This window comes from Streptomyces sp. NPDC007095, from assembly GCF_040634475.1.
In the GTDB taxonomy this organism is placed as follows: Bacteria; Actinomycetota; Actinomycetes; order Streptomycetales; family Streptomycetaceae; genus Streptomyces.
Genome location: NZ_JBEYFS010000083.1, coordinates 1 through 44,588, shown reverse-complemented (window position 1 = coordinate 44,588; position 44,588 = coordinate 1). Strand labels below are relative to the sequence as shown.

The following is a 44,588-nucleotide window of genomic DNA, read 5'->3' as shown; positions in this document are numbered from 1 at the left end:
CGCGGGGAGCACCGGCGCCGCGTGTCCGTCCCCGCGCCTCAGCGGTTCCGGCCGCCGAGCGCGGTGTCGTCCACGGCCAGGCTCTCGCTGCTGAGCGTGTGGTCGAGGCTGCTGAGCGTGTCCTTGACGGGCAGGTCACCCGGGGACTCGCCGTCGACGGCGTGGGACGGGGTGATCGCCGCGACGACGAACCCGGTGGCGAGGGAGGCGATGGCCAGCATGCTGCGCTTCTTCATGCCCGGTTCAACTCCGAACACGACGAGGAGTCACGGGTGGGTCACACAACTCCCGCTCCTCCCCTTCCGGCACATCATCGGCACTACCGTCATCCCACTCGAAACACCCCAGGGGGGACGACATGACCAACCCTTACACGGCACCACCCACCGGATCGGCCCGCACCGCCCCGGGCTGGGCCCGCAAGCGCTACGTACTGCCCGCGCTGGCCGTGGCCCTCTTCATCGGCGTCGGCATCGGCAACAGCGGCGGGGACACCACCGAGTCCGCCGCGGCGAAGCCTGGTCCGACCACCACCGTCACCGCCACGGCGACCGCGACCGCGACGCGGACGGCCACGGAGACGGTCACGGCGACGCCCGCCGCGACCGTGACCGTGCGGAGCACGACGACCGTGCGCGCGACGGTCACCGCGCAGCCCGCCGTCGCGGGCGGTGGCGGCAGCGACGACAGCGGCGGGGGCTCCGTGTACTACGAGAACTGCGCCGCGGCCCGAGCGGCGGGCGCCGCGCCCGTCCACGTCGGAGACCCCGGCTACGGCCGCCACCTCGACCGCGACGGGGACGGCGTCGGCTGCGAGTGACGCGCGGATGAGCCCTTGGTGGAGCCCCGTGTCATCGATCGGGCCCCTTCCTCGCGTCTCATGTCCTCTATGGCGACGACGCGGTCGCCGCGGCGCTGCCTGCGGCAGACCTGCCTGACCGGCCGGGAAGGCTTCTGACAGCAGCGAGCCCCGCACCGGGCGCTGTTCCGGGCGGGGCATCAGCAACAACCCGACTGGATCGTTGGGATGTTGACGACCATGCTACGGGCGGCCACTGACAGCGCGGGCTGGCTACGCCGCCGAGCCACCAGCCACGGACGATCCACTCGGCCCGGCCACTCCGTCGCTCGTCCCGCGATGCCACGGCAGCGATGCAGACGAAAGCGGTCAGGACGGGCCTGACAGACACCACAGCCTCAGGGACTCGGACCCGACCCGGTGCCCCGCTTTGACGGGGTACCCGCACCCGCGGCTCCCTGAGCAGTCATGGTGTGCGGGTCTGGGTGGTGGGCCGTGGTTCCCTCCGGCCCGATGCTCTCGTCCGACATGAACACGACCAGTTCAACGGCCTTCGCCGTCGCCAGTGGCATCAGCCGCAGCTCCTCGTCGAGCACCGGGATCAGATCACGGTGCCCTTGGTCAGTTCGTAGCCCTTCCCGATCTCTCCCTGGGTGACTTCGCGCTCCTCGATCTCGCAGACTTCCGGACGCGGATGCGGGCCATGTCGTCGAGGTGGGCCTGGTGGAAGTGGACCGAGTGGTCCGCGGTGGTGCTCACCACGTGAATCGGCACCGTGACCAGGCCGAACGACACGGCACCTGACCAGACGGTTCGGGGCATGACGACCTGCGCGACGTGCCCCGAGAAGGTCAGCCTACGAGCGCCCACGCCGTCCGGCACGCGTGGCGCGAGGCGCTCTGAGCCCGCGGTCCGGATGCGCATCCGGGCCAGCCGGGTGAGCCTGAAACCATGTCCGGAGAGCTGCACGTGATTGTGTACCCACCATCCCCGACCGACGGCAGCCGACAGGTGCGCGTCAACGGAGAGCTGCTCACCGCACACTCACTGCGCGACCTGGCCGCCTTCCTCCGCTACGCCGGGCTGGAAGGGATCGACGAGGTTGATGTAGCCAACTCAAGGGTGATCGAGTGGCACGGCGGCGGGCCTGAAGCATGGTCGCCACCGACATGACGCGCGTGACGCGGCGAACACCGTCGACCCTCACCCGGCTGCCCGGAAAGGCCGTACCGGTGACCGCGGGCCGTGGAAGAGTCTGCCGTCATGACCGCAGTCCAGTTCTCCTTCGCCGCAGCCCCGGACGGATGGCGGGTGGCGATCAAGTGCCCCGACGACAAGACGATCATGGTCATGCCGATCGTGGGCTGGGCGACCCCGGCCGACGGCATGCGGCGGACTGAGCACAACCTGGCCGTCGAGCCCGTCATCCTCTTCGACAACGTCGACGAGCCGATCATCACAACCCTCGCCGACACCCTCCACGACTGGACCGAGGGCGAAACGCTGCACCAGATCATCGCCCCCGGCTTCGAAGTCCGCGAAGTCCCCGACGGGTGGTCAGTGCAGGAGTACGGCGACTGACCCCACGCACAACGCACGGGCGCCCGCCTCAACGGGGGCGAGCCGGACGCAAGGCCAGCGTGGCACGGGGTGAGTCAGGAGCTGGGCCGGTACCGGTCGGCGATTCCGCCGACCGGCTCTCCACGGCGTCGGCGTGGGAGGCGTTGCGCCCACCCACGTTGCGGCGATCCGCGTCGCTGCCGTGGCCGTACCGGGGCGAGCCGTACCGTTCCTCAGCGCCCAGCAAGTACCACGAGCCCATCGGCACCTGAGGAGACCCGCGGATGACGCAACGCCAGGCACTTGAGCAGTCCATCCGGTCTCTGGGCGGCGCGTGGGACACCTGGAGGGCGGTCACCGCGCTTCGGGATGCCGGGTACGGGTCGGGCGAGCGCAGGCAGCAGGAAAAGCGAGCCCGGCAGGTTCTGCGGGACATTGCCGAAACGGGTCTCATCGTCAAGGCCGACCCTGGCAGTGCGACGTATCGCGTCGTCGAGCGGTAGCCGCTCACGCATGCAGTACCCCGTCCTCGATGAGAGCGGGGCGCAGGCATGTTCGGGGCCGTGCGGCGCCACGGGCTTCAACTCCCGCTACGCTCCCGCCGCACGAGTACCCCTTGGGGCGACATCGCCACCTTCTCTACAGCCGCCCTGAGCGCGGTCGCGACGGCCGGCGCGTGGCTGGCCGCACCGTCGGCGAGGACCCGCGGACACTGTCGCGCGCATCGAACAGGACCGGTGGCACGCCGACCTGCTCCCCCCAGTTCCAGATCACCATCGAGCGCGCGGAGGGCGACCGGGCCGCGCTCAGCGTGCGCCTCGTCGGCCCCCTGCCGCTGTGTCATCTGGACGAGATCCGCCTGAAGGTCGGCCCCAGCGACGACATGTCCCGCACCGTCACCCTCGCCGGCGGACCATCCCAGGAGCAGGTCGACGCGCAAGTGGGGGCATTTGCGGCCGACTTCGGCGGCCCACAGTTCGCGTCCGCTTGCGCCGCAGGTGGGCCAGATGTGGTCACCGAGGGAGGGGTGGTCGTGCGCGGCGGCGGCCCACTCCGTCCATCGGGGCGGGCCTTGCACATGCCGTCACGGCGTCCCGCGCCTCAGTCGAGGTCGGCCGCTGCCGCCTTGTACTCGCCGGCCTGCTTCGGCGTCAGGTAGTGCGACACCCGCACCAGCGTCGTGCCCTGTACGTAGTCGTACTCCGAGAGCGCCGGCATCGCCTTGGTGACCGCCTGGATGTACTCGGCGCGGGCTTTGGCGTCCGAGGGGCTGGCGAAGGACTCGATGGCGCCGCCGCGGTCGACGTCTCCCTGGTCGGTGCCGCTGACGTCGTCGGGGGAGATCCGGCTGTCGGAGAAGGTGACCTTCGACGTGTACTGACTGGGGCGGCCGAGCAGGTGGTTGGGGTCGTTCTCGGCGGTGACGGTGCCGCTGAGCTTCGCCGAGCTGACGGTGGCGGAGATCTTGTCGAACGCGGTGCCGGCGGTCAGCGGCTTGCTCGCGGTGTCCTGCTTCGTGGTGGAGCTGTGCTTCGCGGCGGCCGGGCTCGCGGGCGTTCCGCTGCTGTCCGCCTTGGTGTTGCTGCAGGCCGCGAGGGTGGCGATGAGGAGGGCGGCGGCCGTGATGGTGACGGTTTGCTTCATCGCGCGATCATGGCGCCCGTGTGTATCTTTTGGAACTTCTGTGTCCGAGTTGTGATGAGGCATCCAAGGCGCTGTCCTGACGTTTGTGAGTGGCCCAGGCGGCGCAACCCGGACTGGGAGTGAACTGTTGCGGTCTTGTTGTCGGAGGGCGGCTGCTTGTCGTCGCCGGTGAGGTCGCTCCTGAGCGTCATGGCGGCGATTGCGAGCGCGAGCACCGCAACGACGTGTCCCCCGAAGGCGATTCAGCCGGCGTTGCCGGCCCGCTTCGATGCCGTCCGGGGTTACCTCTCGAACATCTTCGAGTACGCCAGCGAGGACGAGAACATCACCAGGAATCCCTGCAGAGCGACGCCCGTCGGCGCGCCGAAGCCGTCCGAGAAGCCGGATTCTCCGGTCGCGTCAACGGGGCGTCAGTGACTGCCTGACGCCCCGTAAATCCGCAGGTCAGGGCCTAACCCTTGGTGGACCCCAGTGTCAGGCCCGCGACGAAGTGCCGTTGCAGGAGCAGGAAGACCAGGATCGTGGGGAGGGCGACGAGGACGGAGCCCGCGGCCAGCAGGTTGTAGTCGGTGAAGAACTGGCCGCGCAGGTTGTTGAGGGATGACGTGATCGGGAGCTTGTCGGGGTTGGAGATGAAGATCAGGGCCCAGAGGAAGTCGTTGTAGACCCAGGTGAACTCGAGGGTGCCGAGGGCCGCGAGGGCGGGGCGGCACAGCGGGAGGGTGATGCGCCAGAACTGGGTCCACACACCCGCGCCGTCGACGATGGCGGCCTCGAGGATCTCCTGCGGCAGCGTCCTCATGAAATTGGCCAGCACGAAGACACAGAAGCCCATCTGGAAGCCGATGTTGACGATGATGACGGCCCAGTAGGAGTCGTACATCGTCAGCGAGTCGGACATCCACCACGGCAGCGGGATCTTGTTGAACAGGACGTACAGCGGGGTGACGATGACCTGCTGGGGCAGCAGGTTGCCCGCGGTGAAGAACATCAGCAGAACGAGGCCCCCGCGCAGCTTCAGCCGGGACACGGCGAAGGCGACGAACGAGGCGAGGAAGAGGGTCACCAGGACGGCGGGCACGGCGATGAGCAGGGTGTTGGTGAAGTACTTGCCCATGCCGGATTCGCTGTAGGCGCGACGGTAGTACTCGAAGGACAGGTGCTTCGGGAAGGAGAAGTAGCCGTTCTGCGCCGTCTCCTCGTAGGGCCGCAGCGAGGCGTAGACGGCGAGCAGGAGCGGCGCGAGGAAGGCGAGCGAGACGCCCATCAGGAAGATGTGGACGCCGAAGCGGCCGGGGCGCGGCCTCCGGCGGGGAGCGGGCGTCGGCTCCGGCGCGGGTGCCGGGCGCACGGGGGCGCCGGTGCGGATGTCGGCGGTCATCGTTCGCGCGCACCTCGCAGCTCTTGGACCAGGAACGTCACGATGAACCCCAGGGAGACGGTGAGCAGGACGACCGCGATGGCGGAGCCGAATCCGATGCGGCTGGCTTCCCCGATGATGTTGTCGGTGATCAGGACGGAGAGCAGTTCCAGGCCGTTGCGGCCCTTGTTGACCGCGTAGACGATGTCGAACGCGCGCAGCGCCTCGATGACGGTGATGACACCGACGATCACGTTGACCGGGCGCAGCGTCGGGAAGACGACGCGGAAGAAGGTCTGGCGGGCGTTCGCGCCGTCGATCGCGGCGGCTTCCTTCAGCTGCGGGTCGACGGACTTGAGTCCGGCGAGGTAGAGGATCATGACGTAACCCGTGTGCCGCCAGCTCGCCGCGATCATCATCATCCAGATGTTGAGGTGCGCGTCACCGAGCCAGTCGATCGGGTTCTCGTGGTTGTTGAGGATCGTGTTGACCACGCCCTGGTCGGTGCCGAGGATCAGCTGCGCGATGAAGCCGACGATGGCGAGCGAGAGCACGACCGGCAGGTAGATGACGGACTGGTAGAAGCGGCTGAAGCGCACTCCGCGGTCGATGAGCACCGCGAGGAACAGTCCGAACGGGGTGGCGATCAGGCCGAGGAAGAGCAGCCACAGGACGTTGTGCCGGACGGCGGGCCAGAACGCCGGGTAGTTCTCGAACACGTTCTTGTAGTTGTCGCCGCCCACCCAGTGGATGTCGCCGACGCCGTCCCAGGAGGTGAAGGAGAGCCCGATGGACGCGAGGGTCGGGCCCCAGACGATGACGATGTCGAGCAGGACGGGTATGCCGAGGAGCACGCCGAGGACGACGGCGTCGCGGCGGGAGAACCGCCGCAGCCTCCGTCGTCCGGCGCGCCGTGGGATGTTGAGCGCCACGGAACGTCTTCCCCCAGTGATCAGCCGACGGGCGACGAGAAGATGGTCTTCTTCTGTCGTTCGATGCTGTTGCAGAGACCGTCGACGTCCTTCGGGTTGCCGATGAAGTCCTGGATCGCCTTGATCATCACGGTCGAGGCGAAGTCCGGACGGGTGTCGCGGTCCATGAACTGCGAGATCTGCTTGGCGCCCGAGACGAGCTGGGCCGACTTCTTCTGCAGGGCGCTGTACTTGGTGGTGTCCGCGCCGTCGTTGACGGCCACGTTGTTGGGGTCGAGAGCGAGGTAGGTGTTCTCGGCGGTGGGAGTGCCTAGCCATTTCAGAAGGGCTTTGGCGCCGTCGAGGTTCTTCGACTTCTTGGCGACCAGGAAGCCGTCGATGGGTGCTTCCACGGCGTCCTGCGCGTACTGCGGGTCGATCTCGGGGAAGGCGAAGAAGTCGATGTCGTCGCGTTCGTTCTCGGGGAACTGGGTGCCCGGGTGCGGCATTCCGAAGACCGCCATCCCCGTCTTGCGCTGCTGCAGGCTCTGCCCGGCCTCCTCCCAGGTCCGGCCGAGGGCGCCCTTCTGGTAGTAGGGCATGACCTCGCGCCAGGTGTCGAAGACGTTCTTCACCTTGGCGTCGGTCCATGCCTCCGTGCCGGCCATCAGGGACTTGTGGAAGTCGTATCCGTTCAGGCGCATGTTGATGTAGTCGAAAGTGCCCATCGCGGGCCAGCCGTCCTTGTCGCAGAAGGCGACGGGCGTCCCGTCCTTCGACATCTGCTTGGCCAGGGCGATGAAGTCGTCCCAGGTCTTGGGCTGTTGGTAGCCCTTGGACTGGAAGAGGCTCTTGCGGTGGAAAACGGCCCACGGATAGTAGTAGTAGGGCACGAAGTACTGCTTGCCGGAGTGCGTGGACTGCTCCTTCAGGGCGTCGGAGAAGCCGGTGAAGCCGCTCCACACGTCGCTGATCTCGTGCAGGAGCCCCTTCTCCGCGAAGTACTGCATGCGATACCCCGCGAACCACATGAAGACGTCGTCGGGCGTGCCCTGGAGATAGCGGTTGATGTTCTCCTGGAAGTCGTTGTGGTCCTTGGTGTTGACCTTGACCTTCTTGCCGGACTTCTTCTCGTACGCCGAGAAGGCCGCCGCGTACGCCTTCTTGGGGACCGGGTCCGAGGCGTTGGAACCCACGGTGACTTCGTTCTTGTTTCCGCCGGGCCCGTTGCCGCAGGCGGACAGCAGGGCGGGGAGCGTGAGCGTGCCGGCCCCGACGGCCGCACCACGCAAGAGATTTCGCCGGGACATCCGATGACCTGACGTGCCTTCGGGCACGACGATCCCCTTCAACGATGACTGTGCCATGTCCCCCTCCTCGGGGTGCCACCCAACACAACCGAACGCGAGGCTTGGATCTCACTCCCATGTCGGAGACTCGTCAAGGGTTCCGGCGAGATATCGAACAACCGTTACCACTTCTCTTCCAACAGAGTTGGACAGGTCCTACCGTAAGCGCGCACCCTTGTCGCGGACATGCAGTCATCCTATCTTTCGCGAGTTCGGAGGAACGTAACGATGCGTCACCTTCCCACCCGCACAACCCGCCGAAGAGTGGTCGGAGCACTCGCGACGGCCCTGTTGTGTACGACCGGTCTGACCGCCCCGGAGGCCCTGGCCGCCCCCGCCCCCACCGAAGCCCCAGCGTCCCCCGCCCTGGCGGACGGCCTCGCGCTCACCCCTCCGATGGGTTTCAACAACTGGAACTCCACGCACTGCCGGGCCGAGTTCAACGAGAGCATGGTCAAGGGGATCGCGGACCTCTTCGTGGAGAAGGGGCTCAAAGACGCCGGGTACCAGTACGTCAATCTGGACGACTGCTGGGCCCTGCCGTCCCGGGACGCCGACGGCAAGCTGGTGCCCGACCCCGTGCGCTTCCCGAACGGGATCAAAGCGGTCGCCGACTATGTGCACGCCAAGGGGCTCAAGCTCGGCATCTACACCAGCGCGGGCACGAAGACGTGCGACAGCGTCGGGTTCCCGGGCGCCCTCGGCCACGAGTACAGCGACGCCCAGCAGTTCGCGGACTGGGGCGTCGACTACCTCAAGTACGACAACTGCAACAACCAGGGCGTGGACGCCAAGCTGCGCTACACGACCATGCGGGACGCGCTGAAGGCGACGGGGCGGCCCATCGTCTACAGCCTCTGCGAATGGGGCCAGAACAAGCCCTGGGAGTGGGCCTCGGACGTCGGACATCTGTGGCGAACGACCGGTGACATCAACGACAGCTGGGGCTCGATGCTGTCGATCCTCAAGCAGAACCTGCCCCTCGCCCCGCACGCGGGTCCCGGTCACTGGAACGACCCGGACATGCTGGAGGTCGGCAACGGCGGCATGACCGACACCGAGTACCGCTCGCACTTCTCGATGTGGTCGGTCATGGCGGCTCCGCTGCTCATCGGCTCGGATCTGCGCAAGGCGTCGCCCGCCACCTTCGACATCCTCGACAACAAGGAAGTCATCGCGGTCGACCAGGACCCACTGGGCAACCAGGGCACCGTGCTCTCCTCCGAGGGCGGACGCTGGGTCGTCACCAAGGCAATGAAGGACGGCAGCCGGACGGTGGCACTGTTCAACGAGACCGGCAGCGCCCAGCACATCGCCACGACCGCGGCCGCCGTAGGGCTGCCGGCCGCCCACGGCTACACCCTGCGCGACCTGTGGCAGCACCGGAGCTACAACACCGCCGGCGTCATCTCCGCGACCGTCCCCGCGCACGGCACGGTCCTCGTCCGCGTCTCGGCCGACCGCCACTGGGACGAAAACCCGCCCGCCGTCGAACTCGGCCTGGACGGCAGCCCGTTGGTAGAGGCGGGCAATCCGGTCGCCCTGACGTCGGCGGTGACCGACCTCGGCCGTACGCCCGCGCGGCGCGTCTCGGTGGCGCTGAGCGGCCCGACGGGCTGGAAGGTCGCGGCTGCCTCACCGACCACGGCGGGCACGGTACGCACGGGACACTCCCTGCGTACGAAGTGGCGGGTCACCGCGCCCGAGGGCACGGCCACGGGATCGTACGACCTGACGCTCAAGGCCACGTACCGCTCACCGACCGGCATACGCGCCGAGAGGGTGCTCCCGCTCACGGTGTCGATCGTCGTCGCTCCCCCTTCGGGCGTCTCCTATCTCGGCGACCTGCCGTGGCTGTCGACGGCCAATGGATTCGGCCCTGTTGAGCGCAACACCAGCAACGGGGAGAGCGCCGCGGGCGACGGTCATCCGATCACTCTCGGCGGAGTCGTATACGCCAAGGGACTCGGTGCGCACGCCCCGAGCGCCATCGAGTACTACACCGGCAAGCGGTGCCGGACCGTCACCGCGGATGTCGGCGTCGACGACGAGAAGGGCGCCAAGGGCACCGTCGCGTTCGAGATCTGGGCGGATGGCACGAAGGTTGCCTCGACCGGGGTCCTCACCAACGCCATGCCGGCCCAGCCGGTCTCGGCCGACGTGACCGGCGCCCAGGTGGTTCGCCTCGTCGTCACCGACGGCGGCGACGGCGTCGACTCGGACCACGCGGACTGGGCGGATGCCCGACTGACCTGCTGATCCGTGCGCCGGGCCGGGGGCCTGCGCCGGCTCGGCAGCGGGCGACGACCCGGCCGATCACCCCCTTCTCGGTCGTCGGCCCGACCAGGGCCGGGCCGACCGCGCCCGGGGGACCGGCCCCAGGCAAGCTTCCCGCAGGGGGTGTCGGTCCCGGACCGCGGGCCCGGTCAACCGGCTTGATCCGCGACCGCGCTCCCGCTCACCCCCGGCGGGCCGCCCCAGGCCCCGACGGGTACCAGCCGCGGGCCGGGGCGGCGCTCAGCCCGCGACCCGCTCCGCGGTCGTGCTCGGCTGCCTGCTGAGCGCGGCCGCCGCCGCGCCGACGAGACCGGCGTCCGTGCCCATCAGCGCGGGCGCCACGGTCAGCCGCTGTACGAAGGACAGGGTGGCGTAGTCGGCCAGCGCCTTGCGGAGCGGCTCGAAGAGCACGTCCCCGGCCTTGCCCACTCCCCCGCCGATGACGGCGATGTCGATCTCGACGAGGGTCGCGGTCGCCGCGATGCCCGCCGCCAGCGCCTTCGCCGCGCGTTCGAACGAGGCCACCGCCACCGGGTCGCCCTCGCGCGCGGCGGCGGCCACCGCGGCGGCCGAGGTGTCACCGTCGGGCCCCGGCCGCCAGCCGCCCTCCAGCGCCCGCCGTGCGATGTTCGGACCGCTCGCGATGCGCTCCACGCAGCCGCGCGAACCGCACGGGCAGGGGTCACCGTCGAGGTCCACGCTGATGTGCCCGATGTGGCCCGCGTTGCCCGTGGGACCGGGGTGGAGCTGACCGTTCAGGACCAGCCCACCGCCGACACCCGTCGAGACCACCATGCACAGGGCGTTGTCATGGCCGCGCGCCGCACCCTGCCAGTGCTCGGCGGCCGTGATGGCCACCCCGTCGCCGATCAGCTCGACCGGCAGGCCCCCGGTCGCCGCACGGACCCGCTCGACGAGCGGGTAGTCGCGCCAGCCCGCCACGTTCACCGGACTCACCGTGCCCGCGGAGGCGTCCACCGGCCCCGCGCTGCCGATGCCGACGGTCCCCGTCCGGCTCCACAGCGGTGACCCGGTCAGCTCGCCGAGCACCTCCTCGACGGCCCCCATCACGGTGTCGCCGTCCTCCTGCGCGGGCGTCGCGCGCTGCGCGCGCAGAAGAATGCTGCCGCGGCCGTCCACCAGCGCTCCGGCGATCTTGGTGCCGCCGATGTCGAGCGCGGCCACGAGGTCGGTGTGCATCAGTGTCAGTTCTCCCGGTGAACCTGGTGAAAGGGGCAGACCGGTCTCGCGATGGAGGGCGCAGGCCGGAGAATGCGGTGGACAGTGTCTCCCGCATCTGACAACGTTGTCCAGGCTCTATGCTCGACGCCACATCCTCATACAACCCCATGGACCGACGCACCCCCGTGGACAACAGGACCCGTGGCCGACAGGGACCGCCGCGTGGACGACGGGAACCATGGACGACAGGACAGGACAGCTCATCGTGGCAGAGACCGCCCGCCGATCCGAGAACCGCTACGGCAACCGTCCGACCATGAAGGACGTGGCGGCACGAGCCGGGGTGGGCCTCAAGACGGTCTCGCGGGTCGTCAACGGTGAGCCCGGAGTCACTCCGGACACCGAGCGCCGCGTCCAGGAGGCCATCGACGCGCTCGGCTTCCGCCGCAACGACAGCGCCCGGGTGCTGCGCAAGGGCCGCACCGCGAGCATCGGCCTCGTCCTGGAGGACCTCGCCGACCCGTTCTACGGCCCCCTCAGCCGCGCGGTCGAGGAGGTGGCCCGCGCCCACGGCGCGCTGCTCATCAACGGCTCCAGCGCCGAGGACCCGGACCGCGAACAGGAGCTGGTTCTCGCCCTGTGCGCGCGCCGGGTGGACGGGCTGGTGATCATCCCGGCCGGTGACGACCACCGCTATCTGGAGCCCGAGATCAAGGCGGGCGTCGCCACGGTGTTCGTGGACCGCCCGGCGGGACAGATCGACGCCGACGTGGTGCTGTCCGACAGCTTCGGCGGGGCCCGTGACGGCGTCGCCCACCTGATCGCCCACGGCCACCGCCGGATCGGTTTCATCGGCGACATGCCGCGTATCCACACCGCCGCCGAACGGCTGCGCGGCTACCGGGCGGCCATGGAAGATGCGGGCATACCCGTCGAGGACGACTGGATGTCCCTGGGCGTCACCGACCCGCAGCGGGTTCGGAAGGCGGCCGAGGACATGTTGTCCGGCCCCTCCCCCGTCACCGCGGTCTTCGCCGGCAACAACCGCGTCACCGTCACGGTCGTCCGTGTCATCGCCGAGCGCGGCCGTCCGGTCGCCCTCGTCGGCTTCGACGACATCGAGCTCGCCGACCTTCTCGAACCCGGCGTCACCGTCGTCGCCCAGGACGCCGCCGCCCTCGGCCGCACCGCCGCCGAGCGCCTCTTCCGCCAGCTGGACGGCACTCTCATCACCCCGGAACGCATCGAACTCCCGACCCGTCTGATCACCCGCGGCTCGGGCGAACTGCCGCCCGTGGACTGAGCCGTGGCCGAGCCGGACCCGTGCACCCTCGAAGCGCTCGGCCTCGCCGAGGCGCCCCGCGAGCACCCGCTGAGCTACCCGGGCGCCCGGCCCGAGGAGTCCGTACTCCTCGACGGGGACCGGCTGTTGCCGCTCACGCGCAGGGTGTACGAGGACCGCGTCCCGGTCCTCGCGGTCGGCTCCAACGCCTGCCCTGCCCAACTCCGGCACAAGATGGCGCGGTCCGGGGTGTCGGGCACGATCCCGATGGTGAAGACGCGGGTCTGCGGCCTCGGGGTCGGCGTCTCGGCCCATGTGAGTCCGATGGGGTACGTGTCCGCGTCGCCGTTCCACGCGCCGGGCGCCGTCGGTGAGTTGTTCCTCACGTGGCTGGACGCGGCGCAGCTCGCGGTGGTGGACGCGAGTGAGGGCGTTCCGGTGGCCGAGGGGGCGTACGACCGGGCGTCGCTGTCCGCCTCCGACGTACGGATCGAGCTGGACTCCGGTGAACTCCTGCCGGGCGCCTACGTGTACGTCAACCGCCGCGGAGTGCTCCACAACGGCTCCGGAGCACCTCGCCCGCACCCCGGCGAGCGCCCGCTGCTCGCCTCGCTGCTCGCCGGGTCGGCGCGGCTGCGGGAGCTTTTCGGGCAGACGCCGGAGGAGTTCTGCGCCCGGGCGCGCGGGGACGCCGCGCTCTGCGCACGGGGAACCGAGCTGTTGGCCGCGGAGGGGCTCACCATGGCTTCGGGGCTCGAGAGACACGCGTAGACGGTCCGTCGTCACAGTGCGGGCCCTGTGTGTGGCTGGTCGCGCCCAAGCGGCGGAGCCGCACAGTGTCACAGCCCCGCGACCCTGAAGGCAGGGGGTCTCACTTCCCCGAGATGGTCAGATCGCCTCGCCTCGGCAGGGCAAAACCCTCCAGGTCGGCCCTCGTCAGACCCGTCACCCTCGCCACCTCCGCGATGTCCAGGGCACCGCAGTCCAGGCCGCGCAGGAGGTAGCCGCTGAGGGCCTTGGCGGTGGCGGGCTCGTCCATGACGTCGCCGTCGGTGTGGCTGGCGTAGCGGGCGAGGCGGGCGGCGGCCTGTTCGAAGCCCTCGCGGTAGAAGGCGAAGACGGCGGCGTAGCGGGTCGAGATGTGGCCGGGGTGCATGTCCCAGCCCTGGTAGTAGGCGCGGGCCAGGGCGCGGCGGGTGAGGCCGTAGTGGAGGCGCCAGGCGTCGTGGACCTTCTCGGTGGGGCCGATCGGCAGGACGTTGGTGGAGCCGTCCGAGACGCGTACGCCGGTGCCCGCGGCCGCGACCTGCATGATCGCCTTGGCATGGTCGGCGGCCGGGTGGTCGCTGGCCTGGTAGGCGGCGCTGACGCCGAGGCAGGCGCTGTAGTCGAAGGTGCCGTAGTGCAGTCCGGTGGCGCGGCCCTCGGCGGCCTGGATCATCCGGGCGACGGTCGCGGTGCCGTCGGTCGCGAGGATGGACTGGCTGGTCTCGATCTGGATCTCGAAGCCGATGCGGCCGGGCTCCAGACCGCGCGCCTTCTCGAACTCCTCCAGGAGCCGGACCATCGCGGTGACCTGCTCGGCGTACGTCACCTTGGGCAGCGTCAGCACGAGGCCCGCGGGCAGGCCTCCCGACTCCATCAGGCCCGTCAGGAAGATGTCGAGCGTGCGGATGCCCCGGTCTCGTACCGGCGCCTCCATGGACTTCATGCGGATGCCCATGTACGGGGCGGCCGTGCCGTTCTCGTACGCCTCGGCGATCAGGCGGGCCGCGCGGGCCGCCGCCTCGTCCTCCTCGGCGTCCGGGCGCGGGCCGTAGCCGTCCTCGAAGTCGACCCGCAGGTCCTCGACGGGCTCGCGCTCCAGCTTGGCGCGTACGCGGTCGTACACGGGTTGGGCGAGGTCGTCGGTGAGACCGAGGACGGCGGCGAAGGACGCGGCGTCGGGGGCGTGCTCGTCGAGGGCGGCGAGGGCCCGGTCGCCCCAGGAGCGGATGGTGTCGGCGGCGAACACGTCGCCGGGGACGTACACGGTGTGGACGGGCTGCCGGGTGCCGGGGTCTCCGGGGTAACGCCGCGCCAGTTCGGCGTCGACCGGGGCGAGGGAGGCGCTGATCTCCTCGCTGACGGCTCCCGCGAGGCTCGTCGCCACGTTCTCCTGCTGGCCCTGACCCATCCCACACCCTCCAGTTTTCCGCTCCACGGAATCAATAATCCGTAGAGCGAAGTTATCCATGGTGTTTACCGATGGTCAACACCTGTCCACGGCATGGTCCGTCATGTGCACTCCTGCCCCACGCCTTCTTTCGCGTCGCGGGACACACCCCTCATGCTGGCCCCGAGGGGAGGGGATCACACATGTCGAACACCCGCAGAGTGACGCGACGCATGGGTCTGCGGACGGTGGTGGCCGCCGCGGTCGCCGCACCCCTGCTCACCACGGCGTCCGCCTCCGCCAGCCGGCGTGGCGGCCACCGTCTGGAGATCATGACGTTCAACCTGCGCTTCGCGAGCACCGCCGAGCCCGACAGCTGGGCCGCGCGCCGCCCTGTGATGCGCGCGCTGTTGCGCCGGGAGTCGCCCCACGTCATCGGCACCCAGGAGGGCATCTACCAGCAACTGCGTGACATCGATTCCGACCTCGGACCGCACTACGACTGGATCGGCACGGGCCGCAAGGGCGGCAGCCATGACGAGGCGGTGGCGATCTTCTTCGACACCCGACGGCTGGCCCCGGTCGAGCACGACAGCTTCTGGCTCTCCGACACCCCCGAGCTGATCGGCTCGAACACCTGGGGCGCCGCCTTCCCGCGCATCGTCACCTGGGTCCGCTTCCGCGACCTGCGGGACGCACGGGAGTTCTATGTGCTCAACACCCATCTGGACCACGCGAGCCAGTACGCACGCATGCGTGCCGCGAGTCTGATGTCCGAACGCATCGCCCGCTTCGACCGCGCTCTGCCGCTCGTCGTGACCGGCGACTTCAATGCCGTCGCCCACCAGAACCCGGTGTACGAAGCGATGCTGGGCACCGGGCTCGTCGACACCTGGGACGCGGCGGCCGAGCGCGGCACGCTCTACGGGACCTTCCACGGCTACCAGCCGTTGACGCCGGACGGCGACCGTATCGACTGGATCCTGGTCGGCCCCGGGGTGACCGTGCACCGGGCGGCCGTCAACACCTTCGCGGTGGACGGTCAGTTCCCCAGTGACCATCTGCCCGTGCAGACCTGGCTGAGCCTGGCATGAGCGAGGCCCCCGTGACCGCTCGCGCGGTCACGGGGGCCTCGTACAGCCGGAGCCGGACTCGATCAGCCCTTGCGGGTCTTGATCTCCTCGGTGAGCTGCGGGACGACCTCGAAGAGGTCGCCGACCACGCCGTAGTCGACCAGGTCGAAGATCGGGGCCTCGGCGTCCTTGTTGATCGCCACGATCGTCTTCGACGTCTGCATACCGGCGCGGTGCTGGATCGCGCCGGAGATGCCGGAGGCGATGTACAGCTGCGGCGAGACGGACTTACCGGTCTGGCCGACCTGATTGGTGTGCGGGTACCAGCCGGCGTCCACCGCGGCACGCGAGGCACCCACGGCCGCGCCGAGGGAGTCGGCGAGCGCCTCGATGATCGGGAAGTTCTCGGCGCCGTTGACGCCACGGCCGCCGGAGACCACGATCGCGGCCTCGGTCAGCTCGGGGCGGCCGGTCGACTCGCGCGGGGTACGCGCGGTGACCTTGGTGCCGGTGGCCTTCTCGGAGAAGGAGACCGCGAGGGCCTCGACGGCGCCCGCGGCCGGGGCGGCCTCCACGGCGGCCGAGTTCGGCTTGACCGTGATGACCGGGGTGCCCTTGGCGACACGGGACTTGGTGGTGAAGGAGGCGGCGAACGCGGACTGCGTGGCCACCGGGCCCTCGTCACCGGCCTCCAGGTCGGTCGCGTCGGTGATGATGCCGGAGCCGATGCGGACCGCGAGGCGGGCCGCGATCTCCTTGCCCTCGGCGGAGGACGGCACGAGCACGGCGGCCGGGGAGACGGCCTCGTACGCGGCCTGGAGCGCGTCCACCTTCGGGACGACCAGGTAGTCGGCGTACTCGGCGGCGTCGTGCGTGAGGACCTTGACCGCGCCGTGCTCGGCGAGCGCGGGGGCGGTGGCCTCGGCGCCGGAGCCGAGGGCGACGGCGACGGGCTCGCCGATGCGGCGGGCCAGCGTCAGCAGCTCCAGGGTGGGCTTGCGGACGGCGCCGTCCACGTGGTCGACGTAGACGAGAACTTCAGCCATGGGACTTCTTCTCTCCTGCTTACGAAAGTTGAGGGGCGGTCAGCGAGTGGAGGTTCAGCGAGCCTCGAACGGGCCTTAGATGAACTTCTGGCCCGCGAGGAACTCGGCGAGCTGCTTGCCGCCCTCGCCCTCGTCCTTGACGATCGTGCCGGCCGTGCGCGCCGGGCGCTCGGTCGCGGAGTCGACCTTGGTCCAGGCACCCTCGAGACCGACCTCGTCCGCCTCGATCTCCAGGTCCTCCAGGTCCCAGGACTCCACCGGCTTCTTCTTGGCGGCCATGATGCCCTTGAAGGAGGGGTAGCGCGCCTCACCCGACTGGTCGGTCACCGACACGACCGCCGGGAGGGAGGCCTCCAGCTGCTCGGAGGCGCTGTCACCGTCACGGCGGCCCTTGACGACGCCGTCCTCGACGGAGACCTCGGAGAGCAACGTGACCTGCGGTACGCCCAGGCGCTCGGCCAGCAGGGCGGGGACGATACCGGCGGTGCCGTCGGTCGAGGCCATGCCGGAGATGACCAGGTCGTAGCCGGCCTTCTCGATCGCCTTGGCGAGCACCAGCGACGTACCGATCGCGTCGGTGCCGTGCAGGTCGTCGTCCTCGACGTGGATGGCCTTGTCCGCGCCCATGGAAAGCGCCTTGCGCAGCGCGTCCTTGGCGTCCTCGGGGCCGACGGTCAGCACGGTGATCTCGGCGTCGTCCGCTTCGTCGGCGATCTGCAGCGCCTGCTCCACCGCGTATTCGTCGAGCTCCGAGAGCAGACCGTCCACGTCGTCACGGTCCACGGTCAGGTCATCGGCGAAGTGCCGGTCGCCAGTGGCGTCGGGCACGTACTTCACAGTGACAACGATCCTCAAGCTCACGCCGGCTCTCCTACTGCATCGTCATTTCTGGGCTGCCTTCTTTCAGGCAGCATAGGCGCCTGAAGCGGCCGATCCCGGTCGGGGCGGCCCGCGCTCCGAACGAAATATTACTCGTCAGTACACCCAGTTCCTGCCCACTAAGCAAGCGCTTTGAAGTGTGACCTTGGCAACGCTGCGTAACCGACGAGTAGGACTCACCGGTAGGACCGGCGAGTAGCTTCAGTCGCGCAGGCCGTTGAAGCGTCCCTGGTGGTACAGCAGCGGGCGGCCCGCGCCCGACGGATCACCGAGGACGACCTCGGCCAGCACGATGCGATGATCCCCGGCCGGCACCCGCGTCACGACCCGGCAGACGAGCCAGGCCAGTACGCCGTCGAGGACGGGAACACCTTCCGGGCCCTTGCGCCAACGGGTGGGCGCGCCGAAGCGGTCGGCGCCGCTGCGGGCGAAGGTGGCGGCGAGTTCCTGCTGGTGCTCGCCGAGTATGTGGATGCCGACATGGTCGGACTCGGAGATCGCGGGCCAGCTGGAGGCGCCGACCCCGATGCCGAAGGAGACGATCGGGGGCTCGGCGGAGACCGAGCTGAGCGAGGTGGCGGTGAAGCCCACGGGGCCCGAGCCGCCCTGCGCCGTGATCACGGCGACACCGGCCGCGTGCTGCCGGAAGACGGAGCGCAGGAGGTCGGGTGAGGCGGGTTGCGCATCGGGAGAGGCGAGCCGAAAAGTGTCCAGGTCGGGCGTGGCCGTCATGGAGTCGTCCTTCTGCGAGTGGTGACGAGCAGGTCCGTAGGTGCTCAACAGACCGGACAGCGCGCACTCGCGGTGCGGGCCAGGTCCACGTGGACACGCTCGAAGAGAAGGAGTTCCGGGGGCATACGGTCAGGTTGACGATAGGTGGTGCGTGCAGTCAAGTACGTCCGGCCATCTGCGAGATGCCTCACCATGATCGCCACGGGTCAGACGGCCTCTCCCAGCGCCGCGATCACATCCGCCTTGCGCGGCTGTCCGGTCGCGCGCCGCACGATCCGTCCGTCGGCGTCGAGGACGAGCACGGTGGGGGTCTTGAGGATCTCGAGTGCGCGGACGAGTTCGAGGCGGTCCTCGGCGTCGATCTCCACGTGGTGCACACCCGGGACCATTCCGGCCACCTCGGTGAGCACCCGCCGGGTGGCCCGGCAGGGAGCGCAGAAAGCGCTGGAGAACTGGACGAGCGTGGCCCGTTCACCGAGCTCCTCCCCCAACTCCGCCGCGCCGAGCCGCTTTCCGCCGTCACGCCCGCGCACTCTCACCCTCCCGTTCCGCCGCCGTTGCAGCACTCCGAACGCACTCGCCGCCGCGAGCACCACCACGCACACCACAAGTCCGGTCATCTCCAGCACAAGCATTCACGAGACCGCAAAGATTCCCGGGTCCATGAACCGCCCTTCATACGGAATGCTTGATTCATGGACATTGACGCAAGAGGGCCGCGGTTCGGTGCGGCCGTGACGACCGTCGTACTGGCGGCCGTTCTGACCACCGGCAGCACCTGGCTGCTGGCCTGGCAGGTACTGGCGTTCGCACTGGGCGCCTCGGGCGGCGTGGCGCGCTCTCCTTACGGCTGGCTGTTCCGGAAGGTCGTACGCCCCCGCCTCGGGCCGCCGGCACAGTTCGAGTCGCCTCAGCCGCCGCAGTTCGCGCAGGCCGTCGGGCTCGTGTTCGCCGTGGTCGGGCTGATCGGTTTCACGGCGGGGCCCGACTGGCTGGGGTTCGCCGCGACCGGCTGCGCGCTGGCGGCCGCGTTCCTCAACGCGGCGTTCGGGTACTGCCTGGGCTGCGAGATGTACCTGCTCGTACGTCGGGTGACGGTACGCGCCCGGTGACGGTGAGTTAGAAGGCCGAGGTCGTTCAGGGGACAAGTGACGAGGATCTCGCCGCATCGCGGCACCAGGACTGGCCACTCGTCCGTTCTTCGGGCACGATCTGCGCAATGCCGTAAACCTACGGCTGCGTAACTTTCCCGCCGGGAGACCCCTTCCCGAGCAGAGAGAAAGGGTCCACCCCGTCCATGGCAGAGCTTGTCTACCGTCCTGTCGTCGGTCTCGCCCAAGTGTTGTTCAAGGCCTGGGACCTCAAGATCGACTGCAAGGGATCGGAGAACATTCCGCGCTCGGGCGGCGCCGTGCTGGTCAGTAACCACATCAGTTATCTGGACTTCATCTTCGACGGTCTGGCCACCCTGCCGCAGAAGCGCCTGGTGCGTTTCATGGCGAAGGAGTCGGTCTTCCGGCACAAGATCTCCGGTCCGCTGATGCGGGGCATGAAGCACATCCCGGTGGACCGCAAGCAGGGCGAGACGGCGTATCAGCACGCGCTGGATTCACTGCGGTCCGGCGAGATCGTCGGCGTCTTTCCCGAAGCGACCATCTCCCAGTCCTTCACCCTGAAGAGCTTCAAGTCGGGTGCCGCGCGCATGGCCCAGGAGGCCGGCGTGCCGCTGATCCCGATGGCCCTGTGGGGCACCCAGCGGCTGTGGACCAAGGGCCACCCGCGCAACTTCAAGCGCAGCCACACCCCGATCACCATCCGGGTCGGCGAACCGGTGGAGGCGCCGCAGGACCAGTACGCGGGCGCCATCACCCGGCGGCTGCGCGAGCGCGTCCAGGAGCTCCTGGAGGCCGCGCAGCGTGCCTATCCGGTCCGCCCCAAGGGCCCGGACGACACCTGGTGGATGCCCGCACACCTCGGCGGCACGGCGCCGACCCCCGAAGAGGTCAAGGCGGCCGAGGCCCGCTGAATCGTCACGCCGGGGCGTGGACGGTGCTCCACCCCCCGGGGCCGAACGTCTCCAGGAGTTCGGCGAGTTCGGCCCCGTCGCACTGCACCGCCCCGCCCCGCCCGCGTCCGGGTGATGGGCGGCCGGTCTCAGAGTGCGCTGGGGAGCGTCTTCCAGAGGTACGGCCGGTCGGGGGCGGCCTTGAGGGCGCTCAGCACGACCGGGTGAGGTTCGGCGTACAGGACCGGATAGTCCAACTCATCGAATTCGGGATCGGGCGTGAAGGCCAGTCGCTCGCCGTCCAGGGAGAACTGGGCGTCCACGCCCGGCTTGTTGCCGCGGGGGTCCTGCCGGTGCCAGGCGCCGTTGAACCGTACGGCGACGAGACCGTGCACCTCGTCGAACTTCTGGTAGCAGAACGCCGTCGGGATGTCCTCGGCCCGCAACAGCGCGGCCAGGGCGTGGGCCTTGGCGTAGCAGATGCCGGTGCGCCGCTCCAGCACGTCGGAGGCACGCCAGGTGACCCGAAGATCGCCGGAGTCCTGCGAGTGCGGGATGGTGTCGCGCACGAATTCGAAAGCCGCCCGCGCATAGGCATACGAGTCGAGGACCCCCTCGGCCAGCCGCGCGGCCGTCTCCCGTACGAACGGATGGTGATGGTCGATGACCTCGTCGGCGGCCAAGTAGGCAGACAGGTCGGCAGTGTCCTGGATCAGCTCCATGCCCGGAGAGCATAGGAATGCGGCCACCCGAGAGTCAATGACTTTTCAGGTGACCGCATATCTATGCAGACACTGGCGCTCGGGTCACGAGTGAGCCATCTCCTCCTTGAGTGCCGCCACGAACCCGTCGACGTCGTCCTCGGTCGTGTCGAAGGAGCACATCCAGCGGACGTCGCCCGCCGCCTCGTCCCAGAAGTAGAAGCGGTAGTGCTTCTGGAGCCGCTCGCTCACGTCGTGCGGGAGACGCGCGAAGACGGCGTTGGCCTGGACCGGGTGGAGGATCTCCACGCCGTGCACCGCGCGCACGCCCTCGGCCAGCCGCTGGGCCATCTGGTTGGAATGGCGGGCGTTGCGCAGCCACAGGTCCTTGGCGAGCAGCGCCTCCAACTGCACGGAGACGAATCGCATCTTGGAGGCGAGCTGCATGGACAGCTTGCGCAGGTGCTTCATGTGACTGACCGCGTCCTGATTGAGGACGACGACAGCCTCGCCGTACAGCGCGCCGTTCTTCGTCCCGCCGAGACTCAGGAGGTCGACGCCGACCGCGTTGGTGAACGTGCGCATGGGCACGTCCAGGGAGGCGGCCGCGTTGGCTATCCGGGACCCGTCCAGGTGCACCTTCATGCCGTGCGCGTGGGCGTGGTCGCAGATCGCGCGGATCTCGTCGGGCGTGTAGAGGGTGCCCAGTTCGGTGCTCTGGGTGATCGAGACGACCTGCGGCATCGCGCGGTGCTCGTCGTCCCAGCCGTAGGCCTGACGGTCGATCAGCTCGGGGGTGAGCTTGCCGTCGGGCGTGGGCACGGTGAGCAGCTTGAGGCCGCCCATGCGCTCGGGGGCGCCGCCCTCGTCGACGTTGATGTGCGCGCTCTCCGCGCAGATCACCGCGCCCCAGCGGTCGGTGACCGCCTGGAGCGCGACCACGTTCGCGCCGGTCCCGTTGAAGACCGGGAAGGCCTCGGCGGTGGCGCCGAAGTGGCTGCGGATGATCTGCTGGAGGTTCGCCGTGTAGTCGTCCTCGCCGTACGCGACCTGGTGCCCGCCGTTGGCCAGGGCCACGGCGGCGAGCACCTCGGGGTGGGCCCCCGCGTAGTTGTCGCTGGCGAAGCCGCGGACGGACGGGTCGTGGTGACGCCGGGCGTCGGTCTTCGCAGGGTTCACGGCTTCTCGGTCAGCCACAGACGGTTTCCGTTCACTTCACCGGCGGGCTGCGACCAGACGCCGGCGATGGCCTCGGCCAGATCCTCGACGTCCGTGAAGCCCGCGAACTTCGCGTTCGGGCGCTCGGCGCGCATCGCGTCGTGCACCAGTGCCTTGACCACCAGGATGGCAGCCGCGGAAGTCGGCCCCTGCTCGCCCCCGGCCTTGCGGAAGTAGTCCGCCATGGCCAGCGTCCACGCCTCCGCGGCGGCCTTGGCGGCGGCGTATGCGGCGTTGCCCGCGGTGGGCTTGCTCGCGCCCGCGGCGCTGATCAGGAGGTAGCGGCCACGGTCGCTGCGCTGCAACGCCTCGTGGAACGCGAGGGAGGTGTTCTGCACCGTGCGGATGAGCAGCAGCTCCAGGAAGTCCCAGTCGTCGAGGCTCGTCCTGGTGAAGGTCTCGCTGCCCCGCCAGCCGCCGACCAGGTGGACCAGGCCGTCGACGTGGCCGAAGTCCTTCTCGACGCGGATGGCCCAGTCACGGGTCGACTGGAGGTCGAGCAGGTCGACCGTGTCGCCGATGACGGTGGCACCGCCGTGCCCGTAGCGGGCCGCGTCCACGGCCTCCGCGAGCCGCTCGGGATCGTTGTCCGATCCGATGACGGTCGCGCCCGCGTCGGCGAGCCGGGCCAGCGTCGCGCGCCCGGCGGGTCCACCCGCTCCGGCGACCGCGATCACCGCGCCGCTGAGAGGTCCGTTGCCGTTTCCGTGTGACATCGCCTTCGCCTCCTGAACATCCCCGGTACGAGCGCTCACGCGGCGGCCCGCTGGGCGCTCGTCGCGGTGATGCCCTTGGTGGAGGCGATCACGTTCTTCAGTTTCTTGGAGAGCGCCTCATAGAACATGCTCAGCGGAAACTCGTCCGGAAGCACGTCGTCGACGAGCTTACGGGGCGGCTGGGTCAGATCGAGGGCGTCCGGGCCCTTGGCCCAGCGGGAGCCGGGGTGCGGGGCGAGATAGGTGGACACGAGCTCGTACGCCTTGAACCAGTGGACGAGCTTGGGGCGGTCGATGCCGGCCCGGTAGAGGTCCTCGATCACGGCGCACAGCTGGTTGGTGATCTGCGGGGCGCGCTGCCAGTCGATGTGCAGCTTGTTGTCGGTCCAGCGGACGACGTCGTGCTGGTGCAGGTAGGCGAAGAGGAGCTGGCCACCGAGACCGTCGTAGTTGCGGACACGGTCGCCGGTGACGGGGAAGCGGAACATCCGGTCGAAGAGCACCGCGTACTGCACGTCACGACCGTGCTGGTGGCCCTCGGCCTCCAGCTTCACGGCCTCCTTGAACGCGGTGAGGTCGCAGCGCAGCTCCTCGAGGCCGTACATCCAGAACGGCTGGCGCTGCTTGATCATGAACGGGTCGAACGGCAGGTCGCCGTGGCTGTGGGTGCGGTCGTGGACCATGTCCCACAGCACGAAGGCCTGCTCGCAGCGCTCCTGGTCGTGGACCATCGCGGCGATGTCCTCGGGCAGCTGAAGGCCCAGGACGTCCACGGCGGCGTCGGTGACGGCGCGGAAGCGGGCGGCCTCGCGGTCGCAGAAGATGCCGCCCCAGGAGAATCGTTCCGGCGCCTCGCGCACGGCGATCGTCTCCGGGAAGAGGACGGCCGAGTTGGTGTCGTAGCCCGCCGTGAAGTCCTCGAAGGTGATGCCGCAGAACAGCGGGTTGTCGTAGCGGGTGCGCTCCAGCTCGGCCAGCCAGTCCGGCCAGACCATGCGCAGCACGACCGCCTCGAAGTTGCGGTCCGGGTTGCCGTTCTGCGTGTACATCGGGAAGACGACCAGGTGCTGGAGGCCGTTCTCGCGGTGCGCGGCGGGCTGGAAGGCCAGCAGCGAGTCCAGGAAGTCGGGCACCTGGAAGCCACCGTCGGACCAGCGGCGCAGGTCCTTCACGAGTGCCTCGTGGTACTCGGCGTCATGCGGGAGCAGCGGGGCGAGCTGCTCGATGGCGTCTACGGCACGGCGTACGGCCAGATCGGCATCGGCCGTGTCCGGGGCACCCTCGGCCTCGAAGTCGATCGACCCGTCCTTGGACTGCCAGGGCCGGATCTCCTCCACGGCATCCTTGAGCACGGGCCAAGCCGGGTGCTCCACCACCCTGCCCACGGGAGGAACCCGCTCCTCCACACCCACTGGCACAAGAATTTCCGTCATCTCTCACCCTCCACGGGAGAACCTCGCGTATGCACACCGTATGTATATGAGGTTCCTTCCCGCAAGGGGAGACTCGATAGATTATCCTGCACCACCCCAACTTCACCGCTCTTTTTCCTGCCGAATGCCGTGGAGGCGACTACTTCCGCTAAGCGGCGCCGGACACACGGGCATCCGCGGGAAGCGCAGGGAAGTGGCAGGAGCAACGACCCCGGGGCGCTCGGGGTCAACCGCCAGAGGACTCGCCCACGCGCGGGTGGCGCGCCCCGGCGGCAACGGCCCGCTCTCCCCTTGCGGCAGACACGCCCTGCCTGGCGTACGAGCGGGTACATCGCGCGGCGGGACGATTAGGCTGCGGCCTTGCGCGTGGGTGCCGCCGAGACCACGCGCGAGCCGAGCCGCCGTCGACGGAAGCGAGTCGAATCTTGAACTTCCTCACCATCGGTCATCGCGGAGTGATGGGTGTAGAACCCGAGAACACCCTCCGTTCCTTCATCGCCGCCCAGCACGCGGGCCTCGACCTGATCGAACTCGATCTGCATCTGAGCAAGGACGGCGCGCTGGTCGTCATGCACGACGCGGACGTGGACCGTACGACCGACGGTTCGGGGCCGATCGCCGAGATGACCCTCGCCGAGCTGCGCGCCCTGGACGCCGGGCACGGTGAGCGCGTGCCCGTCTTCGAAGAGGTCCTGGACGCTGTCAGGGCCCCGCTGCAGGCCGAGATCAAGGACACGGCGGCGGCACGGGCGCTCGCCGAGGTGATGCACCGGCGCGATCTGGTGGGGCGGGTCGAGGTGTCGTCGTTCCACGACGAGGCGATCGCCGAGATCACCCGGCTCGTGCCGGGCGTCCGCACTGCGCTCGTCGCGAGCCGCTACGGCGTCGATGTCGTGGACCGCGCTGTGGAGGCCGGCGCCGCCACCGTCTGCCTCAACATCCGCCGGCTGACCCTGGAGGTCGTCGAGCACGCCCGCAAGGCCGATCTGCGGATCATCGGCTGGGTGGTGAACACCCAGGACCACCTGCGGCTGGTGCGCGCGCTGGAGCTGGACGGCGCGACCACCGACTACCCCCAGATCAAACGCACCGGCCGCTTCACGGCCTGAGGATCACTCCGCCGGCTGCGCCAGGGGCTTGACCAGCAGCTCGAACTGCAGGTCGTCGCGCTGCGGAATGCCGAAGCGCTCGTCGCCGTACGGGAAGGGGGTCATCCTTCCCGTACGGCGGTAGCCGCGCCGCTCGTACCAGGCGATGAGGTCCTCGCGTACGGAGATCACGGTCATGTGCATCTCCGCGACGCCCCAGGTCTCGTGGGCGTGCCGCTCCGCCTCGGCGATGATCACCTTGCCCAGGCCGCCGCCCTGGAGTGCGGGACTGACCGCGAACATGCCGAAGTAGGCGTGGTCTCCACGGTGTTCGAGCTGACAGCAGGCGACGACCGCGCCGTCCCGCTCCACGGTCAGGAGGCGGCTGTCCGGCGACTTGATGACGGCGAGCACGCCCTCGGGGTCGGTCCGCTGCCCTTCGAGGATGTCCGCCTCCGTGGTCCAACCGGTCCGGCTGGAGTCACCGCGGTAGGCCGACTCGATCAGCACGACGAGGGCGTCCACATCGGCGTCGGTGGCATCGCGGAAGGTCAGTCCGGTGGCGGCGGCGGTGTCCATGGAACGGTTCTCCGAAATCTCTGGCGCGGCTCGGGCACCGCTGAGCGTAACGCCCCCGTTGTCGGCGCCCTAGGCTCCGGGGCATGGTGCATGTACTGAGCAGTCGGATCCTTCTGCGGCCCACCGACCCGGAGCGCTCCCGCGCCTTCTACGGCGAGCGGCTGGGCCTCGCCGTCCACCGGGAGTTCGGGACGGGCCCCGAGCGCGGCACGGTCTACTTCCTCGGCGGCGGCTTCCTGGAGGTCTCGGGCCGCTCCGAGACCCTTGCCTCGCCCGCGCTCAGGCTGTGGCTCCAGGTGGCCGACGCCGATGCGGCGTACGAGGAGCTCTCGGCGGCCGGGGTCGACATCCTGCGCCCGCCGGTGAAGGAACCGTGGGGGCTGATCGAGATGTGGATCGCGGATCCGGACGGTGTCGAGATCGTGCTCGTGGAGATCCCGGCGGATCATCCGCTGCGCTATCGCCCCGGAATCTGAGCGCACGACGCCCTACGCCGGATGGCCACGGCCCGGGCACGGGCATAGCGTGCTGGAGGGGCCTTCTGGCGGAAGGGCGGAGGAACCTCATGAAGCTCGACAAGCCGGTGACCGGCGGTCCGTGCTGGACCGAGCTCGGGACCAGTGATCTGGAGGCGGCCAAGCGCTTCTACGCCGATCTGTTCGGCTGGCGTCCGGAGACCGACCCGCGCCAGGAGGCGGGCGGCTACACGGTCGCACACCTCGGCGACGCGCCGGTCGCGGCGCTCTCCCCGCTGTACCAGGAGTCGCAGCCCGTCGCCTGGAACGTGTCGTTCGCGGTGGCCGACGCCGACACCGCCGTGGACGCGGTGCAGGCCGCGGGCGGCACGGTCGTCCTCGGCCCGATGGACGTGTTCGACGTCGGGCGTTTCGCGGTGGCGTTCGACCCGACCGGCGCGGCCTTCCAGCTGTGGCAGGCACGGGCCTTCCCGGGCGCGGGGCTGTTCAACGCGCCGGGCGCGCTCGGCTGGGTGGAGCTGCTGACGCGCGCCCCGGACCGGGCCGTCGAGTTCTACACCACTGTGTTCGGCTGGACCGTGAGCGCCTCCGAGCACTACACGCAGTGGGGCATCGACGGAGCCGACTTCGGCGGCATGGTGGCGATGGACGACAACTTCCCGCACGCGCTGCCGCCGCACTGGCTGCCGTACTTCGCGGTCGAGGACGTGGACGCCACCGCGAACGCCGCCGTCGGGGCGGGCGGCAGCATTCTCATGGAGCCCACGTCCGTGCCGGAGGGGCCCCGGATCGCCGTCCTGCGGGACCCGCAGGGGGCGTTCTTCGGGGTTCATGTGGCGGGCGAGGAGGGCTAGGGCCTGTCCGGACGCTCGGCCGGAACTCATGCCAGGGGAGTCACCGCCACCTGGTCGATGACCGGCGCGTACGCGGAGCGCTGTCGGTGGGCGTTGGTGGTGTCGCCGTCGAAGTCCGGCCGTTCGTCGGCGGTGAAGGTGAGGGTGTTGGCGCCCGTGTTCAGGGTGACGGGGACGGTGAGGTCCCAGAAGTTGTTGAAGTGGAAGGTGGTGGGGAAGAGGATCCGGTGCGCCGGCGCCCCGTTCACGGACAGCTCCGCGTGGCGGCAGACCGGGTCGGGGTTGTAATGCGTGGCCGGGGGCTGCTCGCCGTTGGAGTAGCGGACGGTCACGGCATGACGTCCGGTGCGTGTCGCCGTGACCTTCAGGGTGAGGGCGTTGTCCGGCCCCCGGCCGATTCCCTCGACCGCCTTCCCGCCGGTGGCGAAGGTGTGGGCACCCGTCACCGTGGCCTCGCCCGTCACCGTGCCCTCCTCGGCGGGGTACACGGTAGTCCTGAGGCGTCCGGTTCCCGGTCCCACGCACAGCCGGTCGAGGACGAGGTGCCGCGAAGTGCCGGTCACCGTCAGCTTGTTGATGCCACCGGCCAGGAACAGCGGGATCCCGTCCCGGTCGAGACCCCCCACCTCCACCCCGTTGACCGTCAACAGCCCTTCTCCCGAATCGAGTTGATCAAACGTCACCAGTGCCTCGCCGTCAGCGGCCGCGTGTACCCAGAACGTGGCGGTGCCTCCGCGCGGCAGCAGCACGGCACCCGGCCCGCAGGCGCCGCGGTGCTCGTACGTCACGCGGGCACCGGCGCCGAGGCCCGCGTACGCGGCCTCGTACAGCGCGGGCGCCCTCACGTGCGCGTCCCGCAGGACGAGGTCGATCCGGTCGATGATCGCGTCGCCCTTGGTGGCGCCGAGGTCGGGGTCCCGCGCGGACAGGGTGAGCGTGTGCGCTCCCGCTGTCAGCTCCACCCGGGTGTCGGTGTGCCCCCAGACGACCGGCTTGTAGCCGAGGGGGAGGCGCAGCTCCTGGGGAGCCGAGCCGTCGACACGCAGGAAGACGTTGGTGGGGCCCTGCTCCTGCACGAGTTCGTGGAGGTTGTGGGAGTTGGCGAAGACGCTCAGGTCGTACGTCCCGTCCTGTGGGACCTCGACGGAGAAGGCGACGACGAGGTCGGAGCCGGTGCGTAGTCCGCCGACATGGTAGGTGCCCGAGGTGGCGAACCTGTCGACGTCGCAGGGGGATCCCTCGGGCCCGTTCCTCGAGTGACCCTCGCCCGTGCAGGTCGCGTTCTGCGCGTGGTACGACCGGCGCCAGCCGATCGAGGGCGGTGCGAGGACCCCGTCGCCGCCGGGCGAGAGGATGACCTCGTAGGCGGACATCGCGTCGAGGCCGGCGAGGGGAAGGACCACCCTGCCTTCGCCGACCGGCAGTTCGAGGTCCTTGATGCGCAACGGCTGTGCCGAGGCGCCGACCTGGCCGGTCCACGGGATCTCGTGGAGCCTGGCGTGGACCGTGCCGCCGAAGATCTCGGCGGAGACGTTCTCGAAGACGAGATCCGCGGTGCCGCCGCTGCCGCCGAACAGGGCGCGGGCCTGGCGCTTGTCGCGGTCGAGCGTGGCGACACCCTGGAGGGTGTACTGGACGTTGGGGTGCGGCGCCCGCACCTGGACGGTGCGGCCGGTCATCCGGCCGTAGGTGTGGAACAGCCACCACTGGCCGTTGCCCTTGTTCGCCTCGACCGCCGAGTCGTTGAGGTTGCCGTCGATGTTCCAGTACGCCATGTCGGCGTCGATCTTCGACTCCTCGATGGCGGAGATCCACTGGATCATCTGCCCGGGCACGGACAGGTGGTAGTTGTGCGCGTACTCGTTGATGTTGACGGGGAGGGGCCCGATCCCCAAGTCACGTTCCATGTCACGGTACTTGGCGACGTTCGTACGGATCGCGGCGGGCGTCGACAGCTCGTGCCAGGTCACCACGTCCGGGAGGACGTCATGGGCCTTGGCGAACTCCAGGAAGCCCCGCACCTCCTCGTACAGGACGCAGGTGTTGGGGCCCGCGATGCGCGCGTGCGGGTCGAGGCGCTTGATGAGGCGGTGGAGGTCCTTCCAGGCGGCGAAGTAGTGCCGCGGGTCGGTGTGCCAGGAGGTCTTGTCGTAGCTCCACTCCCCCGTGCCGAACATGTTGCCTTCGGGTTCGTTGAACGGTACGTAGACGATGCGGGACTTACGGGCACCCGTCGTCAGGACCTGCCTGACCTGCTTCTCCACCCTGGCCCGGTAGTCGGCGAGGCGTTCCTCGCCGGTGGCGCCGGGCCACTGGTAGGGGAAACCGCGGTAGATGTCGGTCATGTAGAGGTAGACGTCCCTGCCGCCGCAGTCCACGAAGGAGGGCAGGATTTCGAGGGCGTCTGCGCCGGGGTGCTGGAGGCCGTCCTGGGCCTTGGTCGACACCGTGCGGACGTACATGCCCTCGACCACGTTGCGGCTGGGCACTCCGTCGCCGTACAGGCCGTAGAGCGTGCCGCTCGCCCCGCCGTGGAAGGCTCCGGTGTCGGTGCCGAGGTCGATGGTGAGCGTCTCGGTGTCTGCTGCCACTGCGCCTCCGCGGTCACGCTGCTTGTTCGACATCCCGTACGTCAGCCGGAACTCCGAACCGGGCGAGCCTGAACGTAGGAGCGCCGCGCGGCTCGTGTCAACGGCGAGTGACCACGAAGCATGTGGACCCCGGCCCGGCTCAGACCCGTGGCACCCCGAGACGGCCTTCGAGCTGACCGAGCAACTCACCTAGGAGGCCCGCGAGTTCGCGTTGGCGGGCGAGGTCGATCCCGGACAGGGCCGTCGTCTCGTAGGCGAGCTGCTGGGGCAGGATGCCGTCGACGAGGTCGCGCCCCGCGTCGGTGAGCCGCACGTGCGCGACCCGGCGGTCACGGGTGTCACCGCGGCGCTCGACCAGGCCGCGCTCGGTCAGTTGCTTCAGGCGTTTGGTGACGGCGGCACCGGAGGAGAACGTCTCGCGGGCGATCTCACTGGGGGTCAGTTCATGACCGGTGCGGCGCAGGGTCCCGAGGACGTCGAACTCCGGACGGGTGAGCCCGGCCCGGCGCAACGGGGCGTCCTCGGCCTGCTGGAGCAGCGCGGCCGAGCGGTTGATCCGGCCGATGATCTCCATCGGCCCGGTGTCGATCCCGGGATGCACGGCCTGCCACTGCCGCACCACGGCGGCCATGGTGTCGACCGGGGGCGGGGTGCCGGGGGGTGTGGTGGCGGGGGTACCTGAGGGGGCCTGGGGACCTGAGGCGACTGGGCTGCCCGAGTGGGCCGGGGTACCCGCGTCGGCCGTTTCCCCGGCCCCGTTGTCCGTCGACGCCACTCCGCCGAGCGGAGCACTCGCCGAGAGCACCCGTCCGGTCGAGCCGCCTGACGGTTCGCTCCCACCGGCGCGCGCATCCGCCGACGCCGGCCGCCGGGCCGCCGGAGCGTCCGCACCACCGACCACGGCACCCACCGAACCCGACCGCCCAGCCGGAGGCTCGCTCATCCGACTCGGCTGCCTCTGTGCCGCCGCGTGCCGAGGTGTCGCCGGGGTCGGAGTGCCGCTCCGGCCGAGTGCCGCGTCCGTCGCGCGCCCATCCGCTGCCGTCATGCCTGTGCGCCCTCCAAGGAGTGCAGTCCCTGCCGTCGTACCGTCGCCGCGAGCGTACGGTGTCCGGACTGCTCGGCCCGCATCACCCGCTCCTCCGGCAATGCGCGTTGCCACCATTCGCCGGCGGCGGCGTCGGCGGTGGCGCGCAGCTCGACGACGGCGCCGGACAGCGCGCGGCGGGCGGACTCCAGGGCGCCGGGTTCGGCACGCTCCGCGTCGAGCAGGCCCGCGGCGCGTTCGCGGGCCCGCTCGACGGCGTCGAGGGCGTCCTCGATACGGCCGCCGGCCCGCCGGTTGGTGACCGCGACCGCCGCGGCGAAGCCGACCAGCGCACCCACCAGGGTGTCCGCGACCCGGTCGGTCATCAGCTCACCGGGCTGCTGGACGCGGGCGAACTCGGTGATGAGCAGCGCCATGGGGGTCACGCAGATGCTGCCGAGCCAGTAGTTGCGGCCGATCAGGGCCTCGGCGCCGAAGTTGAGGGCGAGGCACAGCAGGACGAGGGCCGCCTGGCTGAGATGGGCCAGCGGGGCGAGTACCGCGAAGAAGAGGACGCCGATCAGGTTGCCGACGACGCGCTGCACTCCCCGGCTCCAGGTCAGGGTGACGTTGGCCTGGTAGAGCGAGGCGGCGGTGACCAGCGCCCAGTAGGGGCGGCCGACGCCGAGGGCGAGCGAGGCGTATCCGGCGAGGGCACAGCCGAGCGCGGTGCGCAGGGCGATCGGGGCGAGTGGGCCCAGGCGACGGAACAAGGGGTTCGGGGGGACGGCGAGTTCGACTTCCACGCCCAGGAGTTCTTCGGCGGCTTCCCCGAGGTCGTCCGGACGAGGTGCGGGCCCGGCGCCCCGTACCTCGCGCGCCCACGCCCGCAGCCGCTCGGGCTCCGTGTCGGCGGGCGCGGCGATCGCCACCTCGGCGCGCACGACGAGCCGTTCCAGGGCACGCCGGGGCGCGCTGCGGGCGCCGGTGGAGAGCAGCGACTGCCAGGCCCCGTGCACGGCGGCGGCCGCGGCGGCGCGGGCCCGGGCGGCCCCGTCACCGGCGCCCGCCGTCTCGGCGTAGGTGGCCGCGGCGTTCAGCGCGTGCGCGGTCGCGCGGCGCTCGGGCCCGTGCGGGCGGACGAGCCCGGGTGCCATGCCGACGATCCACGCCCAGGCGCCCGCTGCGGCGCCCAGCGCGAGATGGCCGGGAACCTGGCCGAGCGTCTGCGGCACGAACAGGGACGCGGAACTGATGAAGGCGAGGACCACGTGACCGGGCGGCCCGATGCGCGTGGCGTCGCACAGCGCCTTCTGCACGGCGGCCAGCAGCGCGCCGACGGTGACCAGCACGACGGCGTTCGTCGTGAGCGAGGCCGCGGTCAGCGCGACGGCGAGGCCGCCGAGCATGCCGAGGACGACCCAGGCGAGCGCGCGGGCGCGGGCGGCGTAGGGACGGTTGTGGGCGTAGAGCGCGCAGAGCGACCCGGCCATGGTGTACATCGCCAGGTCCAGCCGGCCGAGCGCGAGAAGCGTCAGATTCGGCGGGGCGACCGAGGCGACCACGCTCAGCGCGGGCTTGAACCAGATGTCGGCGGGGCGGCCGAGCCGCAGCACACCGGCCAGCGGGAGACGACGTCCATGAGAGCGGTGACGTCCATGCGGACGTCGGCGTACACGGGGGATCTGGGGGGTCGCACTGCTCATGCCTTTAAGATTAGCAGGTGTTTTACTCGTGAAGTATATTCGCCCACCCACGCCCACCCGCTCCCGCACGCTCCCACCTGCGACGCACCCCCGCACGCTCCCCCGTGTACACCTGTGCGCTCGCTTGCGCACCGATCGGCCCGGGCATGCCCTGACCGACTGTCCGACATCAACGACTGTCCGACTCCGTAGAGCGGGGAGGTACGCGGTGCACGGACCGGCGTCACCCGGCTGGCTGCTCGTAGCGCTGTGCGCGGCGAGCGGGGCCTACTGTCTGTTGCGGATGCGCAGCGCCGTCGAGGAGCAGCGCCGCACCGCGGGCGCCGAGGCGCTCATGGGATTCGGCATGGCCGCGATGGCCCTGCCCGCGGCGGCGGCCACTCCGCCGCGCTGGACCTGGTTCGCCTACGCCGCGGTGTTCGGTGCCGCCGCCCTGCGCGCCCTGTGGTCGGTCCGCAGCAGCCCGCACCATCTGCACCATCTGGTCGGGGCCTGCGCCATGGTCTACATGGCCGCCGCGATGGCCGCCTCCCCAGGGCACCACGAGCACGGCGGCGGTTCAGGGATCCCTCTGGTCACGGGGGCGCTCCTGGTCTACTTCGTCGGGTACGTGCTGCGCTCCGGGGCCCGGCTGCTGCCGGTCGCGGCGGTGGCCGGCGACTCGGGGACGCTCGGCGGCGCCCCCCGGGCCCTCGGCTGGGGAGACCGCCCCGAGCTGTCACAGGCGTGCCGTCTGTCCATGGGGATCGCAATGCTGGCCATGCTGGTCACGCTCTGAGAACCGCTCCGGCCCCGGCCATGTGAAACCGTGGCGTACGTCACTTTGTCGTCGCGGGCCGTATCCCCCGGCGACGCTCCGCTCATAGGCTTCACCCCATGATGGTCCCCGCGGCACTGTTGCTGCTCGGCGCCCTGGCCGCCGTGGTCGCTCCACGACTGCTCGCCCGGGCGGACTGGCCGGACCATGAACCCGTGGTCGCCCTGTGGGCGTGGCAGTGCGTGGTGGCGGCCGTTCTGCTGTGCTGCGTCCTGTCGATGACGCTCAGCGCGGCCGCCGCGTGGGTGGCGGTGCGCGGCCATGTCTTCGCCCCCGCTCCGCACTCCGTCGTGGACGCCTACGCGTTGGGCAAGGGGAGCCCCTGGGCCGCGACGACCGCCGTGGCGCTCGCGTGCGGCGGTGCCTGGACCGCGGCGATGCTGGTCCGCGAGGTGCTGCGGACCCGGGCCAACCGTCGCCAGAGCCGTGACGAACTCCTTCTGCGCGCACCGCTGTTGCCCGGAGAGGAGCCGGGCAGCGACCGGCTGGTGGTACTGGAGGGCGAGCGTCCGGACGCCTGGTGGCTGCCCGGGGCCGCTCCCCAACTGGTCGTCACCACAGCCGCGTTGCGCCGTCTCAAAGGGCGTCAGCTGGATGCCGTGCTCGCCCATGAGCAGGGACACGCGCGGGCCCGGCACGACTGGCTGCTGCACTGTTCGGCCGCGCTCGCCGTCGGCTTTCCGCAGGTGCCCGTGTTCGCCGCGTTCCGCCACGAGATGCACCGCCTGGTCGAACTCGCCGCCGACGACATGGCCTCCCGCCGCTTCGGCCGCCTCACGATCGCCCTCGCGCTGGTGGAACTGAACGAGGACCGGGGCGTGTTCGGCCCCTGTCCGACTCCGCAGGCCCACGTCCCGCAACGGGTGCACCGCCTGCTCACTCCCCCGGACCGGCTGACGCCGTCGCGGCGGCTGCGACTGACGGCGGCGGCCACGCTGGTGCCGGTGATCCCCCTGCTGGTGGCGTTCGTACCGGGCCTGCGGGCGCTCGGCTAGCCGCAACAGCGGCGGTTCGGCGATACGGGGTTGGCTTCCGGCCCCGTACGTCGGCGAGGATCACCGTATGCGCTCCCCGCCCCTCGACTCACGGCTCCGCACCCCCACCCCACGGACCGCGGTACTCGCCGCGGCGGTGCTCGCCGTTCCGTCCGTGCTGCTCCTCCTGCTGGTCGCGTTCTCCTGGCGGCCGCTGCTGGCCCTCGACGGCGACATCGCGCGCACCACGCACCGCTGGGCGGTCGACGAACCCGGCGTCACCCATGTGTTCCGCGTTCTGACGGACTGGGTGTGGGACCCGTGGACGATGCGCGCCCTGGGTGCGCTGGTCGTGGTCCGGCTGGTGTGGCGGCGCTCGACGTGGTGGCCGGCACTGTGTGTGGCAGCCGCCTGTGTACTGGGCACGGCGGTGCAGCAGTCGCTGAAGGCAGCGGTCGGCCGGGCGCGCCCCGTCTGGCCCGACCCCGTGGACTCCGCGCACTACGCGGCCTTCCCCTCGGGCCACGCCATGACCGCGACGGTGGTGTGCGGGCTGCTGCTGTGGCTGCTCCAGCTGTACGGCGCCGGGCGCGCGCTGCGGCGCACGGCACTGGCACTGGCCGTGATCTCCGTCGTGGGCGTCGGGCTGACCCGAGTCTGGCTGGGCGTCCACTGGGCCTCGGACGTCCTGGGCGGCTGGCTGCTCGGCGCGCTGGTGGTCGCCCTGGCGGTGGTGGCCCATGAGCGCCGGTTCGGCACGGTGCGCGGTTGACCGGCACGGAGCATGGTCGACCGGCACGGAACGTGGCCGACCGGCACGGAACGTGGCCGACCGGCACGGAGCATGGTCGACCGGCACGGAGCATGGCCGACCGGCACGGAGCATGGCCGACCGGCACGGAACGTGGCCGACCGGCACGGAACGTGGCCGACCGGCACGGAACGTGGTTGACCGGCACGGAACGCGCCCAGAAGGATGCCCCTCATGACGATCAAAGGCGTGCTCTTCGACTTCTCCGGAACTCTGTTCCGTGCCGAACCGACCGAGTCCTGGCTGCGCGCGGTACTCAGGGACGCCGGTCTCACCCTGCCGGAGCGGGAGTTGGCCGAGGCGGCGGACGCCCTGGAGGCGGTGGGCGCACTGCCCGGCGGTGGCGTCGCGCCCCGGCTGCCGGAGGGCTCGCAGGACTTGTGGCGCAGGCGGGACGAGAGCGCCGAGCGGCACCGGGCCATGTACACGGCGATCTCCCGCCAGGTGCGGCTGCCCGATGCCCGGCTGCACGACGCGCTGTACGACCGTCACATGCTCCCGGCGGCGTGGGGACCCTACCCCGACACCGCCGAGGTGCTCGACGCCTTGTGCGGGCGCGGGCTCGCGGTCGGGGTGGTCAGCAACATCGGCTGGGATCTGCGACCCGTCTTCCGTGAGCACGGCCTCGACCGGTACGTGGGCGCGTACGTGCTGTCGTACGAGCACGGCGTCCAGAAGCCGGACACCCGGCTGTTCGCGACCGCCTGCGACGCGCTGGGCATCGCCCCCGAGGACACGCTGATGGTCGGGGACGACCGTCGCGCGGACGGGGGTGCGGCGGAGCTGGGCTGTGCGGTGCACTTCGTGGACCACCTGCCCGCGACGCAGCGCCCGGAGGGACTGCGGCCGGTGCTGAACCTGGTCGGCTGACCCACGCCGCTTCGAGGGAGCGCCCTCGGGCCCGACAGCCGTCGGTGTCGGGCCCGAGGGCCCCTCACTCTCAGCTCTGATAGCCCTCGACCTGCGAAGACGGTCGTACACGCGCCTCGTCCGGGTTCTCCCCGACCTCGGACTTCGCGCGTCGCTGGCGCAGCAGGTCCCAGCACTGGTCCAGCGCGCGCTCCAGTTGTCCGAGCCGCTCGTGTTCCGTGGCGCTGTCGATCTGCCCTGATGTGACGGCGTCGCGCAGCCGTCGCTCGTCTTCCACCATCGCCGTGATCTTGGCCAGGATCTGCTCTTGATCCATCTCCACCCGCCTCCTCGGCACTCCCGCCCACTCTAAGGAGGCCACGGCGGCCGTGCGACTCGCTCGGGAATCCTGCCCGGCCGGGAATTCCGCTCGCCCCGTGCCCGTCCGCCTGAGACGATCCCCCGCGTCGCCCCAGGCGGACGGCAGCCCGAAGCCTCCCCCGCGGTGAGTCATGGCCCGGACGCTCTGAGTATAGTTGGCTGGCAGCCAGTCAACACAGGAGTTCCAGCATGTCCCCGCGCAGCCCGTCGGTCAACGAAGAGTTGCGGCGGCGTTCCCGGGAGCGTCTGCTGCAGGCCGCGGTGGAGCTGGTGAACGAGCGCGGCTACGAGGCGACGACGCTCGGGGACATCGCGGATCGCGCGGGATCGGCGCGCGGACTGGTGTCGTACTACTTCCCCGGCAAACGCCAGCTCCTGCAGTCCGCCGTGCACCGGATGATGCACCGCACTCTGGAGGAAGGGCTGGAGCGCGAGCCGCGTACCGAGGACGGCCGGGAGCGGCTGGCCCGGGCCATCGACGCGATCCTGGGCCTGGCGAGGGACCGGCCCGTGCTGATGCGTCAGCACATGGCGGGGATACTGCAGGGCGAGGGGTTCGTGCAGTGTCCGGAGCAGCAGCGCCTCGCGCAGCTGCTCCGGGAGACCGTCGCCGGGTACGGCTCCCAGAACGCCGACACCGACTACCCGATGCTGCGGGCGGTGCTCATGGGTGCGGTGTACGCGGCCCTGGTGCCGGGTGTGCCGATGCCGGTCCCGAGGCTGCGGGCCGAGCTGTTCGAGCGCTACCACCTCGACTGGGAGATGGGTGTCCCGCCGGACACCGAAGTGCCCGGCGGGACGTGCGACAGCGATCTGTCACGGTTCTTCACGACCGGCGGGCGACCGGACGAGCAGCCGCCTGGCGATCAGTCGCCTGACGATCAGTCGAAGTAGTCCGGCTGCGTCTGGACGTTGAGCTCGCGCAGGTGGACCCGCTTGGCCGGGTCGGTGCGCCGGTCGCTGAGCTTCAGGACGTCGAAGCCCTTGGCGATGTCGTTCGAGTAGATGTAGCCGTTGTAGTAGTACGCCGACCAGGAGCCGCCGACCGTGAGCTTGTCGGTGGTCAGCGGTCCGCGCTCGAAGTAGGCGATCTCCTTCGGGTTCGAGGAGTCGGTGAAGTCCCAGACGGAGACGCCGCCCTGATACCAGGCCTGGACCATGAGGTCCTTGCCCTTGACGGGGATCAGCGAACCGTTGTGGGCCACGCAGTTCTCGGTGTCGGCCTGGTGGCGGGGGATCTTGAAGTAGTTCTTGAAGACGAGCTTGCGCTCGTCGCCCTTGCCGACGATGTCGTAGATGCCGTCGGCGCCGCGGTTCGGACCGATGGCCGCGTTGCAGGTTGCCGCCCCACCGCCGCCCAACTCGTCGGTGAACACGACCTTGTTCGCCTTCTGGTTGAAGGTCGCCGAGTGCCAGAACGCGAAGTTGACGTTGTCCTCGACCTGGTCGATGACCTTCGGGTGCTCCGGGTCCTTGATGGAGAACAGGATGCCGTCGCCCATGCAGGCACCGGCCGCCAGGTCCTTGCTGGGCAGGACCGTGATGTCGTGGCAGCCGGTGGTCTTGGAGACGCCCGGGTTGGTGGGCGCGCCCGGGTTGCCGCCGCCGTCCGGTCCCTCGCCCGGGAACAGCACCGGGAAGTTCACCACCGCCGCCTTCTCAGGGGCGTTGCGAGGCACCTTGATGACCGAGATGCCGTCGTGCGGGGGCTGGCAGTCGGGGAAGGTGGCGCTCGGCGAGTACGAGGCGACGTAGATGTAGACGTTCTTGCGCTCGGGCACCAGCGTGTGGGTGTGCGAGCCGCAGGCGGTCTCGACGGCGGCGACGTACTTCGGGTTCGCCTTGTCGGTGATGTCGAAGACCTTCATGCCCTCCCACGAGGACTTCTCGGTCGCGGGCTGCGTGGTGCTGTTGCAGGAGTTGTCGCTGCGCGAGGAGTCGGTGGACAGGAAGAGCAGGTTGCCGGAGACGGACACGTCGTTCTGTGAGCCCGGGCAGAGCACCTGCGACACCGTCCTGGGCGCCTTCGGGTTGCTGATGTCGAGGATGCGGAAGCCGTCGTAGTTGCCGGCGAAGGCGTACTTGCCCTGGAAGGCGAGGTCGGAATTGGTGCCGGGCAGCGCGTCCTTGGGGATGTTGGTGAGGTGCTCGATGTTGTCGGAGTGGACGATCTCGTCCTGTCCGGGTATCTCGCCGTTCGCGATCGCCGTCCTGGTCTCGGCGGCGTCGCCGCGGGACACCTTCTCCGGCGCGGCGGGGCCGTCCCCGGGATCGGGGGTCGCGGCCGCCGGGCCGGCCGTGAGCAGCGCGGCCAGGAGTCCGGCCGCGGCCGCGGCAACTCCGAGGCGTCTGCGCCGCGTTCGGGGATCGATCAACAGGGTCACTGCGTCCTCCCTTGTAGCCGTTCGCAGTTGAACGGTTCACGGACCCCAGAAGTATCGTCCGCCCCATGCACTGATCAACAGATGGCAACGCACTCGTAATGAAAGTTTTTGATCGGTAACGTTCACCGGCGTGCTAGGACGGTCATGAAACACCCATGAGGTGTCCGGCGATTCATGTGTCCCTGGAGGTCGATGTGTTGCTCCGTCGTACGTCCCGCGCGCCCCGTGCGCTCCTTGGCGCGGCGTCGCTGACGGTCGCCGTGCTCGCGCTCGGGGGCTGCGACTCCGGCTCGGCCTCCACACCCGAATCCGCCGGCACGAGCGGGCCTTCGGTGATCGCCCCCGGCAAGCCGGGCGAGGCGGCCGAGACGCTCTCCGCCGCGGACGCCGCGAAACAGCGCAGCGAGGACGACTCCCCCAACGCGGCGGACTTCGCCTACGCGCGGATGATGATCGAACATCACACCCAGGCCCTGGAGATGACCGGACTCGCCCCGAAGCAGGCCGCGTCGGGCCAGGTGAAACGGCTCGCCGCGCGGATCGCGGCCGCACAGGGGCCGGAGATCACCACGATGAAGGGCTGGCTCACGGCGCACGACGGCGCCAAGCGGCCCACAGAACACCGGCACGAGGAGATGCCCGGCATGGCGACCGAGGCACAGCTGAAGCAGTTGCGCGCGGCGCGGGGCAAGGCTTTCGACGCGCTCTTCCTCAAGCTGATGATCACACATCACGACGGGGCGATCTCCATGGCCACGGAGGTGAAGGCCCAGGGCAACAACATCCAGGTCGAGGAGATGGCCGACGACGTGATCGCCCAGCAGACGAGCGAGATCAGCAGGATGCGCGAGATGCGGTGACGCTCGACAACACTCCGTGACACCGTCGGCGACCACCTGAACGCTCACGGCACGTACTCGTGCCATGACTTCCCGTACGGATGAACAAGCACACATGTGCCGCGCGCCGCCCCCTGTCAGCGGAGCGTAGGTGGTGCGATGCTGGAGCCATCAGCGATCTCCTATGGCTGTTCTGGTTTCGGATTGGGAGTTCCGCCGTGTTGTATGTCGCCGTCGTCGGCTCGGGGCCCAGCGGGGTCTACACCGCCCAGAGCCTCGTCCAGAGCGAGCTGTCCGAGGTCCGGGTGGACGTCCTGGACCGGCTGCCGTGCCCGTACGGCCTGGTGCGCTACGGCGTGGCGCCGGACCACGAGAAGATCAAGTCCCTGCAGAACAATCTGCGGACGGTCCTGGAGGACGAGCGGGTGCGGTTCCTGGGCGGCGTCCAGGTCGGCCCGGGCGGGGTGCCCGTGACCCGGCTGCGGGAGCTGTACCACGCGGTGGTCTACTGCGTGGGCGCCGCCACCGACCGCCATCTCGGGGTGCCGGGCGAGGAGTTGTCGGGCAGCTGGTCGGCGACCGAGTTCGTGTCCTGGTACAGCGCGCACCCCGATTCCGTCACCGACGGCTTCGTGCTCGGCGCGCGCTCGGCGGTGGTCGTCGGCGTCGGGAACGTCGCCGTCGACGTGACCCGGATGCTGGCCCGCGGCGCGTCCGAGCTGAGCCCCACGGATGTGCCGCAGGCGGCGCTGAGCGCGCTGGCCGCGAGCAAGGTGACCGAGATCAGCATGATCGGGCGGCGTGGTCCCTCGCAGGCCCGGTTCACCACCAAGGAGCTGCGCGAGCTCGGCTCGCTGCCGGACACCGAAGTCGTGGTGGATCCCGAGGAGTTGGCCCTCGATCCGCAGTACGCCGACCCTTCGGACCTGCCCGCCACGCAGCGCCGCAACGTGGAGGTGCTGCGGGGGTGGGCCGCCGCGCCGCCGCAGGACCGGGCCCGCCGGATCCGGCTGCGCTTCTTCCTGCGCCCGGTCGAGCTGCTTCCCGACGAGGGCGACGGCACCCGGGTGGGCGCGGTGCGCTTCGAGCGTACGGCGCCCGACGGGCACGGCGGGGTGACGGGCACGGGACGGTACGAGGACATCGAGGCGCAGTTGGTGCTGCGCTCGGTCGGCTATCGGGGCGTCCCGCTCGAAGGGCTGCCCTTCGACACGGACCACGGCACGGTGCCGCACCGCGCGGGCCGGGTGCTGCGGGACGGCGTGGTCGCGCCGGGCGAGTATGTGGCGGGCTGGATCAAGCGGGGCCCGACCGGTGTCATCGGCACCAACCGGCCGTGCGCCAAGGAGACGGTGACCTCGCTCGTCGAGGACGCCCCCGAACTCATGCGACGGGAGCTGGCCGAGGATCCCCTCGCGGCCCTGCGGGCGGCCGGGGCGGCACCGGTTCCGTGGGCCGGATGGGAGGCGATCGAACGGGCGGAGGCGGAGCTCGGGGCCTCGCTCGGACGGGGTGTGGTCAAGCTGCCCGACTGGACGTCACTGCTGGCGGCGGCGCGGACGGCGACTTCGCACTAGAGCCTCTTCGGCGGGTCGGGCGCGACTGGGTGGGCATGACACATAGCGGCAACGGGCCGGAAATCAACAAACTGTTCAAGCCCCTTACGGTCTCGTGCTGTTCGGACGTTCCTCGCGCCGTCCGGCCGTCCCCGTCCCCACCCGCCGCTCCTGGAGTGCCCATGGCGACCACCGCACCCGCGCATCCCGTGCATCCCGTCGACGAGGTCCCACCCGTACGCCACCTGGCCGCCTTCGGGCTCCAGCACGTGCTCGCGATGTACGCGGGCGCGGTGGCCGTGCCGCTGATCGTGGGCGGGGCGATGAAGCTCTCGCCCGCCGATCTCGCGTATCTGATCACCGCGGACCTGCTGGTGTGCGGTATCGCGACCCTCATCCAGTGCGTGGGCTTCTGGCGGTTCGGTGTACGACTGCCGATCATGCAGGGCTGCACCTTCGCGGCGGTCTCACCGATGGTCCTGATCGGGACGACGGGCGGCGGGCTGCCCGCGATCTACGGATCGGTGATCGTCGCGGGGCTCGCGATCGTGTTGCTGGCGCCGGTCTTCGGCAAGCTGCTGCGTTTCTTCCCGCCGCTGGTCACGGGCACCGTCATCCTGATCATCGGGGTCTCACTGCTGCCGGTGGCGGGCAACTGGGCGGCCGGCGGCGTGGGCGCGAAGGACTTCGGGGAACCGAAGAACCTGGCGCTCGCGGGCTTCGTCCTGGCCGTGGTGCTGGGTGTGCAGCGGTTCGCGCCGGCCTTCCTGAGCCGGATCGCGGTGCTGGTCGGCATCGCGGTGGGCCTCGCCGTGGCGGTGCCCTTCGGGTTCACGGACTTCGGCGGGGTCGGGGACGCCGACTGGGTCGGGATCAGCACGCCGTTCCACTTCGGCACGCCGACGTTCCACGCCTCCGCGATCGTGTCGATGCTGGTCGTGGCGCTGGTGACGATGACGGAGACGACCGGTGACCTCATCGCGGTCGGCGAGATGACCGACCGGAAGGTCGAGCCGCGCACGCTGGCCGACGGTCTGCGCGCCGACGGTCTCTCCACGGTGCTCGGCGGTGTGTTCAACACCTTCCCCTACACGGCGTTCGCGCAGAACGTGGGTCTGGTCGGCATGACCCGGGTGCGCAGCCGCTGGGTGGTGGCGACCGCGGGCGGCATCCTCGTCCTGCTCGGTCTGCTGCCCAAGCTGGGCGCGGTGGTCGCGGCGGTACCGGCGCCGGTGCTTGGCGGCGCGGGTCTGGTGATGTTCGGGACGGTCGCCGCGAGCGGGCTGCGGACGCTGGCCGAGGTGGACTTCAAGGGCAACAACAACCTGACAGTGGTGGCCGTGTCGCTCGCCGTGGGCATGCTGCCGGTCGGCGTGCCGACGGTCTACGCGAAGTTCCCCGACTGGTTCCAGACGGTGATGAACAGTGGGATCAGCGCCGGGTGCCTGACGGCGATCGTCCTGAACCTGCTCTTCAACCACCTGCCGGGGAAGGCGGGTTCGGCCGGGGTCGCCGCCGAACGGGAGGCCGCCTCGGCCTGAGCCCCGCCGGGCGCTCAGCCCGTCAGCCGTTCGCCCAGCCGGTGAGCCCTTCGCTCAGCCGCTCGCCCTGCCGCTCGATCGCGACGAGGACGCTGTCGAAAAGCCCGGGGAACAGGGCGTTCAGGTCGGCTGTGCGCAAGGCGCTCATCTTGGCCGTTCCCCGGTAGACCTGCCGGATCATCCCGCTCTCGCGGAGCACCCGGAAGTGATGCGTGGTGGTCGATTTGGTGACCGGCAGGTCGAAATGCGAACAGGAGAGCTCGTCGCCGACGGCGGCGAGCTCTCGCACGATCCGCAGCCGCATGGGATCGGAGAGCGCGTGCAGCACCGACTCCAGGCGGATCTCCTCGCGCAGGGGGTGCGGCAGGTCACGGCTGCTGCCGGCGGGGTCGGCGGTCGTCACGGTGGCTCCACTTCGTCCAGGAACCTCATTCTCGTCCAGGAACCTCAGTGTACGAGGATTGTTCGACACCTCTCGTAGTTTGACACATCCCGTAGTACGGCGCTTATCGTACGAGGTGAAGTTCGGCCCCTCGACGAACGGAGTCCGCCGTGAGCACGCTCTTCGAGCCCCTCACCCTGCGCGAGCTGACCATCCCGAACCGGGTATGGATGCCCCCGATGTGCCAGTACTCGGCCGCGCCGGAGGGACCCTCGACCGGCGCGCCGAACGACTGGCACTTCGCCCACTACGCCGCCCGCGCCGCCGGCGGCACGGGGCTGATCGTCGTCGAGGCCACCGCCGTCTCCCCCGAGGGCCGGATCAGCCCCTACGACCTGGGCATCTGGAACGACACCCAGGTCGAGGCCTTCCGCAGGATCACCCGCTTCCTCAGGAGCCAGGGCACCGTGCCCGCGATCCAGCTCGTGCACAGCGGCCGCAAGGCCTCCACCGACCGTCCCTGGAAGGGCGGCGCGCCGGTCGGCGAGGACGCGTACGGCTGGCAGCCGCTCGCCCCGAGCGCGCTGGCCTTCGACGAGCGGCACCCGGTGCCGACCGAGCTGACCGCGGCCGGGATCCGGGAGATCGTGAGCCAGTTCGCGGACGCGGCGCGGCGCGCCCTGGACGCCGGTTTCGAGATCGCCGAGATCCACGGTGCCCACGGCTACCTCGTCAACGAGTTCCTCTCCCCGCACTCCAACCGCCGCACCGACGAGTACGGCGGCTCGTACGAGAACCGTGTCCGCTTCGCCCTCGAGGTCGTGGACGCCGTACGGGATGTCTGGCCCGACGACAAGCCGCTGTTCTTCCGGATCTCCGCCACCGACTGGCTGGAGGAGGGCGGCTGGAGCGCCGACGACACCGTCCGCTTCGCGGGCGAGCTGCGCGCGCACGGTATCGACCTGCTCGACGTCTCCACCGGCGGCAACGTCTCCGGGGTACGCATCCCGGTCGGGCCGGGTTACCAGGTCCCCTTCGCCGCCCGGGTCAAGGCGGAGACCTCGCTGCCCGTCGCCGCCGTCGGTCTCATCACCGACGCCGAGCAGGCCGCGAAGATCCTCGCCAACGACGAGGCCGACGCCGTGCTGCTGGGGCGCGAGCTGCTGCGCAACCCCTCGTTCGCGCGCCTGGCGGCCCGTGAACTGGGCGCTGAGGTCCAGGTCCACGTCCCCGACCAGTACCACCGCTCCGTGTAGCACCGCCGCTGCGCAACACTCACTATCGCCGCTGGGCGTGGACCGTCCCCGGAGCGCGCGCTAGGCCCTGTCGTCAAATTCCCGTCTGCCCCGCGACGCCATGCACGCACTCTCACCGCACCAGGCACAGATCCAAGTACGTCCAGTACGAGGGC

The 44,588-nt window shown here is 70.1% G+C and carries 45 protein-coding genes; 23 read left to right on the top strand and 22 right to left on the bottom strand.

Annotated elements, in window-relative coordinates:
- Positions 1–38: 38 nt before the first annotated feature.
- Positions 39–236, bottom strand: coding sequence for a hypothetical protein (locus ABZ656_RS27045; protein ID WP_101407545.1), 198 nt, complete (start codon positions 234–236; stop codon positions 39–41).
- Positions 237–358: 122 nt separating this feature from the next.
- Here ABZ656_RS27045 and ABZ656_RS27040 point away from each other — a divergent pair, with 122 nt between their 5' ends.
- The 4 genes from ABZ656_RS27040 (at position 359) to ABZ656_RS27025 (ending at position 2,862) form a co-directional block, all read left to right on the top strand.
- The gene (locus ABZ656_RS27040; protein WP_101407546.1) at positions 359–820 is read left to right on the top strand and encodes an excalibur calcium-binding domain-containing protein; all 462 of its coding nucleotides are present in this window, start codon (positions 359–361) and stop codon (positions 818–820) included.
- 930 nt (positions 821–1,750) lie between these two features.
- A complete protein-coding gene (locus ABZ656_RS27035; RefSeq protein ID WP_095856185.1) occupies positions 1,751–1,972 on the top strand; it encodes a hypothetical protein in 222 nt (73 codons plus the stop codon).
- Between the two features lie 90 nt (positions 1,973–2,062).
- Positions 2,063–2,380, top strand: a complete 318-nt coding sequence (locus ABZ656_RS27030; protein WP_101407547.1) for a hypothetical protein — start codon at positions 2,063–2,065, stop codon at positions 2,378–2,380.
- Positions 2,381–2,643: 263 nt separating this feature from the next.
- Entirely contained in the window at positions 2,644–2,862 is a 219-nt protein-coding gene (locus tag ABZ656_RS27025; protein WP_360271041.1) for a hypothetical protein, read from the top strand.
- 598 nt (positions 2,863–3,460) lie between these two features.
- Here ABZ656_RS27025 and ABZ656_RS27020 read toward each other — a convergent pair.
- Positions 3,461–4,003 (bottom strand): hypothetical protein, encoded by a 543-nt coding sequence (locus tag ABZ656_RS27020; protein WP_360271039.1) that lies wholly within the window; start codon positions 4,001–4,003, stop codon positions 3,461–3,463.
- 189 nt (positions 4,004–4,192) lie between these two features.
- Here ABZ656_RS27020 and ABZ656_RS27015 point away from each other — a divergent pair, with 189 nt between their 5' ends.
- Positions 4,193–4,420, top strand: a complete 228-nt coding sequence (locus tag ABZ656_RS27015; RefSeq protein ID WP_360271037.1) for a hypothetical protein — start codon at positions 4,193–4,195, stop codon at positions 4,418–4,420.
- A 34-nt stretch (positions 4,421–4,454) separates the two neighbouring features.
- On the opposite strand, the gene ABZ656_RS27010 is transcribed toward ABZ656_RS27015, so the two are convergent.
- Genes ABZ656_RS27010 through ABZ656_RS27000 form a run of 3 tightly spaced genes read right to left on the bottom strand, consistent with a single transcriptional unit; the run spans position 4,455 to position 7,584 of the window.
- Complete coding sequence (locus ABZ656_RS27010; RefSeq protein WP_101407550.1) at positions 4,455–5,384, bottom strand: carbohydrate ABC transporter permease; 930 nt, start codon at positions 5,382–5,384, stop codon at positions 4,455–4,457.
- Entirely contained in the window at positions 5,381–6,295 is a 915-nt protein-coding gene (locus ABZ656_RS27005) for a sugar ABC transporter permease (protein ID WP_101407551.1), read from the bottom strand. Before ABZ656_RS27005 ends, ABZ656_RS27010 begins: the two co-directional genes overlap by 4 nt.
- Positions 6,296–6,315: 20 nt before the next feature.
- Complete coding sequence (locus ABZ656_RS27000; RefSeq protein ID WP_101407552.1) at positions 6,316–7,584, bottom strand: ABC transporter substrate-binding protein; 1,269 nt, start codon at positions 7,582–7,584, stop codon at positions 6,316–6,318.
- A 267-nt stretch (positions 7,585–7,851) separates the two neighbouring features.
- Between ABZ656_RS27000 and ABZ656_RS26995 the strand changes: the two genes are divergently transcribed.
- Positions 7,852–9,882: an NPCBM/NEW2 domain-containing protein gene (locus ABZ656_RS26995; RefSeq protein WP_360271035.1), complete on the top strand. Its 2,031-nt coding sequence runs from the start codon at positions 7,852–7,854 to the stop codon at positions 9,880–9,882.
- Between the two features lie 258 nt (positions 9,883–10,140).
- Here the strand turns inward: ABZ656_RS26995 and ABZ656_RS26990 are convergent, their stop codons facing one another.
- On the bottom strand, positions 10,141–11,100 hold the full coding sequence (locus ABZ656_RS26990; protein ID WP_101407554.1) for an ROK family protein: 960 nt from the start codon (positions 11,098–11,100) through the stop codon (positions 10,141–10,143).
- Between the two features lie 220 nt (positions 11,101–11,320).
- Between ABZ656_RS26990 and ABZ656_RS26985 the strand changes: the two genes are divergently transcribed.
- The gene (locus tag ABZ656_RS26985; protein ID WP_101407555.1) at positions 11,321–12,385 is read left to right on the top strand and encodes a LacI family DNA-binding transcriptional regulator; all 1,065 of its coding nucleotides are present in this window, start codon (positions 11,321–11,323) and stop codon (positions 12,383–12,385) included.
- A 3-nt stretch (positions 12,386–12,388) separates the two neighbouring features.
- On the top strand, positions 12,389–13,135 hold the full coding sequence (locus ABZ656_RS26980; RefSeq protein ID WP_360271032.1) for a hypothetical protein: 747 nt from the start codon (positions 12,389–12,391) through the stop codon (positions 13,133–13,135).
- A 100-nt stretch (positions 13,136–13,235) separates the two neighbouring features.
- Here the strand turns inward: ABZ656_RS26980 and ABZ656_RS26975 are convergent, their stop codons facing one another.
- The gene (locus ABZ656_RS26975; RefSeq protein WP_360271030.1) at positions 13,236–14,540 is read right to left on the bottom strand and encodes an aldolase/citrate lyase family protein; all 1,305 of its coding nucleotides are present in this window, start codon (positions 14,538–14,540) and stop codon (positions 13,236–13,238) included.
- A 182-nt stretch (positions 14,541–14,722) separates the two neighbouring features.
- Here ABZ656_RS26975 and ABZ656_RS26970 point away from each other — a divergent pair, with 182 nt between their 5' ends.
- Positions 14,723–15,613 (top strand): endonuclease/exonuclease/phosphatase family protein, encoded by an 891-nt coding sequence (locus ABZ656_RS26970; RefSeq protein WP_101407558.1) that lies wholly within the window; start codon positions 14,723–14,725, stop codon positions 15,611–15,613.
- Between the two features lie 62 nt (positions 15,614–15,675).
- Here ABZ656_RS26970 and ABZ656_RS26965 read toward each other — a convergent pair whose 3' ends face one another.
- From ABZ656_RS26965 to ABZ656_RS26950, 4 genes are all read right to left on the bottom strand, one after another.
- Positions 15,676–16,638, bottom strand: coding sequence for an electron transfer flavoprotein subunit alpha/FixB family protein (locus ABZ656_RS26965; protein WP_360271028.1), 963 nt, complete (start codon positions 16,636–16,638; stop codon positions 15,676–15,678).
- A gap of 75 nt (positions 16,639–16,713) precedes the next feature.
- A complete protein-coding gene (locus ABZ656_RS26960) occupies positions 16,714–17,499 on the bottom strand; it encodes an electron transfer flavoprotein subunit beta/FixA family protein (RefSeq protein ID WP_054228809.1) in 786 nt (261 codons plus the stop codon).
- Positions 17,500–17,718: 219 nt separating this feature from the next.
- Complete coding sequence (locus ABZ656_RS26955) at positions 17,719–18,249, bottom strand: flavin reductase family protein (protein ID WP_101407559.1); 531 nt, start codon at positions 18,247–18,249, stop codon at positions 17,719–17,721.
- A 206-nt stretch (positions 18,250–18,455) separates the two neighbouring features.
- Positions 18,456–18,869, bottom strand: coding sequence for a thioredoxin family protein (locus tag ABZ656_RS26950; RefSeq protein WP_101408443.1), 414 nt, complete (start codon positions 18,867–18,869; stop codon positions 18,456–18,458).
- Between the two features lie 75 nt (positions 18,870–18,944).
- Here ABZ656_RS26950 and ABZ656_RS26945 point away from each other — a divergent pair, with 75 nt between their 5' ends.
- Both ABZ656_RS26945 and ABZ656_RS26940 read left to right on the top strand, forming a co-directional pair.
- Complete coding sequence (locus tag ABZ656_RS26945) at positions 18,945–19,361, top strand: DUF4395 domain-containing protein (RefSeq protein ID WP_101407560.1); 417 nt, start codon at positions 18,945–18,947, stop codon at positions 19,359–19,361.
- 185 nt (positions 19,362–19,546) lie between these two features.
- Positions 19,547–20,275 (top strand): lysophospholipid acyltransferase family protein, encoded by a 729-nt coding sequence (locus ABZ656_RS26940; protein WP_075025534.1) that lies wholly within the window; start codon positions 19,547–19,549, stop codon positions 20,273–20,275.
- 128 nt (positions 20,276–20,403) lie between these two features.
- Here the strand turns inward: ABZ656_RS26940 and ABZ656_RS26935 are convergent, their stop codons facing one another.
- From ABZ656_RS26935 to ABZ656_RS26920, 4 genes are all read right to left on the bottom strand, one after another.
- Complete coding sequence (locus tag ABZ656_RS26935) at positions 20,404–20,976, bottom strand: transglutaminase domain-containing protein (RefSeq protein WP_360271024.1); 573 nt, start codon at positions 20,974–20,976, stop codon at positions 20,404–20,406.
- Between the two features lie 84 nt (positions 20,977–21,060).
- Positions 21,061–22,134 carry a low specificity L-threonine aldolase gene (locus tag ABZ656_RS26930; RefSeq protein ID WP_101407562.1) on the bottom strand — a complete coding sequence of 358 codons (1,074 nt, stop codon included), beginning with the start codon at positions 22,132–22,134 and terminating at the stop codon, positions 21,061–21,063.
- A complete protein-coding gene (locus tag ABZ656_RS26925) occupies positions 22,131–22,889 on the bottom strand; it encodes an SDR family NAD(P)-dependent oxidoreductase (protein WP_101407563.1) in 759 nt (252 codons plus the stop codon). The genes ABZ656_RS26930 and ABZ656_RS26925 overlap by 4 nt, the downstream gene beginning before the upstream one ends.
- Before the next feature lie 35 nt (positions 22,890–22,924).
- The gene (locus tag ABZ656_RS26920) at positions 22,925–24,322 is read right to left on the bottom strand and encodes a DUF6421 family protein (protein WP_360271022.1); all 1,398 of its coding nucleotides are present in this window, start codon (positions 24,320–24,322) and stop codon (positions 22,925–22,927) included.
- Positions 24,323–24,747: 425 nt separating this feature from the next.
- On the opposite strand from ABZ656_RS26920, the gene ABZ656_RS26915 reads away from it, so the two are divergent.
- Positions 24,748–25,431 (top strand): glycerophosphodiester phosphodiesterase family protein, encoded by a 684-nt coding sequence (locus ABZ656_RS26915; RefSeq protein WP_101407565.1) that lies wholly within the window; start codon positions 24,748–24,750, stop codon positions 25,429–25,431.
- 3 nt (positions 25,432–25,434) lie between these two features.
- Here the strand turns inward: ABZ656_RS26915 and ABZ656_RS26910 are convergent, their stop codons facing one another.
- Positions 25,435–25,989: an N-acetyltransferase gene (locus ABZ656_RS26910; protein WP_101407566.1), complete on the bottom strand. Its 555-nt coding sequence runs from the start codon at positions 25,987–25,989 to the stop codon at positions 25,435–25,437.
- A gap of 83 nt (positions 25,990–26,072) precedes the next feature.
- On the opposite strand from ABZ656_RS26910, the gene ABZ656_RS26905 reads away from it, so the two are divergent.
- Both ABZ656_RS26905 and ABZ656_RS26900 read left to right on the top strand, forming a co-directional pair.
- The gene (locus tag ABZ656_RS26905; RefSeq protein ID WP_360271019.1) at positions 26,073–26,465 is read left to right on the top strand and encodes a VOC family protein; all 393 of its coding nucleotides are present in this window, start codon (positions 26,073–26,075) and stop codon (positions 26,463–26,465) included.
- A gap of 89 nt (positions 26,466–26,554) precedes the next feature.
- Positions 26,555–27,319, top strand: coding sequence for a VOC family protein (locus tag ABZ656_RS26900; RefSeq protein WP_101407568.1), 765 nt, complete (start codon positions 26,555–26,557; stop codon positions 27,317–27,319).
- Between the two features lie 26 nt (positions 27,320–27,345).
- On the opposite strand, the gene ABZ656_RS26895 is transcribed toward ABZ656_RS26900, so the two are convergent.
- The 3 genes from ABZ656_RS26895 to ABZ656_RS26885 all read right to left on the bottom strand — a co-directional run bounded on the left by ABZ656_RS26895 (position 27,346) and on the right by ABZ656_RS26885 (position 32,643).
- Entirely contained in the window at positions 27,346–29,943 is a 2,598-nt protein-coding gene (locus ABZ656_RS26895; RefSeq protein ID WP_101407569.1) for a cellulosome protein, read from the bottom strand.
- Positions 29,944–30,049: 106 nt separating this feature from the next.
- Entirely contained in the window at positions 30,050–30,541 is a 492-nt protein-coding gene (locus ABZ656_RS26890; protein ID WP_101407570.1) for a MarR family transcriptional regulator, read from the bottom strand.
- 413 nt (positions 30,542–30,954) lie between these two features.
- Positions 30,955–32,643: an FUSC family protein gene (locus ABZ656_RS26885; protein ID WP_101407571.1), complete on the bottom strand. Its 1,689-nt coding sequence runs from the start codon at positions 32,641–32,643 to the stop codon at positions 30,955–30,957.
- Between the two features lie 208 nt (positions 32,644–32,851).
- Between ABZ656_RS26885 and ABZ656_RS26880 the strand changes: the two genes are divergently transcribed.
- The 4 genes from ABZ656_RS26880 (at position 32,852) to ABZ656_RS26865 (ending at position 36,115) form a co-directional block, all read left to right on the top strand.
- Entirely contained in the window at positions 32,852–33,421 is a 570-nt protein-coding gene (locus ABZ656_RS26880; RefSeq protein WP_180362710.1) for a DUF5134 domain-containing protein, read from the top strand.
- Positions 33,422–33,519: 98 nt separating this feature from the next.
- Positions 33,520–34,455, top strand: coding sequence for a M56 family metallopeptidase (locus ABZ656_RS26875; protein ID WP_360271015.1), 936 nt, complete (start codon positions 33,520–33,522; stop codon positions 34,453–34,455).
- Between the two features lie 67 nt (positions 34,456–34,522).
- A complete protein-coding gene (locus tag ABZ656_RS26870) occupies positions 34,523–35,206 on the top strand; it encodes a phosphatase PAP2 family protein (RefSeq protein ID WP_101407574.1) in 684 nt (227 codons plus the stop codon).
- 213 nt (positions 35,207–35,419) lie between these two features.
- On the top strand, positions 35,420–36,115 hold the full coding sequence (locus ABZ656_RS26865) for an HAD-IA family hydrolase (RefSeq protein ID WP_101407575.1): 696 nt from the start codon (positions 35,420–35,422) through the stop codon (positions 36,113–36,115).
- Between the two features lie 70 nt (positions 36,116–36,185).
- Here the strand turns inward: ABZ656_RS26865 and ABZ656_RS26860 are convergent, their stop codons facing one another.
- On the bottom strand, positions 36,186–36,431 hold the full coding sequence (locus ABZ656_RS26860) for a DUF2630 family protein (protein ID WP_101408444.1): 246 nt from the start codon (positions 36,429–36,431) through the stop codon (positions 36,186–36,188).
- Between the two features lie 233 nt (positions 36,432–36,664).
- Here ABZ656_RS26860 and ABZ656_RS26855 point away from each other — a divergent pair, with 233 nt between their 5' ends.
- Positions 36,665–37,369, top strand: coding sequence for a TetR/AcrR family transcriptional regulator (locus ABZ656_RS26855; RefSeq protein WP_101407576.1), 705 nt, complete (start codon positions 36,665–36,667; stop codon positions 37,367–37,369).
- On the opposite strand, the gene ABZ656_RS26850 is transcribed toward ABZ656_RS26855, so the two are convergent.
- Positions 37,357–38,859, bottom strand: a complete 1,503-nt coding sequence (locus ABZ656_RS26850; protein WP_101407577.1) for a hypothetical protein — start codon at positions 38,857–38,859, stop codon at positions 37,357–37,359. The two genes, ABZ656_RS26855 and ABZ656_RS26850, sit on opposite strands and share 13 nt — an antisense overlap.
- Before the next feature lie 155 nt (positions 38,860–39,014).
- Here ABZ656_RS26850 and ABZ656_RS26845 point away from each other — a divergent pair, with 155 nt between their 5' ends.
- The 3 genes from ABZ656_RS26845 to ABZ656_RS26835 all read left to right on the top strand — a co-directional run bounded on the left by ABZ656_RS26845 (position 39,015) and on the right by ABZ656_RS26835 (position 42,795).
- Positions 39,015–39,719, top strand: coding sequence for a DUF305 domain-containing protein (locus tag ABZ656_RS26845; protein WP_101407578.1), 705 nt, complete (start codon positions 39,015–39,017; stop codon positions 39,717–39,719).
- A gap of 197 nt (positions 39,720–39,916) precedes the next feature.
- The gene (locus ABZ656_RS26840; protein ID WP_360271011.1) at positions 39,917–41,275 is read left to right on the top strand and encodes an FAD-dependent oxidoreductase; all 1,359 of its coding nucleotides are present in this window, start codon (positions 39,917–39,919) and stop codon (positions 41,273–41,275) included.
- A gap of 161 nt (positions 41,276–41,436) precedes the next feature.
- Complete coding sequence (locus ABZ656_RS26835) at positions 41,437–42,795, top strand: nucleobase:cation symporter-2 family protein (RefSeq protein ID WP_360271010.1); 1,359 nt, start codon at positions 41,437–41,439, stop codon at positions 42,793–42,795.
- 22 nt (positions 42,796–42,817) lie between these two features.
- On the opposite strand, the gene ABZ656_RS26830 is transcribed toward ABZ656_RS26835, so the two are convergent.
- Positions 42,818–43,198 carry a helix-turn-helix transcriptional regulator gene (locus ABZ656_RS26830; RefSeq protein ID WP_360271008.1) on the bottom strand — a complete coding sequence of 127 codons (381 nt, stop codon included), beginning with the start codon at positions 43,196–43,198 and terminating at the stop codon, positions 42,818–42,820.
- A 149-nt stretch (positions 43,199–43,347) separates the two neighbouring features.
- Between ABZ656_RS26830 and ABZ656_RS26825 the strand changes: the two genes are divergently transcribed.
- The gene (locus ABZ656_RS26825) at positions 43,348–44,433 is read left to right on the top strand and encodes an NADH:flavin oxidoreductase/NADH oxidase (RefSeq protein ID WP_101407582.1); all 1,086 of its coding nucleotides are present in this window, start codon (positions 43,348–43,350) and stop codon (positions 44,431–44,433) included.
- Positions 44,434–44,588: the final 155 nt, after the last annotated feature.

Excerpts from the sequence above, each read along its gene's own strand:
- ABZ656_RS27045 (WP_101407545.1), bottom strand. The coding sequence starts at position 236 with ATGAAGAAGCGCAGCATGCTGGCCATCGCCTCCCTCGCCACCGGGTTC.
- ABZ656_RS27040 (WP_101407546.1), top strand. The coding sequence starts at position 359 with ATGACCAACCCTTACACGGCACCACCCACCGGATCGGCCCGCACCGCC.
- ABZ656_RS27035 (WP_095856185.1), top strand. The coding sequence starts at position 1,751 with ATGTCCGGAGAGCTGCACGTGATTGTGTACCCACCATCCCCGACCGAC.
- ABZ656_RS27030 (WP_101407547.1), top strand. The coding sequence starts at position 2,063 with ATGACCGCAGTCCAGTTCTCCTTCGCCGCAGCCCCGGACGGATGGCGG.
- ABZ656_RS27025 (WP_360271041.1), top strand. The coding sequence starts at position 2,644 with ATGACGCAACGCCAGGCACTTGAGCAGTCCATCCGGTCTCTGGGCGGC.
- ABZ656_RS27020 (WP_360271039.1), bottom strand. The coding sequence starts at position 4,003 with ATGAAGCAAACCGTCACCATCACGGCCGCCGCCCTCCTCATCGCCACC.
- ABZ656_RS27015 (WP_360271037.1), top strand. The coding sequence starts at position 4,193 with ATGGCGGCGATTGCGAGCGCGAGCACCGCAACGACGTGTCCCCCGAAG.
- ABZ656_RS27010 (WP_101407550.1), bottom strand. The coding sequence starts at position 5,384 with ATGACCGCCGACATCCGCACCGGCGCCCCCGTGCGCCCGGCACCCGCG.
- ABZ656_RS27000 (WP_101407552.1), bottom strand. The coding sequence starts at position 7,584 with ATGTCCCGGCGAAATCTCTTGCGTGGTGCGGCCGTCGGGGCCGGCACG.
- ABZ656_RS26995 (WP_360271035.1), top strand. The coding sequence starts at position 7,852 with ATGCGTCACCTTCCCACCCGCACAACCCGCCGAAGAGTGGTCGGAGCA.
- ABZ656_RS26990 (WP_101407554.1), bottom strand. The coding sequence starts at position 11,100 with ATGCACACCGACCTCGTGGCCGCGCTCGACATCGGCGGCACCAAGATC.
- ABZ656_RS26985 (WP_101407555.1), top strand. The coding sequence starts at position 11,321 with ATGGACGACAGGACAGGACAGCTCATCGTGGCAGAGACCGCCCGCCGA.
- ABZ656_RS26975 (WP_360271030.1), bottom strand. The coding sequence starts at position 14,540 with ATGGGTCAGGGCCAGCAGGAGAACGTGGCGACGAGCCTCGCGGGAGCC.
- ABZ656_RS26970 (WP_101407558.1), top strand. The coding sequence starts at position 14,723 with ATGTCGAACACCCGCAGAGTGACGCGACGCATGGGTCTGCGGACGGTG.
- ABZ656_RS26965 (WP_360271028.1), bottom strand. The coding sequence starts at position 16,638 with ATGGCTGAAGTTCTCGTCTACGTCGACCACGTGGACGGCGCCGTCCGC.
- ABZ656_RS26955 (WP_101407559.1), bottom strand. The coding sequence starts at position 18,249 with ATGACGGCCACGCCCGACCTGGACACTTTTCGGCTCGCCTCTCCCGAT.
- ABZ656_RS26950 (WP_101408443.1), bottom strand. The coding sequence starts at position 18,869 with ATGACCGGACTTGTGGTGTGCGTGGTGGTGCTCGCGGCGGCGAGTGCG.
- ABZ656_RS26945 (WP_101407560.1), top strand. The coding sequence starts at position 18,945 with ATGGACATTGACGCAAGAGGGCCGCGGTTCGGTGCGGCCGTGACGACC.
- ABZ656_RS26940 (WP_075025534.1), top strand. The coding sequence starts at position 19,547 with ATGGCAGAGCTTGTCTACCGTCCTGTCGTCGGTCTCGCCCAAGTGTTG.
- ABZ656_RS26935 (WP_360271024.1), bottom strand. The coding sequence starts at position 20,976 with ATGGAGCTGATCCAGGACACTGCCGACCTGTCTGCCTACTTGGCCGCC.
- ABZ656_RS26925 (WP_101407563.1), bottom strand. The coding sequence starts at position 22,889 with ATGTCACACGGAAACGGCAACGGACCTCTCAGCGGCGCGGTGATCGCG.
- ABZ656_RS26920 (WP_360271022.1), bottom strand. The coding sequence starts at position 24,322 with ATGACGGAAATTCTTGTGCCAGTGGGTGTGGAGGAGCGGGTTCCTCCC.
- ABZ656_RS26910 (WP_101407566.1), bottom strand. The coding sequence starts at position 25,989 with ATGGACACCGCCGCCGCCACCGGACTGACCTTCCGCGATGCCACCGAC.
- ABZ656_RS26905 (WP_360271019.1), top strand. The coding sequence starts at position 26,073 with ATGGTGCATGTACTGAGCAGTCGGATCCTTCTGCGGCCCACCGACCCG.
- ABZ656_RS26900 (WP_101407568.1), top strand. The coding sequence starts at position 26,555 with ATGAAGCTCGACAAGCCGGTGACCGGCGGTCCGTGCTGGACCGAGCTC.
- ABZ656_RS26895 (WP_101407569.1), bottom strand. The coding sequence starts at position 29,943 with ATGTCGAACAAGCAGCGTGACCGCGGAGGCGCAGTGGCAGCAGACACC.
- ABZ656_RS26890 (WP_101407570.1), bottom strand. The coding sequence starts at position 30,541 with ATGGCCGCCGTGGTGCGGCAGTGGCAGGCCGTGCATCCCGGGATCGAC.
- ABZ656_RS26885 (WP_101407571.1), bottom strand. The coding sequence starts at position 32,643 with ATGAGCAGTGCGACCCCCCAGATCCCCCGTGTACGCCGACGTCCGCAT.
- ABZ656_RS26875 (WP_360271015.1), top strand. The coding sequence starts at position 33,520 with ATGATGGTCCCCGCGGCACTGTTGCTGCTCGGCGCCCTGGCCGCCGTG.
- ABZ656_RS26870 (WP_101407574.1), top strand. The coding sequence starts at position 34,523 with ATGCGCTCCCCGCCCCTCGACTCACGGCTCCGCACCCCCACCCCACGG.
- ABZ656_RS26865 (WP_101407575.1), top strand. The coding sequence starts at position 35,420 with ATGACGATCAAAGGCGTGCTCTTCGACTTCTCCGGAACTCTGTTCCGT.
- ABZ656_RS26860 (WP_101408444.1), bottom strand. The coding sequence starts at position 36,431 with ATGGATCAAGAGCAGATCCTGGCCAAGATCACGGCGATGGTGGAAGAC.
- ABZ656_RS26855 (WP_101407576.1), top strand. The coding sequence starts at position 36,665 with ATGTCCCCGCGCAGCCCGTCGGTCAACGAAGAGTTGCGGCGGCGTTCC.
- ABZ656_RS26845 (WP_101407578.1), top strand. The coding sequence starts at position 39,015 with ATGAGGTGTCCGGCGATTCATGTGTCCCTGGAGGTCGATGTGTTGCTC.
- ABZ656_RS26835 (WP_360271010.1), top strand. The coding sequence starts at position 41,437 with ATGGCGACCACCGCACCCGCGCATCCCGTGCATCCCGTCGACGAGGTC.